General features: G+C 47.4%; 40 protein-coding genes. 8 read left to right on the plus strand and 32 right to left on the minus strand.

Going from position 1 to position 41,978, the window contains the following annotated elements; translation table 11 throughout:
* Both Psch_RS21010 and Psch_RS20715 read left to right on the plus strand, forming a co-directional pair.
* Window positions 1–287: hypothetical protein (locus Psch_RS21010; RefSeq protein ID WP_206663810.1), on the plus strand; the 287-nt coding region annotated here is incomplete at its 5' end.
* Window positions 278–499 carry a DUF3892 domain-containing protein gene (locus Psch_RS20715; protein WP_190259598.1) on the plus strand — a complete coding sequence of 74 codons (222 nt, stop codon included), beginning with the start codon at window positions 278–280 and terminating at the stop codon, window positions 497–499. The genes Psch_RS21010 and Psch_RS20715, both read left to right, overlap by 10 nt.
* 354 nt (window positions 500–853) lie before the next feature.
* On the opposite strand, the gene Psch_RS20720 is transcribed toward Psch_RS20715, so the two are convergent.
* The 8 genes from Psch_RS20720 to Psch_RS20755 all read right to left on the minus strand — a co-directional run bounded on the left by Psch_RS20720 (window position 854) and on the right by Psch_RS20755 (window position 7,832).
* Window positions 854–2,026 carry an efflux RND transporter periplasmic adaptor subunit gene (locus Psch_RS20720; RefSeq protein WP_190259599.1) on the minus strand — a complete coding sequence of 391 codons (1,173 nt, stop codon included), beginning with the start codon at window positions 2,024–2,026 and terminating at the stop codon, window positions 854–856.
* A gap of 16 nt (window positions 2,027–2,042) precedes the next feature.
* Window positions 2,043–4,421, minus strand: a complete 2,379-nt coding sequence (locus Psch_RS20725; RefSeq protein ID WP_190259600.1) for an ABC transporter permease — start codon at window positions 4,419–4,421, stop codon at window positions 2,043–2,045.
* Window positions 4,421–5,131, minus strand: coding sequence for an ABC transporter ATP-binding protein (locus tag Psch_RS20730; protein ID WP_190259601.1), 711 nt, complete (start codon window positions 5,129–5,131; stop codon window positions 4,421–4,423). Before Psch_RS20730 ends, Psch_RS20725 begins: the two co-directional genes overlap by 1 nt.
* Window positions 5,124–5,627 carry a GbsR/MarR family transcriptional regulator gene (locus tag Psch_RS20735; protein ID WP_190259602.1) on the minus strand — a complete coding sequence of 168 codons (504 nt, stop codon included), beginning with the start codon at window positions 5,625–5,627 and terminating at the stop codon, window positions 5,124–5,126. The genes Psch_RS20730 and Psch_RS20735 overlap by 8 nt, the downstream gene beginning before the upstream one ends.
* Window positions 5,628–6,009: 382 nt before the next feature.
* On the minus strand, window positions 6,010–6,552 hold the full coding sequence (locus tag Psch_RS20740) for a nitroreductase family protein (RefSeq protein WP_190259603.1): 543 nt from the start codon (window positions 6,550–6,552) through the stop codon (window positions 6,010–6,012).
* Window positions 6,553–6,901: 349 nt separating this feature from the next.
* Window positions 6,902–7,204, minus strand: a complete 303-nt coding sequence (locus Psch_RS20745) for an AbrB/MazE/SpoVT family DNA-binding domain-containing protein (protein WP_134220079.1) — start codon at window positions 7,202–7,204, stop codon at window positions 6,902–6,904.
* A 231-nt stretch (window positions 7,205–7,435) separates the two neighbouring features.
* Window positions 7,436–7,657, minus strand: a complete 222-nt coding sequence (locus Psch_RS20750; RefSeq protein ID WP_206663811.1) for a hypothetical protein — start codon at window positions 7,655–7,657, stop codon at window positions 7,436–7,438.
* Window positions 7,632–7,832: a hypothetical protein gene (locus tag Psch_RS20755; protein WP_190259604.1), complete on the minus strand. Its 201-nt coding sequence runs from the start codon at window positions 7,830–7,832 to the stop codon at window positions 7,632–7,634. The genes Psch_RS20750 and Psch_RS20755 overlap by 26 nt, the downstream gene beginning before the upstream one ends.
* Window positions 7,833–8,093: 261 nt before the next feature.
* Here Psch_RS20755 and Psch_RS20760 point away from each other — a divergent pair, with 261 nt between their 5' ends.
* Complete coding sequence (locus Psch_RS20760; RefSeq protein WP_190259605.1) at window positions 8,094–8,297, plus strand: DUF6366 family protein; 204 nt, start codon at window positions 8,094–8,096, stop codon at window positions 8,295–8,297.
* A gap of 1,091 nt (window positions 8,298–9,388) precedes the next feature.
* Here the strand turns inward: Psch_RS20760 and Psch_RS20765 are convergent.
* From Psch_RS20765 to hisD, 18 genes are all read right to left on the minus strand, one after another.
* Window positions 9,389–10,780, minus strand: coding sequence for an MFS transporter (locus Psch_RS20765; protein WP_190259606.1), 1,392 nt, complete (start codon window positions 10,778–10,780; stop codon window positions 9,389–9,391).
* A 413-nt stretch (window positions 10,781–11,193) separates the two neighbouring features.
* Entirely contained in the window at window positions 11,194–12,516 is a 1,323-nt protein-coding gene (locus Psch_RS20770) for an IS91 family transposase (RefSeq protein ID WP_190239491.1), read from the minus strand.
* Window positions 12,517–12,754: 238 nt separating this feature from the next.
* Window positions 12,755–14,077 (minus strand): IS91 family transposase, encoded by a 1,323-nt coding sequence (locus tag Psch_RS20775; RefSeq protein WP_190259607.1) that lies wholly within the window; start codon window positions 14,075–14,077, stop codon window positions 12,755–12,757.
* A gap of 239 nt (window positions 14,078–14,316) precedes the next feature.
* Window positions 14,317–14,670, minus strand: a complete 354-nt coding sequence (gene hypA, locus Psch_RS20780) for a hydrogenase maturation nickel metallochaperone HypA (RefSeq protein ID WP_190259608.1) — start codon at window positions 14,668–14,670, stop codon at window positions 14,317–14,319.
* A gap of 191 nt (window positions 14,671–14,861) precedes the next feature.
* The gene (locus Psch_RS20785) at window positions 14,862–15,977 is read right to left on the minus strand and encodes a 4Fe-4S binding protein (RefSeq protein ID WP_190259609.1); all 1,116 of its coding nucleotides are present in this window, start codon (window positions 15,975–15,977) and stop codon (window positions 14,862–14,864) included.
* A gap of 335 nt (window positions 15,978–16,312) precedes the next feature.
* A complete protein-coding gene (gene hypB, locus Psch_RS20790) occupies window positions 16,313–17,044 on the minus strand; it encodes a hydrogenase nickel incorporation protein HypB (RefSeq protein ID WP_190259610.1) in 732 nt (243 codons plus the stop codon).
* Window positions 17,045–17,061: 17 nt separating this feature from the next.
* Entirely contained in the window at window positions 17,062–17,403 is a 342-nt protein-coding gene (locus tag Psch_RS20795; RefSeq protein WP_190259611.1) for a hydrogenase maturation nickel metallochaperone HypA/HybF, read from the minus strand.
* A 68-nt stretch (window positions 17,404–17,471) separates the two neighbouring features.
* Window positions 17,472–17,597: a hypothetical protein gene (locus Psch_RS21520; protein WP_282432499.1), complete on the minus strand. Its 126-nt coding sequence runs from the start codon at window positions 17,595–17,597 to the stop codon at window positions 17,472–17,474.
* A gap of 745 nt (window positions 17,598–18,342) precedes the next feature.
* Window positions 18,343–19,353 (minus strand): 4Fe-4S binding protein, encoded by a 1,011-nt coding sequence (locus Psch_RS20800; protein ID WP_190259612.1) that lies wholly within the window; start codon window positions 19,351–19,353, stop codon window positions 18,343–18,345.
* A gap of 22 nt (window positions 19,354–19,375) precedes the next feature.
* On the minus strand, window positions 19,376–20,938 hold the full coding sequence (locus Psch_RS20805; protein WP_190259613.1) for a PucR family transcriptional regulator: 1,563 nt from the start codon (window positions 20,936–20,938) through the stop codon (window positions 19,376–19,378).
* A 367-nt stretch (window positions 20,939–21,305) separates the two neighbouring features.
* Window positions 21,306–21,974 carry a hydrogenase nickel incorporation protein HypB gene (hypB, locus tag Psch_RS20810; RefSeq protein ID WP_190259614.1) on the minus strand — a complete coding sequence of 223 codons (669 nt, stop codon included), beginning with the start codon at window positions 21,972–21,974 and terminating at the stop codon, window positions 21,306–21,308.
* A gap of 100 nt (window positions 21,975–22,074) precedes the next feature.
* The gene (locus Psch_RS20815) at window positions 22,075–22,428 is read right to left on the minus strand and encodes a hydrogenase maturation nickel metallochaperone HypA/HybF (RefSeq protein ID WP_190259615.1); all 354 of its coding nucleotides are present in this window, start codon (window positions 22,426–22,428) and stop codon (window positions 22,075–22,077) included.
* Window positions 22,429–22,436: 8 nt separating this feature from the next.
* Window positions 22,437–25,145 carry an FAD-dependent oxidoreductase gene (locus Psch_RS21525; RefSeq protein WP_427910130.1) on the minus strand — a complete coding sequence of 903 codons (2,709 nt, stop codon included), beginning with the start codon at window positions 25,143–25,145 and terminating at the stop codon, window positions 22,437–22,439.
* Between the two features lie 447 nt (window positions 25,146–25,592).
* Window positions 25,593–26,708 carry a sugar ABC transporter substrate-binding protein gene (locus Psch_RS20825; protein WP_134220076.1) on the minus strand — a complete coding sequence of 372 codons (1,116 nt, stop codon included), beginning with the start codon at window positions 26,706–26,708 and terminating at the stop codon, window positions 25,593–25,595.
* A gap of 204 nt (window positions 26,709–26,912) precedes the next feature.
* The gene (locus tag Psch_RS20830) at window positions 26,913–27,947 is read right to left on the minus strand and encodes an ABC transporter permease (protein ID WP_190259617.1); all 1,035 of its coding nucleotides are present in this window, start codon (window positions 27,945–27,947) and stop codon (window positions 26,913–26,915) included.
* Between the two features lie 376 nt (window positions 27,948–28,323).
* Window positions 28,324–29,874, minus strand: a complete 1,551-nt coding sequence (locus Psch_RS20835; protein WP_243124279.1) for a sugar ABC transporter ATP-binding protein — start codon at window positions 29,872–29,874, stop codon at window positions 28,324–28,326.
* A 243-nt stretch (window positions 29,875–30,117) separates the two neighbouring features.
* Window positions 30,118–31,125 (minus strand): zinc-dependent alcohol dehydrogenase, encoded by a 1,008-nt coding sequence (locus tag Psch_RS20840; RefSeq protein ID WP_190259618.1) that lies wholly within the window; start codon window positions 31,123–31,125, stop codon window positions 30,118–30,120.
* 21 nt (window positions 31,126–31,146) lie between these two features.
* Window positions 31,147–32,454 carry a histidinol dehydrogenase gene (gene hisD, locus Psch_RS20845; protein ID WP_134220073.1) on the minus strand — a complete coding sequence of 436 codons (1,308 nt, stop codon included), beginning with the start codon at window positions 32,452–32,454 and terminating at the stop codon, window positions 31,147–31,149.
* A 347-nt stretch (window positions 32,455–32,801) separates the two neighbouring features.
* Between hisD and Psch_RS20850 the strand changes: the two genes are divergently transcribed.
* Both Psch_RS20850 and Psch_RS21530 read left to right on the plus strand, forming a co-directional pair.
* Window positions 32,802–33,407, plus strand: a complete 606-nt coding sequence (locus Psch_RS20850; protein WP_134220082.1) for a carbonic anhydrase — start codon at window positions 32,802–32,804, stop codon at window positions 33,405–33,407.
* Between the two features lie 204 nt (window positions 33,408–33,611).
* The gene (locus Psch_RS21530; RefSeq protein ID WP_282432500.1) at window positions 33,612–33,734 is read left to right on the plus strand and encodes a hypothetical protein; all 123 of its coding nucleotides are present in this window, start codon (window positions 33,612–33,614) and stop codon (window positions 33,732–33,734) included.
* Window positions 33,735–33,806: 72 nt separating this feature from the next.
* On the opposite strand, the gene Psch_RS20855 is transcribed toward Psch_RS21530, so the two are convergent.
* The 3 genes from Psch_RS20855 to htpG form a co-directional block, all read right to left on the minus strand.
* Window positions 33,807–33,971: a DUF3006 domain-containing protein gene (locus Psch_RS20855; protein WP_134220071.1), complete on the minus strand. Its 165-nt coding sequence runs from the start codon at window positions 33,969–33,971 to the stop codon at window positions 33,807–33,809.
* 245 nt (window positions 33,972–34,216) lie between these two features.
* Window positions 34,217–34,486 carry a transcriptional regulator gene (locus tag Psch_RS20860; protein WP_134220070.1) on the minus strand — a complete coding sequence of 90 codons (270 nt, stop codon included), beginning with the start codon at window positions 34,484–34,486 and terminating at the stop codon, window positions 34,217–34,219.
* A 183-nt stretch (window positions 34,487–34,669) separates the two neighbouring features.
* Entirely contained in the window at window positions 34,670–36,541 is a 1,872-nt protein-coding gene (gene htpG / locus Psch_RS20865; protein ID WP_190259619.1) for a molecular chaperone HtpG, read from the minus strand.
* 498 nt (window positions 36,542–37,039) lie between these two features.
* On the opposite strand from htpG, the gene Psch_RS20870 reads away from it, so the two are divergent.
* Window positions 37,040–37,942 (plus strand): radical SAM protein, encoded by a 903-nt coding sequence (locus Psch_RS20870; protein WP_190259620.1) that lies wholly within the window; start codon window positions 37,040–37,042, stop codon window positions 37,940–37,942.
* Between the two features lie 171 nt (window positions 37,943–38,113).
* On the opposite strand, the gene Psch_RS20875 is transcribed toward Psch_RS20870, so the two are convergent.
* Window positions 38,114–39,028, minus strand: a complete 915-nt coding sequence (locus tag Psch_RS20875) for an isoaspartyl peptidase/L-asparaginase family protein (RefSeq protein ID WP_190259621.1) — start codon at window positions 39,026–39,028, stop codon at window positions 38,114–38,116.
* 64 nt (window positions 39,029–39,092) lie between these two features.
* The gene (gene trhA / locus Psch_RS20880) at window positions 39,093–39,740 is read right to left on the minus strand and encodes a PAQR family membrane homeostasis protein TrhA (RefSeq protein ID WP_206663812.1); all 648 of its coding nucleotides are present in this window, start codon (window positions 39,738–39,740) and stop codon (window positions 39,093–39,095) included.
* Window positions 39,741–39,989: 249 nt separating this feature from the next.
* Between trhA and Psch_RS20885 the strand changes: the two genes are divergently transcribed.
* Entirely contained in the window at window positions 39,990–40,229 is a 240-nt protein-coding gene (locus tag Psch_RS20885) for a hypothetical protein (RefSeq protein ID WP_134220364.1), read from the plus strand.
* Window positions 40,230–40,351: 122 nt separating this feature from the next.
* Complete coding sequence (locus Psch_RS20890; protein WP_190259622.1) at window positions 40,352–40,591, plus strand: demethoxyubiquinone hydroxylase family protein; 240 nt, start codon at window positions 40,352–40,354, stop codon at window positions 40,589–40,591.
* A 263-nt stretch (window positions 40,592–40,854) separates the two neighbouring features.
* Here Psch_RS20890 and Psch_RS20895 read toward each other — a convergent pair whose 3' ends face one another.
* Window positions 40,855–41,436, minus strand: a complete 582-nt coding sequence (locus Psch_RS20895; protein ID WP_190259623.1) for a hypothetical protein — start codon at window positions 41,434–41,436, stop codon at window positions 40,855–40,857.
* Window positions 41,437–41,978: the final 542 nt, after the last annotated feature.

Below are 41,978 nucleotides of genomic sequence, written 5' to 3' on the forward strand. Positions count from 1 at the left end.
GTTGGAAGCAGGGGGAGTTGGAAGCAGGGGGAGTTGGAAGCAGGGGGAGTTGGAAGCAGGGGGAGTTGGAAGCAGGGGGAGTTGGAAGCAGGGGGAGTTGGAAGCAGGGGGACGGTTCTTTTGCTTCCTTTTTATTTAGGAAGCAAAAGAACCGTCCCCCTGCTTCCCCGTCCCCCTGCTTCCCTCAGAAGACACGTTTTGACGTTCCACCAAAATCACCTCCCGGTTATTATGCCTGGTTGTTAATAGGGGCATACTACGGCCAGGAGGTGTTTATATGGAAATGAGAATTGAGAAAGTAAGAAAGAATAACGAAGGCGACATCACCGATGTAATGATGAACGGCAACATTTACAGTATCGACCAGGCCATTATGCTGGCCCAGGACGGACTTATCGAAGGGGTGAACGTAGCCAGGGCAAGGAGCGGCCGGGAATACCTTAGGAGCAACCCTGATGAAACCGCAGAGAACAATCTGGACAACCTGCCGCAGTTTTAAACATTCGTTACTTCTGTAAGAGTACCTGAACAGGGAGGTTTCTCCAAGTTGGTTTTGTGCGGACGCAATTGAAACCGCACCCGGCGTACCAGCGCCGAACTTGTTGGCGCCGATGCTCTAATTTGTACGGAGCAATTTAAGGGACTTCCGCAGACACCGTTGCTGCATTTCTGTGGGGTCAATGTGCGAATGAATTCGCACCTGCATTTTGGGGACGCATGAACTACGAGCCGGGGGGCATAAACCCACCGGCTCGAAAGATTCATAATTGCCTCGTAATTACATAAGTTCCAAGCAATTCCTAGCCTTATCCAGCCTTAAAAGGAAGCAAAAGAACCGTCCCCTTGCTTCCTTTTAGGACTTCTCCACGGGTTTAACCTTGGCTTTTTCCTTTAAATCAAGGCCACCGTCCCTGACAATCATTTCTCCGGACTCCAGGCCGCCGGTAATTTCTATGTTCTCCTGGTCGCTCAGCCCGGTTTGCACGGTGCGGCGCTGCACCTGGCCCTGCGTCACCACCATCACTTCCTTATGGCCGTCTCCCGTGGTACGTACCGCTTCCCGGGGCAGCACCAGTACATCCTCGCGGGTCAGGGTTTCGATGGCCACCCTTACCTCATAACCAGGCTTTAAAACATCCGGGTCGGGCAGGGTAATGATTACCGGCACGCGTCGCTGAATAACACCCAGGGCGGACTCCTTTTCCTCCGCACTGGGATAGATTTTCTTTACTTCGCCGGCAAGCTTTTTCCCACCCAGTACCGGCGCGGTTATTGATACTTTTTGGCCCACTCGCACCTCGCCCAGGTCGTCACTGAGAATGTCGGCCTTCACCTCCAGTTGGCCTGCGGCAGCCAGCACGGCCAGCAGCGCGCCTGAACTGACCACCTCTTCCTGCTTGACCGGGAGATTAAGCACCATGCCGTCGGTGGGGCTTTTCACCACCAACTGGCCTTCCTTGGCGGACAGCTGACTCAACGTCTGCCTGAGCCCGGCCTCCTGGGCCAAAGCGCTGTCCAGTTTGCTGCTTTGCTCATTTAAATTCTGGCGGCAGGTTTCCACCAACAGTACAGCCTTGTCATAATCGGCGCGGGATACGGCGCCGCCCTTGAACAGCTCCTGAACCCGGTCCAAGTTATCACTGGCGTCTTTCAGTTCAAGGTTTAGCCTCTCCACAGCCGCCCGCGCCCCGGCTGCCGTGCTTCCGGCCTGCGCTATCTGTGACTGCGTATCGCTGATCTGCAGGGAAAGGTCCAGGTTTTCCAGCACCACCAGAGTCTCCCCCTGTTTTACCGGCTGGCCGGCCTCTGCCACCACCTGCGTTACCCTGGCAGTCTGCGTAGCGTGGATGTTGAAGTCTGAAGCAGGCTGCACGTAGCCGCTGTCAGTCACGGTACGGTTGACGCTGCCGGTCTGGACCTTAACCGCTGCTACTTCTTGCCCTCCCCGCATCAACAACTGAGCTGCAACCGTAAGCACGGCCAGAGCAATACCGCCCCACACATAAATCCTTCTTTTCCGCTTCATTCTGAATCCTCACCGCCTAATCTGTGTTCTTTAAAACTTCCACCATGTCAATCTGTTTGACTCCGCGTACCGCCAGGAAATGGGCAACCATAATAAAACAGACACCGCCCAGAGCGGAAAAAAGGTAGGTCTGAGGATAGATGATCACCGGTATGGTGTAAAGGTCGGTGCTGGCGGCCTTAACGTACCACTTGCTCAGATAAAGCCCGAAAGGCAAACCCAGGGCTACTCCCAGGAGCGACTGCAGGATATTCTCTTTCAACAGCAAACCGGATATCTCTTGCGTGGTAAAACCTAACACCCTGAGCGTGGCGAGTTCTCTTCTGCGCTCGGCAAAGCTGATTACCGAAGAGTTGTAGACAATGGCAAAACCCAACAACACAGCGAAAACAATCATTATGGTAAGGGAATAAACCATGCTGTCCATATTCTGGTTTAAATTGGCAAGCTCCTTACGGAGACTGGAAATCGATGAAACACCGGTCATATCTCCCAATTGTTGCTCCACCATGGCCGTCTTGCCGGGGTCTACCTTCAACATGGCCCCGGAAACCACCCCGCTTTCTTGCAGGATGCGGTTGGCCTGCTCCAAAGAAATGTACGAACCGCTGCCTACCAGCTGGCGGTTAATCCCTGTAATTTTAACTTCGGCTCGCCTGACAGGCCCCAACCCCAGAAGCGTTTCCAATTCGACCCGGTCACCGGGCCGTGCGCCCAGCTTGTCCGCCGTACTGCGGCTGATCAGGATACCTTCTTCCGGGTATGGCAGTGGTTTACCAGTGTCGTCGACCAGCTTTTTCAAGGTCAACGCCTGCGGTACTCCCACCAGGAGGTCGTCTTCCGAGCGGCCGTTGACATATAACTTCACCGGTATTTCCAAAACCGGTTCTGTCTTGATGACTCCATCCAGACGGGACAGGTTCAGCAGCTCATGATCCTTGACCGGCCCATCGAAACGGACCAGCAAGTCATAGCGTTGTTCCTCGTAAAAGTGTTTCTTAACCATATAATCAATTGCATCATTAAAGAACAATGACATCACCAGCAGGCCAACCGCGAAAACAACCCCCACCATTGTCACTGCAAAGCGCCCCCGCTTGCGGTTGATCGTCCTAAGGCTCATTTTCCAGGCCGGGTCAAGCCTGCGCCACAAGCAGTTCCACTGCTCGAACACGACCCGGCCGGTCCCCGCAGGGGGCTCCGGGCGCATGGACTCAGCCGGCCTGATCACCACCACCCCGCGGGATGCGGTAAGGCCGGCTATAAGGCTCACTCCCAAAGAGAGAAACAGGCCCGATAAGATAGCAGTCAGGTTCACCCCGCCGATGGATTGCGGCAGGTTGAAGTAAAGCGCGTAAGCCTGCGACATCACCGTGGCCAGCCCGAGACCCAACAGGCTGCCCAATAGCGCTCCCAAAAGGGCTACCGCCAGGGCGTAGCCGGTATAGTGCAGCATAATCTGCCCGCTGCCGTACCCCAGGGCCTTCATCACCCCGATCTGCTGGCGTTGCGCCTTAACCATCCGGCCCAGCATGACAAACTGGATCAGGGCGGCGACACCCAGAAAGATAACCGGCATAAAGCTGGCCAGGGTGCGCAGCCCGTTAAGCTCCCCCTGCAGAATGGCGTGGCTGAGCTGGTCCTCACGGGGGTAGTCCGCCAGGTTGCCGTAAGGCTCAAGCAAGGTCTTTACCTGCTCCGCCACATGTTTGCCGTCTGCCCCCGGCGCAAGTGTTATGACCACCTGGTTGATTTCACCGTTCAAGTTAAGAATCTGTTCGGCCTGGTTCTGCGGCATCATGATGATCCCGAACGTTTTCGGATCAGGCATCATGGTGGCCGCGTCTTTCATGGTGACAATCGTCTCGGGGCTTATTGCCGTCCCCACCACGGTCAGAAATACCTGCTTTCCTTCGGCCACAATGCTCACCGTATCGTTAAAGGAGAGCCGGTTGGCGTTAAAGTACTGGGGATCAACCAGGGCTTCGATGCCGCCGCTCTCAGGGTATTGATCAAACAGGCGGCCCGTCTGTACCTGCAGGCGGTTGACCTCCGTATCCATGGGCAAGGGGTAGCTAATCAGGCGGGCGGTGGCCCTCTGGTGGTCCTCCTTCAGGATCGGCACATCTTTTTGAATACGACCGGTGGCCTTCATAACCCCGGGAATAGATTCGACTTGCCTGGTAACCTCCTGGGGCGCCCTGACCACCTGGAAAAAATAGTCCGCAAAATTGTTTTCCTGATAAAAAAGGCTCTGTGAGCGGTTAAGGTTATAGTAGGCGGTGGACATGCCGATATAAACAGCGATGCCTATGGTTACCACCGCCACAACGGCCAGGAACTGCCCCCTGGTGCTGCGGATGGTACGCCACAGTTTCCTGCTCAGTACACCCATTACCAGTCAATCCTTTCGGGTGACAGCGGTGACGTGTTCTCGATAATTTCCGAAATCCTGCCGCTGCTCATACGCACGATCCGTTGCGCCATAGCGCTGATCGGGGTGTTGTGGGTGACGATGACCACGGTGCTGCCCTGCTCCCGGTTGACCTTTTGCAACAGGCTGAGCATTAATTTGCCCGTCAAGTGATCCAGCGCCCCGGTCGGTTCGTCGCATAAAAGCAGGCGGGGCTTCTTGACAGCGGCGCGGGCGATGGCCACCCGCTGCTGTTCGCCGCCGCTCAACTGAGATGGAAAGTGATCAATCCTGGTCGCCAGGCCCACCTCCTTTAACATCTCAGTTACCGAAAGCGGGCCTTCGACCAGTCCGGCCGCCAGTTCAACGTTTTCCCCGGCGGTCAGATCCGGGATCAGGTTGTAAAATTGAAAGACAAAGCCCACTTCCTGTCGTCTATAAGCCGTCAACTGGCCCTCCGCGGCGCGGCTCAAGTTTTCACCGTCAAAGAACACTTCACCGGTTGAAGGCAGGTCCATGCCGCCCATAATATTAAGTAAAGTGCTCTTGCCGGAACCGCTGGGACCAAGAATAACCAGCAGCTCACCCTCATAGATGTCCAGAGAAGTCTCTTTTAAGGCATCAACGGTGACTTCGCCCATTAAGTAGGTCCTGGTAATCCCTTTCAGCTTCATCAGCACTTTATTACTCATGCCGTATTTCCTTTGCGGTGTTTTTAATAATTTGGCCCTTTTTCCATCGCCCGTACTGTTCCTCAAAATCTCCCAGATACCACCGTAAAAAATCCAGGTAGTCTTTCATCGCCGAAAGGTTCTCCAGGGCCGGACGGTTACTTTTGTCTATCAGACTGAAGCCCTGCCCGACCAGTGTTTCCCACTCAGACAAGGTGTTAATTTTATCGGTCATTGCATTTATCCATGAGATTGTCCTGAGCCGGTAGAGGTCTTTCCGCTCGCCCGGCATGCTCACCTTCTCAAATAAACGCAAGGCCAGCCCCTGCCGTACGGTCAGGGAGGCTGTAGCCTTGCTGAAGAAGAGATCTGCGGCAATCTCATCCAGAGTTTTGGGCCGTTGGGCCAGAAGCAAACAGCCGAAAACCCGTCCCAGAGTTTTGGAGACTCCCGAGCGTTCAAAAATTAAGCCCATATTCTCTATGAAGCGTGATTTCTCTGATTCGATTGTATCCATATTTTATCACTCACCCCAGTCAGTTAGATTATATAGTCTTAATTGTTTAATTTCAATTAAACAATTAAGACGTTGTCCAATTATACAGAAAAAAAATTGCTTTAAAGGAAAAAAGCCGCCCTATCGGGCGGTTCTTCCTTTTTTAGAAGATGTCTTCTAAACTGTATGCCACGGCTCTTTGGGACGCATTTCTCCTCGCATTTTTCACAGGCAAACCTGGGAGGTACAGTCAGCTCCCCCGAACCAAAATGTCAAAATACTTAACTACCTCTTCCGGAATTTCCTCTTCCACATCACACTGCAAACAGCGATATAATTGACAGCTTAAATGCTTTGTTTGCATGAACTCGCACGGCAGAGACAACTGCAAGGGACCAGGAGGCTATTTGCAATAATTTACACTATATGCGGCTGGTTTGGGTGTTGAAAATGCTTCACCGGCGGAATAGCCCACCAGAACACCGCAAACAGGAGAGAACCCTTCGGGAATACCTATTTTCCCACTAAGTTCACTCTTGCCATCAAGACCAAGCAAAGGAGAAATCACATAACACGAACCAAGCGCAAGGGCTGTTGCGGCAATTGTGATATTGGCCGCCGCACATGAGGCGGTGGCTGTATTGTATGGAGCATCCTTAGGAGCTGTTAACAAGAACAACACAGGGGCGCCATATAGCGGCTGATATCCTTCGAGAGCAGCGCGACTCATCAAAAATTCGACGCCGGAGTTCTTCATGGCAATCAATGTCGCATCATTTAATTCTTTCAGTACATCTGTATTTTCGACTACAGAAATATGGAGCGTACCTGCCTTTGGAGCATTATTTGCTGCCGCGATAAGCTGCTCAATCTTGTCGGCTTCTACAGGTTTTGGCTGATAGCTTCGCGTGCTTTTTCTCAATTCAATTGCTTTTAATGCATCCATGAAAAACCACCTTTACTTTTTATTGGAGTGTACATATAATTCTACGGATAATGGAAGATGCAGATCGTTTGGGAATTGTCTCACCCTGATGATTATACGTTACTGTAAACCAATTTATATTTTTCGTAAAATGTTATGGCGCCCGATAGCGTGAAGTATTAGCGTGTCGCTGTTTTGCTCAAAAACAACCCTAATATCTTTGTTGACATAAGCCTCCCAAAACCCTGTACCCTTGATCCGGTGAATCTTAAGTGAATTATGTTTTGGATTGACAGCCATAAAACGTAGAGTTTTCCTGGTCTGCTTTCGTTCGGCAGCTGATAGCTTCCGAAAGTCATTATTAAAAGGGTCAGTTAGAATTATCGTCGGCATTCTTTTCTTCCCCAAGGTACTCTAATAATTCGTCGGCATTGGAAAATGTTTTATATCGGCCTTCTTTTAAGGCGTCAGCGCTTTGCTTCATTTTTTCCTGCCAAGCAACAGACCAAAAATACTCTTGGCTTTTATCGTGCCATGCAACGGGTTTGATAAAAATTCCCCCATCCCGTTCCTCTAAGGCGATATAATCCCCTTCCTGTATATTTAGTTTTTTAGCAATCTGAGACAGACTGATAAGCATACGTTTTTGTACCTGCTGTATGACCTCTGGCATCTGCAACGCCTCCTTAACTGATTAGCTGCAAATACAGTTTATCTGCATTTTAAGGTGTTGTCAATTAAAACCTGATCGCCCGAAACTGGCCTTTTATTCAACACTTTTTCAATGACCCGATCTGTCTGGCTTGGTGTGGCATCAGTTACCTACCGCAAAAAGAAGTATGCCACAATAAAAACGTCACATTGTATCTCCGTGGACCGGCCTATTTCACTAAGACCGACCATATTACTTTTCTTCCGAATCCCCATTTCGCATTTTATTAATGCCTAGCATTATTTTATCAAAGCTCATATCGTTCAGCCAATTATTTCTATCTTTTGTATAATCACCCGTCCCTATGTCATACTGCTGGATAAATCTAGCCATTCCCGCTGGACCAAGCGGTTTTACCAGGGCCGCTATACCAGCTTTTCGAAGCTGACTAGGACTCATCGTTTGAATCTGCAATTTGTATCACCTCTAAAAACCATATTACTGGATTTTCAACTCTTACTCTCAGTTTGTTTTTATTCCTTTTTGCTTTACTTAGGAATTTGTCATCAGTCGTTAAGAGCACTTCGGCAACCACACTTTCAGCACTGGCAAGATGCAAAGCGTAAAATGGCTTAAATCCTATGCTCACAAGGTAATCGGCTCTTTTTTTTTACTCCTTATTTAGAGATTATGGACAGGATTACCTGCTATAACTCTATTATAAGGAGTTTTTCTTGAATTACCATGATATTTATGGTAATTCACCTATATTGGCTAAATTTAGATTGACGGATTAGAAATCTGTTAATGCAACGCTAGTGATATTTGATAGAGTAAAAAATATTACTATAGGGAAAATAAGTTTTTTTAATTAATAATAATTATAAGGTAAATATAGGAGGATGTAACTGTGGATTTAAAAGGTGAACAAAATAAACAAGATAAACGGCAGATAGAAGAATATAAAAAACATCCAATGATTAATTTTGCAGATTCAATAAACCGTTCAATGATTGGAGATTTAGGGGCGTTATCAAAAGGTGGTTGCCTTACAAAGGTTATCATTACAGTTATAATTATTGGAGTATTATTTATTCTCTCACGATGCTCTTAATTAATTAGAATAAGTAGGGCTGGGTCGGGAATTAAATAAATACTGATGTGCTCTATTTTCGTATAATGTCGAGGCGTGTTGAAATGTTTTTCATAGATAGTGTCTCAATTCAGGAAAAGTAGTTGAGTATGATTTAAGGATGGTGGTGAACTTGAAAGGTTACAAAAAAGGATTTATCGCTGGAGCGTTATTGTTATTTACTTTCGTGATAATATTCAGTACCCAAGTTTATGCTTCTCAAAGTATCGAGAATACCGCAAAACAAGTGGTGGTTGATTTCTTTAATAAATAAAAAATAATGATATAGATGCTGCAATAAATAGTTCTATTGATACTTTTTGGGAAAATGAGACTGAGCGCCGCGGACAGTTTGTAAAAACACAAAAAGAATTTAAAGATTTCAAAATAGAATCTGTTAGAAAAGTTGATGCAAATAAAGTATATGTAATTGCCACAATAAGTATGACTAATGCATATGATACCACAATTCAATATCCAGTGGTTAAAGAAGGGGAAAAATGGATAATAGATATCTCAAATTCCACTGTAATACCACTTGATTTACTAGAAAAAACAACACGGTTAAAGTGAAAATAGCCTAAAGGCCACACATTGGCTCGGGATACTGCTGAAATAAAAAATGATGAAAAGATGTGCTAAATTGTTAGCTAAAGTTTTGGCGATTTTGGAGCAATAACAAATGTTTTTTCCATAGACAATAATACCAATAAAAGTATAGAGGGAAAGACTTTTAACACCATCTCCAACAATTGGGACTTTGTAAAGCGATTAGAAACTTTTTTGCTTACTCAAAATCTTGCCTCAAATTAATATAGAGCGCTTGGTAAAATACGTTTAAATACTGGTTGTGAGCAGAGCCTGTTGCCGCTCAGATTTCCTGTCAGAATCTTCTCCCCAGATACTCATATCAACGCTCCCTCCGCACTTCCGTCCATGACAGGCTTGACAGTATTGAATTTGATACCCTCCTGCCTCGTCGCCGGAGTTGACGGGTTGGAAAAACCGGCTACGTAAATTTTCCGCTTCATTGCAGCCGGATAGACCGAATAATAATAAATATCCGCCTCCCGCTAACCCCGTTCCGCCCCCGTGTTAATTTCCCCCCGCGCCAGTGAGGCATAGATGCCGAACAAGCACGTGACGGCAAATACCATGAAAGAAACTTTCACGCTGGCAACGATCTGATCGGCGTAAGCCGGGCTCAGCCCGGCTGTACCTACATAGAGGTCAATGAACAGGGTGGCCACGGCCATACTCACGGCCTGCCCGACGAGCCGCATGGTGCCCAGGGTGGAGGAGGCCACACCGTAAAACCTTTTTTCAACCGAACCCATAATGGCATTGCTGTTCGGGGAGGAAAACAGGGCAAAGCCTGTTCCGAGTAAGGCCAGGTTGAGGATAATCAGCCAAACCGGCGTGCTCCTGCTGATGAAGACAAGGATGAACAGCCCCAGGGTGGTCAGGCCCATGCCCCAGGAAGCTACCACCCGTGGTTCGACCCGGTCCGAAAGCCTGCCGGTAAACGGCGAGAGCAGAGCCATGATGACAGGCTGCGCCAGCAGGATCAGCCCGGCTGTCTGAGAGTTAATCCCCATTACCACCTGTAGATGCAGGGATAGCAGGAAACCCACCGCAAAGGTGGCGCTGTAGTTGATCAGGGCCGCCAGGTTGGAAAAGGCAAAGCCCACATTTTTGAAAAGTTTCATATTTAAAATAGGGTGCTGCGCTCTGATCTCGTGGCGTACAAAAAGGACCATCAAAACCAGTCCCAGGACCAGGATATACTTGGCCCAGACGGACGTGGCTATGGTGGAGAAACCGTATAGTACGGCAACCAGCCCGACTATGTAGAGGACCGTACCGGTCGAGTCAAAACGTTCCCCTGCCGCGCCCAGCCACTCGCCCTTAAGTTTGGTCAAGGTAACCACAAAAGCGGCCGCTCCCAGCAAAACAATAAAATAATAGATAGACCGCCACCCCATCTGGTGGTTTAATACCCCGCCCAGAACAGGACCTAATGAAAGGCCCGTATAGACCGCAGCCAGGTTGTAACCAAGCGCCTTGCCCCTCTCCTGCGGCGGAAAAACTGAAGTGAGGATGGCCATGCTGGTCCCGAAAATCATCGCTCCTCCGCTCCCCTGCAGCAACCTGAACACTATCAGCGACTCAATCGACCAGGCGGCAGCGGACAACAGGGAGCCCAGGGTAAAAACGGCCAGACCGGTAACAAATACTTTTTTTCTTCCCACCATATCCGCCAATCGCCCGAAGGGCAACAGCAGGGCGGCCGTGATCAGCAGGTAGCTGCTGACCGTCCAGCTGAGCAGAGTGGCGCCGGCGTCAAATTCCAGGCCAATGTTGGGAATGGCTAGGTTGACGGCGCTGCCCATAAATGGAGTTAAAAAGGAAGCCATTATGGCTGAAATTAATGTGTGTTTACGAAGTGACGTGTTTTCATCCATGGTGGTCCTCCTGTTGCTACTTGTTTTTTTATTTGCTGAAGTTTGTTCATTTAGCAGGGTAAATTACAGTGCTATTATTCATCACGTCAAAAGCGCTGGTAAAACGGCCCTAGTTATACCCATATTATCAAAAATGAAAAATATATTATCTTAATTTTGACAGTTGCTGTCATAATCCTGCAAAGCTGCCAGGCACAGCAGAACAAATCCTTCTTATCGGGCGCACAAGAACAAATTCGCCCTATCGGGCGACTTAATTAAACCGGGGATAGATTAGCTATGGGCTATCTCTATCCTCGGTTTCACCCGTATAAAACATATCCCTCCCGCACTGTGGACAATCAACGGTAGGCATTACTCCAGGCTTTTCATCCCAAGCAAATTCATCAATTATCCACGCAGGGATCCATTCGCTAAACCCACAACTCTGACAACGATACCTGTGATGTTCCCTGTCCTCTGGGCCGTCCTGAAATGGAATTACATCTTCGTCCCATATTTCGTCTGTTTTGCCCGCCATCCTCCACAACACACTCCTTCTTCATATCAGCAATGGCATCATAAATGTAGCCATAACGGGGATGCCAAATCACCCAGAGTTCCATCTCACATTTGCAACTTGGACACTTAAGGGGATTCTTACCAAAACTTTGTATCAATCGTTCTTTCCACGTCTGTTTTTTTGCCGCGGCCGGCTTCAGCTTACTTTTTATTCTCGTTTTCAGGTATTTATAAAGCCCTACTATTTTTTGAGCCAATTTGTTAAGATCACGACGGTAAATGCCATATCGCCTGACCATCTTGAAATGCTTTTTAGGTATATGCATAATCAGTTTCCCAATAAATTCGAGAGCATGCAGCTCTTCCTCTTTCCTTTGTTCATCCCTATGATCAATATACCAAAACTTTACCTTCTCACCATCATAGCCAATTATTCTAGACTCTGCTATTGCTGGCCGGGCTAAATACCGGCCTATATATTCCGCCGCTCCCTTGGCATCTCTCATCCTATTTTTAGCATGTACGTAAAAACCTTTTGGATATCTACGGTATAATTCATTTATTAGCTTCTTTATCCCCGGCTCACGTCCAAATCTCTTTTGAATAATTCCCAGCATTACTTTCTGCCAGCTTTTCCTTAAGTAATTGTAAGGAATATACCCCACGTCTTTCCAATTCTTAAACTTATCTATTGCACCTTCCGTTACCAAGGCATGAACGTGAGGATTAAAACCTAAATTACGTCCAAAGGTATGAATTGTTGTAATTATACCAACTTCATAACCCATTTTTTTGGACTTGTTCCTGTACCAGTATTGAATTACCTCTGCAACTCCGTCGCTCAGATCTTTTAGCAGTTCTCTATGCCAATAAAACTTACCCCTTAATTCTTGGGGAATAGAAAACACCGTGTGGCGATGCCCTACATCTATAATCCTTTCAACCTGTTTGTTTACCCAATTATCTATATAAATCTTACCGCATCGATTACAAAACCGGCTCTTACATGAAAATCCTACAACCCTTTGATGCTTGCCACATTCCGGGCAAATATACTTAGCATAGCCGTACCGTGGGTCACCACACTTTAACATCTTTTCAACAGATTCTATGACACTCTCAACTAGATCTTTGGGAATCTTTTGCAAATTAGTTTTTTTAAATTCTTCCCAGTGGTCAGCAAAGATCTGCTTGATTTTAATTGTCTCTATCTGCTCTCTACCATTTGCTTCCATACCATAATTCTACACTTATCCACAAACTTCGAAAAGCATAATTTCCTATACAAGAACAAATTCGCCCTATCGGGCGACTTAATTAAACTGGGGATAGATTAGCTATGGGCTATCTCTATCCTCGGTTTCACCCGTATAAAACATATCCCTCCCGCACTGTGGACAATCAACGGTAGGCATTACTCCAGGCTTTTCATCCCAAGCAAATTCATCAATTATCCACGCAGGGATCCATTCGCTAAACCCACAACTCTGACAACGATACCTGTGATGTTCCCTGTCCTCTGGGCCGTCCTGAAATGGAATTACATCTTCGTCCCATATTTCGTCTGTTTTGCCCGCCATCCTCCACAACACACTCCTTCTTCATATCAACAATGGCATCATAAATGTAACCATAACGGGGATGCCAAATCACCCAAAGTTCCATCTCACATTTGCAACTTGGACACTTAAGGGGATTCTTACCAAAACTTTGTATCAATCGTTCTTTCCACGTCTGTTTTTTTGCCGCGGCCGGCTTCAGCTTACTTTTTATTCTCGTTTTCAGGTATTTATAAAGCCCTACTATTTTTTGAGCCAATTTGTTAAGATCACGACGGTAAATGCCATATCGCCTGACCATCTTGAAATGCTTTTTAGGTATATGCATAATCAGTTTCCCAATAAATTCGAGAGCATGCAGCTCTTCCTCTTTCCTTTGTTCATCCCTATGATCAATATACCAAAACTTTACCTTCTCACCATCATAGCCAATTATTCTAGACTCTGCTATTGCTGGCCGGGCTAAATACCGGCCTATATATTCCGCCGCTCCCTTGGCATCTCTCATCCTATTTTTAGCATGTACGTAAAAACCTTTTGGATATCTACGGTATAATTCATTTATTAGCTTCTTTATCCCCGGCTCACGTCCAAATCTCTTTTGAATAATTCCCAGCATTACTTTCTGCCAGCTTTTCCTTAAGTAATTGTAAGGAATATACCCCACGTCTTTCCAATTCTTAAACTTATCTATTGCACCTTCCGTTACCAAGGCATGAACGTGAGGATTAAAACCTAAATTACGTCCAAAGGTATGAATTGTTGTAATTATACCAACTTCATAACCCATTTTTTTGGACTTGTTCCTGTACCAGTATTGAATTACCTCTGCAACTCCGTCGCTCAGATCTTTTAGCAGTTCTCTATGCCAATAAAACTTACCCCTTAATTCTTGGGGAATAGAAAACACCGTGTGGCGATGCCCTACATCTATAATCCTTTCAACCTGTTTGTTTACCCAATTATCTATATAAATCTTACCGCATCGATTACAAAACCGGCTCTTACATGAAAATCCTACAACCCTTTGATGCTTGCCACATTCCGGGCAAATATACTTAGCATAGCCGTACCGTGGGTCACCACACTTTAACATCTTTTCAACAGATTCTATGACACTCTCAACTAGATCTTTGGGAATCTTTTGCAAATTAGTTTTTTTAAGTTCTTCCCAGTGGTCAGCAAAGATCTGCTTGATTTTAATTGTCTCTATCTGCTCTCTACCATTTGCTTCCATATCATAATTCTACACTTATCCACAGACTTCGAAAAGCATAATTTCTTATACAAAAAAAAGGAGCGCTGCTCCTTAGGCTTGTATTTTCATTTCCGCTGGCTGATCGGTCAGGACGGAAAGTTACACTATCATCTTTTACAATTTGTGCCGACGCTATTACCTTTTGTTACTTCATCAATTGTGTATAATTTCACCTTAATTGCCTTCATCATATATCGATCAGTTTGATTTCATCCAATTTATACCACATCTATCTCTTTTATGAAAAACTCCTGGCCGGTATAAGGGACAAGGTTGATGCCGCCGCATTTCGGACAGGACAGATTATCAAAGCCTTTATGCGAATCGACCGGAAAAACTTCATTGCAGTCCCGGCAAATACAAGTAAGGGGAATCACATTGATCTTCACAGCAGCACCCTCGGCAACCGTACCTCGCGCCATAAACAGGAAGCATTTCTGCATCAGGTCTTCCACAATGTCGCGCATCTCTCCGATTTCCAACTTTACACCGACTACCTTGCTGACTTTGTTGGCTTCGGCATGCTTGATAACAAGCTGCAACACACTTTTGGTGACTGATAATTCATGCACTAGCCGCACCTTCGATAAGATAAAATGTAGACAACAGCTATCTTGAACATAATTTTAGAATCCATACCCGGACCAAGTGCAAATACTGAGGAAACACAATAGTCCGGGATAGATTCAAAAATCATTGTTCAATTCGGGCTGGTTTTTGCACGCTATTATGGCCGTTGCCCCATCCCGTTTAAACAGACCAATCAGATTTCGCCGCGTTCCTTACGGATGGCTTGCATTTTTTCATAAGCGTCGAATAAGGTATCCTGCAGGGCGAGGATCTCATCGTCGCTCTTCCTGACCAGGGCTCTGGCACCTTTCGGACAAGTGCGGACACACTGACCGCAGCCGACACAACGGTCAGCTTCGCTGACAGCCTTTCTCCCGTCATCAAGGGAGCAGCACTGGGTCGGGCACTTGGTAACGCAGGTGCCGCAGCCGTCGCATTTATTACGGTCCATATTGATTTTATAGTGGGAAACATGCGCGGTTGCGGCGCCGCCAAAGCTCTTGGTCATCTGGAGAAGGCCGCATCTGTCGACAGCGCAGCTGCACATGACTTCGCCTTCCTTGGAGTTTGCCACGTGCAGGCACAAGCCCATCTCGATGCTTTCCTTGATCATATCGATGGCTTCCTGCTTGGTCATCTCCCGGCCGATCCCAATGTCGATATAGAAACGAGCCATATCGTCAAAGGCCAGACAGACTTCTTTACGGGGATCGTCATAGCCTCCACCTGCGGCAGTTGAAATCCGGCACAGACACTTGGAAACGGCGAACAGCTTTTTGGACTCGATCAGATCCACCGCGTCGTCAAAAGGCAGTACTTCGCTGCCGGTGACCAGATTGGAATTGACCGGTATTGAACGGAAGAAGGGAATTTCGGTGCTTCCAAACCACTGCTTGCCCCAAATCTCCCCGGCATGTGCGCCATAATCGGCGAGCCAGTCGGCTTTGCCTTCTTGGATGTCTTTGTCGACATTGTCAACATTGAATTCAAGAAATCCGTGTGCTACTGGGACCACGCGGTAAGAATTTATCTCACCTTCACGGCGCCTTCTGAAAATGAGGCCTCTCATGCTCAGGTCTTCCAGGATCTTTTCCGCTTCGCCGGATTCTCTCCCGGAGAACTTCGCATACTCGTCGGCGGTGAAGAACTTATCGAGTTCCATTTCCAGCACGTAAGCCGCGTCCTCTGGAGTGAAGAATCTTTCCAGCAGGGCGAATTCCACACCGCTGTTGGTAGGGCCGTAACCGAACGCGAGTGAATTCATACGATCTCTCAATTTCACGTATATTTCCGCCGGTTCCTTTTTCAAAAAAAGCACCCTCTTTCTTGATGTTTTATATCAAAGCTCATTAGCGCTGCACAAGCTGAATCTATCCAAGTCCAGATTGACGGTTTTGGCATCAACCCAGTATCAGTTATTTATGGTGTATTACAACCAACATAATTTTCACAAATTTCTTGGTAGATTTTATTGTGGTCTATTTTTGTCTACCTTTCGACATTTGCATCGCTCATAACTCAGTTAACGAACAAAGGTTTCGAACGAATCATAAAGATAAGTGCGAAAAATCCTTTTGATTGTTAGGAGGCCGCGATAGCTCGTTATAACCTTGACCAATACTTAATGTATAAAAGATATTGTCTTTATTTTTGTTTCTTTTGGGCAACAGCAGACCGGAGCCAATCATACCATTCATCCATGCCAGTACCTTTACGTGCCGAAACTTCGAACGTCGTAGCACGACTATTTATTCTTTTTAAATATTTACGGCATTTTTCAATATCAAATTCCAAGATATCCACCAAATCGATTTTGTTCAGCAGGAAAATGTCCGAACTTATAAATATCCCCGGGTATTTGATCGGTTTATCCTCGCCCTCGGTCACACTCAAAACCAGCACCCTGTAATCTTCGCCCAGATCGTATTCGCTGGGACAGACGAGATTCCCAACGTTTTCAATAAACAAAATATCCAAAGCATCAAGGTCAAAACTCGGTAGAGCTCTTTGCACCATGCCGGCCTCCAAATGGCAGCCGCTCAAGGTGTTAATCTGATAGGCCGAAATACCGGTGTTTTTAATTCTTTCAGCGTCGTTCGCTGTTTCCTGATCACCTTCGATCACAGCCATCTTATACTCGGTAGACATAGCCAGCGCCGTCTTTTCAAGCAGCGTAGTCTTGCCTGAGCCCGGAGAACTGACGAGATTCAGGACAAGAATACCCCTTTCCTTAAACTCTTCACGCAAATGAAACGCAATATGATTATTTTTATCAAACGCGGTTTCCATCGTATGCAGTATTCTCACATCATGGTCATGCTCATCATGTTCAAAATTATCATGACCGCTGGCGCCGCATCCACACGTTGAGCACATGCTTAAGCCTCCACCCGTTACCAAACCCGTATTTCTTTAATGATTATTTCTTTCCCGGACAGCAGGTCCCATTCTTCACTGCCGCACGCAGGGCATTCAAACTCATTTTCCACAACATGGAATACTTGCCTGCATTTCAAACAAAGGCCATTGGCGGGGATCACTTCTATTTTCAGTTCCGCGTTTTCCAGCAGCGTCTCATATACCGCCGCCGGGAAGCAAGCCTCGACCAGTTCCGGTACGAGCGCGCTCAATTGACCCAACTGCAGGACAAGCCGCTTTACGCCATGAGCGTGTTCCTCTTTTGCTTTAGCATCGGCAATTTTAACGATTTCTATGACTACGCCCATCTCATGCATAATTTCACTGTAGCAGCGTAACTTTTACTCTTAAAGAAAAAGTCACGCGCTTCCTTTTTTTATTTCTATTACTTTGCCAGTTTGGCAGCGATCTTGCCGGCGCTTCCGGCGTAAACAACAGTTTGCTCAATCAGTTCCTGCCTGCTGACATGGTTCGACCTCGCGCTCCTTCGAACTTGTATTTGGTTGTACACAGTCCGCATCTATAGATTGGCCGATAAGCTTACACAGAAACCTCCTTTACATTTTAATAGCCTCTCGGCATTCGCCGAGGCAGATGGCACAAGGCTTTGCTTGAACCATCGTTATTGAATTCCTCCTACTTACCATAGAGGAATTTTTTTTAAATCCGCATCCAATTGGGAATTCGGATCTAAAATATTGTTGTGAAATTTGTCGGAAACACTTGACATTTCCAGAATAACCCCAAAATCGGTTAGGAGGAATATTTTTCCTTACTAATTGCGATTGGGATGTTTATTTTGAAACCTGTCATTAAACTGATGTGGTACATACGCATTTACGGCATCATGATGTGTCAGCACATGGATGCCTGGTATGCCCACCAGCAAGAAGATCTGAAAAACTTAAAACAACTTATTTCCCAAACGGCTGCTTAAGGCTATTTTTAATAGAGGCCGTTAGGCTTCTTTGCCATGCCCATTTTTAGGAATGTCGTGAAAAGGACAGTCTTTTTAGCCTGGCATGCCAGAATTTCCAGTTGCTTTATTCCAGATTTAATGATTCCTCCCATCTAATGCCAAGAGCCTATTTTATAAAGATTATACACAGATACAAAAAAGATGAACATGTACAGACCTTTTAAAAAAAGTTACCTTATTGTGTGCTTACTACATCATTCTATATGCCTTTGTGATAAAAAGCACATAAAGGAAAGGCTGTTTATGCCAGTAGCACAAACAGCCTTTCTGGAATCTTTTATCCCTTTTTAATAATACTGACGGCCTGAGAGGTACAAAAGAAAGTACATATACCGCAGCCGATACATCTTGACGGATTGATCGCTATGCGGCTAGTTTCCATATCTATCGCACTGACGGGGCAGCTGTCGATACAGCCGCAACATCCGGTACACTTATCAGCATCCACTTGTGCAATATAAATCGATGTTGACTCAATGCGGGAGACAACGCCGGGAATGACTGTCCGTGCGGCAATACAGCAGCATGTGCAGCAGCTGCAGACAAAGTATGACGATTCATTGTTCTGCGGCTTGACTATCTCATGGAACAGCCCCTCTGCTTCGCTTTTTTTCAAAACCTCGATTACTTCTTGACGGGAGATGGGGCGGCCTCTTCCCGTTCTGATATAAAACTCCGCATAGGGACCGATCTGAATGCAGATGTCCTTTATGGTATGACCGCAGCCTCGCCCCAGTTTCTCCTTTGCGCTGCGGCATAAGCAGTCAGACACGGAATAAATGGAACCCTTTTCTATATAAGACAGTACTTCATTGAAAGAAGCATGATAGGGAACAGCAGATACGGAAACATTTATCGGCACTGAACGGACGGCAGTTTTTTTCCGTTCCGGTCGATTAATAAACTCATTGATCTCATCCACATAATCCTGAATGTACTGTGCTATCTCTGCGTCAAGCCCATCCTTGAGCAGAAAATCCAGGATACCGGAGCAGAACGGCGCCAGTTGATAGAAAGTCACGTCCTTTTTATATGTGGCAAAAGAGATCCCTTTCTTGACCAGTCTGTCCAGTATTTTTTCGGCCTTAACCTGAGAGAATCCCGTTTTGGAAGCGAATTCCACAGCGGTAATTCCATGATCATCCAGTTTCATCGCCGCCTTTACGTCTTCTTCAGACAACAGCCGGCGGAATATCTTGACAAAAGGCCTGCTTTCATCATGGGGTATACGGTAAGGATTTTCGTAAATTTGATCTATATAGTCTGCTAATTCGGTATAGATACTCATAGGCAATCGTTTCACCCGTCCTTCAATCGAACAGATCCGCTTTCAGCAACTCCTGCAGCATATAAGAATAGCTGAATTTTAATCTAACATCCGCATCTTCAAGGTCGATATTGAACAGCTCCTTGGCGCGGCTAATCCGATAGGAAACGGTGTTTTTGTGAATAAACAGCTTGTCCGCCGTGGACTTCAGATTTTTGTTGAACTGTATGTAATAATAAAGTGTTTCGAAATATCGGGTATCGTTTTGCTGGTCGTATTCGATGATACCGGCACACTCTCTGCTGATATAGCCATTGATGTCCGTCTTATTTCTTCTCAAGCCGGACAGCATCAGATCATATAGTTTATAGTTTTCGTAGCTCACGATGCACTCCGAGGGATTGAGCTTCGCCAGCAGCTTCAGGATCCGTATGGTCTGGTCGTGGTATTTGCGGCTCAGGAACAGGTCGTCAAAGCTGTCACTGAAGCCGATCCGCAGTTTGTTTTTGGCGTAGTAGTCTCGGTACTGAGAAAGATACTCCATCATCTCCTTTTCCGTCATCCCGCTTTCAAACAGGATCACCGCATCGTTCATATAGCTGACGGAGATCGCATCTTTAAAAACCTGATTGATGTGTTCCCGCAGATGATCGACACGGATGTCATATGTGTTGTTATAGAGTCCGATATCGATCACAATTATATAGTACCGCGAATTCAGCTTAAACATGGTGTTTTTCATGCAGTCCATGAGCATTTTCCGGTCGCTAAAGTTTCCGTTCAGGCAATCCAGTAGGATACTGCCGTAATCGGAATACAGTTTTCCGCCCACCGTTCTATTACCAGCGTCAATCATTTTGGCCAGCAGTCTGCTTACGACCTGCAAAAAAATCAGATTCCGCTCGCTGATCCCCCCATTGGCCTCGATCGACAGCAAATACCCCACATGATTCCTGCCAACGTTCAGTCTACTGATGCATCGTCTGAGCGGACTCGCCAGACAGCCGGAGAAAAACGGCTGGTTCAGTTTGGTTTCATTTTTTACTTCTTCAATATTATTGAACATTGAGATGAATTCATAAGAGCAATACCCGCGCGACATGATATCGTTCCACTGAAAATCATCGGTCGTACAGCTTGAGGAGCTCGCTATAACTTTATAGCTGTTGTCGATAATGATAATCGGGTTGTTGATGGTCTGAGCTGCCACCTCAATAATATCCTGCAGTTTTTCTTGCGACAGGAACGCGTCAAGAAGGATATATGTATCTTCAAAGACGAGATTTTGGTTGCTGATCAGCGAAGCGCATTTTTCCGAGATTTCATCCAGATCTGTCTCCCGGGGAAAAACCATGATGCAGTTGTCATTTTTATTGGGAATATTAAACTCATCCATATCCTCAATTAAAAAAAGCGTTATTCCATTCAGAAAACGCAGGGTGTTTTGCATCTGTGATTCGTAACCGATATACAGCGTGTTTTTCACAAAATCAGTATTGACGGTTATTCTGTCAATATTGGTCACAACTGTATTATGTTTGGGCATTGAGATGACCCTGGGCGAATAGGGCCTGAGATCCAAAATGAAATTCTTAATTTGCTGCATCAGTCTTCTCCTCTTGTGCTCCCGATTTGTCTTTGCACCCATCTCAGCAACTGGATAGACTTATGTTTTTCTATTAATATTTTATTTGCCATTTTCATTATATAAAGAATATACATATGTTTCAAGTATCCTATCCTTATTTATCAAGGGCTTGGCGTTTTGAAATTGTCTCCTATCCAGGGAAGAATCATTGGCAATAAAAAGAGATATTTCCAACCCACCCCTCAATGATTGTAATGCTATTTCTTAATATCTTCTATTTTTCAGAACTTTTTAGGGTATCAATACGCATTAATTAAAACCGAAAAAACGAGGAGTACATTTTGCACCCCTCGTTTTTTGTTTCGCTAAAAAGTCTACTGCTGGATTATGCCTGCCACGCTTTTACATTCTTCCGAATCCAGTCGCACCATTTGTCGAAGCCTTCGCCAGTCTTGGCGGAGATAAAAAGCACCTCAGCGTTCGGGTTGCGATCATGAATTCTCTTGACAACCGCTTCATCGTCAAAATCAAAAACGCACTTGGTGTCAATCTTGTTGATTAGCACCAGATCACTGACCTGGAACATCAACGGATATTTCAGCGGCTTGTCATCGCCTTCCGGCACACTGAGAATCATAACGTTCTGGCAAGCGCCTGTATCAAACTCTGCTGGACAAACAAGATTGCCAACGTTTTCAAGTACCACGAGGTCCAAATCTACAATACCAAATTTATCCAGGCCCTGCCGCGTCATGCCTGCGTCCATATGGCACATACCACCAGTATGCAGCTGTATCGATTTTGCACCGGTAGCAGCAATTTTTTCAGCATCCACAATAGCATCGATGTCAGCTTCCATGACGCCGATTTTCATTTCTTCTTTCAGCATTTCAATGGTACGCATCAATGTAGTGGTCTTGCCTGCACCAGGTGAAGACATAAGATTCACCATGAATGTTTTTACTTCTTTCAAATATTTTCGCAGTTCATCTGCCGCATGATCGTTCTCCGCGAATATACTCTGCTTAACCTCAATTAATTTAATTTCTGACATTATATCAACACCTTAATATTTTTAACAGTAAATTCTTGTCCCATATTGGAGCAAATTTCTCTACACTGCTGGCTAATAGAACAAGGTATTCAAATTTTGTTTAATCGCTTTCCCGGAACATAATATTCTTCAGCACGAACTCTCTGCCGCCGAGAATAGTCTTATTCCGGCTTTGGCATCGTGGGCATTTGCCCTCGTTCTTCATGACATTATACAATGAATGACACTCACGACATAGAGCTTCGCCGGGAACATTCTGAATCAACAATGTGGAACTTTTAAGAATCTCTTTATTTTCTACTACAACCGGATAATATTTTTCCAGAAATACCGGAAGAATTCCTGAAAGCTCTCCGACTTCGATAGAAATTGAGTCGATTCTTTTAACATTGTTCTTCATAGCAATTTCTTCTGCCAGTTTTACCACTTCGTATAAAACGCTAATTTCATGCATAAGTTCTTTTATTTACTTTCATTAGCCAGAATCTGACCCAGTGCAACGAGCAGATCTTCATACTGCATACCCCATGCGTCATACTCTTTCCTTAAAGTGATTGCATCAAACTTGCAGCGGGTGGTGCACAGGCCACAGCCGATGCAGATATTTTCATCAACATGAGCAACACCGCAACCCAGACAGCGTTCAGTCTCGTTTTTGACCTGTTCTTCGGTAAAGGTTGCACGGGAGTCATTGAAGGTCTTCACTGCTTCTTCCTTGACCATAGGACGCTGACGCGGCATGGTATCGTAGCTGCTAAGATCAGCATTTTCCTTATCAAGATAATGGAGATTTCTACGGTCACGACCGAGTACCAGACTATGACCTTCCCAAACATAACGGTGCAGGGATTCAGCTGCTTCCTTGCCTGCTGCGATAGCGTCAATAGCAAACTTCGGGCCGGAATAAGCGTCGCCGCCAACGAAGATATCAGGTTCTGCAGTCTGATATACTTCGAACGGAGTCGGCAGGTGGTATTCTTCGGGTTCCAGACCGGCTGCTACAGCAGTCTTAAATGTAACAACATCCTGAATCGGAACGGTCTTTGCTGTATTGTTGCTGTTTAGTTCAACCTTGCTGCCATCCAGCAGGCTGCCCCATTCGATAGACTGACCGATTGCAGCAAGAACGTTGTCACACTCTACTGTCATGGTGTCGTTCTCATCGTACTTCGGGTTGAACTCCCCGGTTTCTGGATCAATGGTAGACAGACAACGCATGAATTCTACGCCAACAACCCTTCCGTTTTCAGTAAGGATGCGCTTCGGTCCCCAACCATTGTTGATGGAAATGCCTTCTGCTTCAGTGTCTTCTATTTCATCTGCGGAAGCAGGCATGGTTTCGCGGGATTCCAGGCAGTAAAGCGCAACAGCATCGGAGCCTTTGCGGATAGCGGCTCTTGTTACATCAACTGCTACATTGCCGCCACCGATGACTACAGTCTTACCAGCCAGCTCAGCCTGCTTGCCAAGGTTGATCTGCTTCAAGAAATCAACTCCTGACATAACGTTTTCGGAATCTTCACCCTCGATACCAAGCTTACGGCCGCCCTGAGCGCCAATTGCCAGGTAGAAGCCCTTGAAGCCGCACCGACGCAGTTCGTCCAAAGTGACATATTTGCCGACTTCTGCCCCGGTAACAAACTTGACACCCATTGCACGCAGGATATCGATTTCTGCTTCCACGATGCTCTTTTCAAGACGAAATGACGGAATACCAAGTGTCAGCATGCCGCCGAGCTGCTTTTCTTTTTCAAACACAGTAACATCATGACCGAGTTCTGCCAGATAGTAAGCGCAGGACAGGCCGGCAGGGCCGGAACCGACTACTGCAATCTTCTGGCCCTTGTCATTCAATTTCTTAGGAACAAAGCGGGTTTCAGCCTTCATGTCCTGCTCGGCAATGAACTTCTTGATTTCATCGATAGCAACAGGATCATCAATATCGCCGCGGCTGCAAACATCTTCGCACCGACGGTTACAGATGCTGCCACATACCGCGGGAAGTGGATTATCCTTCTTAATCAGTTCCAGTGCCTCACGGTACTTACCCTGAGATGCTAATTTAATATAACCCTGAACAGCAATGTGCGCCGGGCAATCTGTCTTGCAGGGAGAAGTGCCGGTTTCCGGAACAACATAACCACGTTCGGTCAACAGGTCAGGTCTCCAGTGCTTTTCACTATATTCAGGATTTCCCGGAATTACAGCAGCTTTAATTTCTACAGGCTTCTTTTCGCAAAGTTGCTGGCTCAGCTTAACAGCATTCATGGGACATACTTCTACGCACTGGCCGCAAGCAACGCACTTTTCTTTGTCAACACTAGATAAATAATTTGAGCGAACCATGTCCGGGGTGTTGCAGTACCAGCCCGTACGGAGCGCCATGCAGGAGGACCAATGGCAGTTGCAGATAAAAGTAGATTCTTCAGGTCCATAGACATTAGTCAGTTCATGAACAAAGCCGTTTTCTTCTGCTTTTCTTAAAATTTCATAGCATTCTTCCTTAGAAATTCTTCTTGCTTTGCCGGTGCGGATACAGCTTTCTGAGAAACTGCCAAGTGAAATGCACCATTCACCTTCGAGGTCATGACCGATTTCACCGTTCATACGACGGGTATGACGGCATTCACAGGGGGCAACAGAGATAGAAGGATAGTATTTATCAACCCAGTAGGAAGCCTCTTCCAGGTTAACCGTTTTACTATCATTTTCGACTGCCTTCTGAACCGGGAGTACACGTACAAGGCCGGTGCCCATCGGGAAGTACTTGGAGAATCCCTTATTCAAGCCTTGAATATATGCAGGGAATGCCCAGGCGATCTGCGGATACTTGTCCGTACGCCAATAATCCATTGCGCCCAGTTCCATACTGCCGGGAACAAAAATAGGAAGATAAACACGGTCTACACCTTTGTCATCAGTCATGTATTCAAGAATACCGATATGCACCATCTCGTCGAGCAGTTTCGCGGTATATTCCAGGGGCTTGTCAATTCTCTTAGAGACTTGGTCGATATAGGTAGGCGTACGGAGTTCAATCTTCAGTGCCGTGTCTACCATTTCGTCGGTCAGCAATGCGTCAAAAAAGATATATTCAGGGGATGTTTCGGTCGGATTCTGGTTCAGAGCATTGATATGCGTGACCAATTTGGCAAGATTTTCTCGCAAGATTATCAACTCCTTATTAATTTTAATTTCTAAATCGCAGAAAACATACTTCCGTATTCCTGCAATTATTTTAAAATTATTATATAGAACCCGAAATTCATTGAACATATTTCACACAATCAAAACCGAAGCCTCTTTCTGTTTTCAAAACACAAAACTTTATCTAGCTGATACATAAATTCATCTTAAAAAACGCCAAAGCACAAAAATATCCCCGTTTTTGTGCTTTGGCGTTAATTATCCATATGATTTTCTCTTAGGAATTGCCTAATTTGGACAGAGCAAGAAACAGAAGCCGCAGTTAAAACAGAATGAGCTATCCAGTATATGTCCTAATTAAAGTGACAATCTACAAATTGTGTGGATAAAATATACTTGCCCCATATCCGGAGGGAGATGTTAAAGTGATCTTGCTATAAAGTTACCAAGATCCGGTTGGATGAACTATTACTATTTATTTTCCTGCTTCCACAGGCTGCTCAGTTTGTTTTCCCAGAGCAGTGGGTTGTCTGCTTTTACCTCAAGCGGCACCAGCGGGCCCTGCAGCACCATATAGGCGCCCTCGTCAGCCCACGGGTTTTCGATTACCTTGGCAGGGGACCACAAGGCGTTATCCTTGGTGACGGTATCTCCGATTTTGGGTATCTCCTTGCCATTTTTCAGATCATAAAGATATTGTACCGCGAGTTGCGCTGATTCAAAAGCAGGCTGTTCAACAATAGCCAGGACCTTGCCTTCGTTGATTAGCTGCAACCCTTCCGGACCCATACAGATACCTGTAATGCCGTAATCCTTGGGGTTTAAGCCGGCTGCTTCTATGGCTGTGACTACACCGGCGCCCATGATGTCAGGTGTCTGCACATATATACCCTTGATCTCTTTTCCATAGCGGGTTATGAGATCGCTGGTCCGTTTATTGGAGTCATCATTGTTCCACTTTCCTTCACCTTGTACAACTGTAAGCTGCGGGTACTGGTCGACTACCGAGCGAAAGCCCTTGGTGCAGGCCTGGGTGAACATATCCTCCAGAGAACCGGTGATTTCGACTACCACACCCTTGGGCACCTCGCCGCCGTTGCGGTCTTTAATTCCCTGAACGAAAGCTTCAGCCGCCTTTTTGCTGGATTGCTCAATATCAAAGGACAAGAACATGTCCACCTTACCGCCTTCGGGGGAGGTGTCAAGAGCCATGATAGGTATGCCGGCTTCATTCAGCTTTTTAACACCGGGGACAATCGCCTTTAAGTCCACCGCGCCGGCCATGATAAAGCCATCCACTTTCTGTACTATAAAGTTGTCCATTAATTCCATGATCTTCAAAGAGTCAGCCTGGCCGTCTTTGATATCGACCTTTACCCCGAGTTCCTTGGCCTTACTTTCTGCTCCGTTGATAAAAGCCTGGATAAAGGGGGCCGTGGGGTCTTTAATAATCATACCGAAAACCAGCTGCTTGCCGTCCTGGCCCGCCGTTTCGGATTTCTTTTCGCTCTGGCCGGACGCGCAACCGGATAGCAACATAGCCAGCGCCAGCACCGTCACCAGGCCTGTAATCCATTTAATCTTCATTAATAACGCCTCCTTTTTTCTCTCTTGATTCTAGAACTTCAGGACCTTTCTCCAAACACCCCCTAAAGACTGTTTTTGTTGTTTCTCTCTTTGAAAATGCCGTCTTCTCTTAAAATACATTCGGAGTGAATTACCCAACACATATCGCTGAGTGTTTATTCATGCTTTACGCCGAGTCTGCTACCTCATTGTCTAATCTCTTTTTTAGCCGATCGCCAGCTGATTTGTCTCCTGCTGCTCGTGGCACAGCATCTTTTTAACCTGTTCCTGGTGCAACAAGTGATTGCGGACCTTCTCTCTTACCCGGTCGATTATGATGGCCAAAAAGATCAACGCGCCCTGGGTGGCGTAAACCAGGCTGACATTCACTCCGAGTAAATTCAGAGAGTTTGAAATCATACCCAGCAGCAGCGCTCCTCCCAGCATACCCAGCGGGGTTCCTTTGCCGCCATCAAGGCTGGCGCCGCCCAGGATGGCGCCGGCGAAGGACAGCATGACCATCCCGTCGCCCATGGAGTTGGATATTGAACCCTGCCTGCCGGCCGCCAGAAGACCGGCCACAGCCGCCAGTATACCGCTGATAACAAACGCCCAGATCACCATTTTGCTCGTATTGATGCCGGAAACAAAGCTGGCCCTGGCATTGCCCCCGGTGGCCACGAAGTAGCGGCCAAAAGTGGTGTGCTGCAAAATAAAATGAAATATAATGAAGATGATCAGGACAATCGGGATTGCCACCGGAATATTGCCGACCATTCTGGCTTGCCCGGCATAAGTATAGACTTTAGCGAGTGGAAAGATGGAGAAGGGGACCAAAAAAAGGACGACGCCACGCAGCATGATCAGCATGGAGAGTGACTGCAGGAAAGGGTTTACCCCTATCTTGGCAATAAAGACCCCGTTAAAAAGCCCCACCAGGGCTCCCACAGCCAGCGTTATAAAGATGCAAGTGATTGGGTCGATACTGCCTGGAAGCCATTTGGTGGCCAGCAAGAGGGCAATACCCGGCGCAAAGGCCAGGATAGACTCGATGGATAGATCAAGCAGACCGATGATCATAACCAGGCCCTGCGCCAGGACAAGCATGCTCATGATGGCGCTGTGGTAAAAAATGTTGACCAGGTTATCATAGGTCGCAAACTTGGGGGTTATCACCACATTCAGGAGGAAGAACCCCGCGATAATAACCCATATGAGGTTATCCAACAAAAACAACTGCACTTGAAGCTTCTTGGGCATTAAATCTTACTCCCTTAAGACCAGAATTTTGTAACTACTCGCAAAACGTTTATAGTAAGATCCATGTCGTAGGGCGTAGGGCGTAAGGCGTAAAATTTTAGACGTGAGACGTGAGACTTGAGACGTGGGTCTGCATATATTCTGTAACTTTTGTGCGAATGAATTCGCACCTGCATTTGTTGAAGTATCGCTCCTCATGCCATTACCTTGTTTTCAGACCCCAAAGGCATACAGCATATACTCACGTCCCACGTCTCACGACCATCCTATAAGGAATGCAGTATAATTCACGCCTTACGCCTTACGACATCCTGAAATAACAAACTATATTACTTTGAGGGGGGGGGAAGTCTCTGATGTGTTTGATCCATGATAGCTAACTAGGGTTTTCTATCTTATTGCCCTGTACCGCCATATACAGATCTCCTTCAGAAAAATCTGCCCTGCTTAACTCCCCGGTAATTTCGCCCCGGTACAGTATTAAAATGCGGTCACAGACCATGATCAAGTCGTCCAAGCCCGGCGAGGTCATGATGATTCCCGCTGTTTTGCATAAATTTTCTCTGACTATGTCCAGAATGCTTTCTTTGGCGGAGATATCCACGCCCTTAGTAGGCTCGTCCAGCAGCACCACTTTAGGCAGCGTCGCTGCAATCCTGCCCACCACAACCTTTTGCTTGTTGCCCCCGCTAAGCTGGTTGACCTCCTGTTCCTGGGAAGCCGTTTTAATACCCAACGTCTCGATAACGCCGGCTGTAAACTGCCTTTCCCGCGCCTTATTGACTACCCCCCCCCGGCTTACAGCCGGCAGGGAGTTTAAGATGAGATTTTCCCTGACACTCAAAGTGCCCAGAATTCCCTCGTTCTCTCTGTCTTCGGGCAGGTAAACAATACCTTCTTTTAAAGCCTGGGAGGGATGGGTCAGGCGCCTGACTGTGCCGCCAACTCTGATCAGCCCGCCTTCCGCCGGCTCAATGCCGGCAATGCTTTTGAGGATCTCCGTCCGGCCACTGCCCCGCAAGCCTGCGAGGCCAAGAATCTCACCCTTTCTCAACTGAAAGGTTATATTATGGTAAAATCCCAGCCTGGTCAGGTTTTCCACAGACAATACGGGTCCTTCATTCATATCGCAGGTTGGAACTGACCCTTGGGTTCTCTTATTAGCCCTGAATTCCTCACCGACAATCAATGAGGAAAGTTTTTCCCTGTTCAGGTCCGCACAGCTTTCTGTGACAATCGTCCTGCCGTCGCGCAGGACGGTGACCCGGTCACAGACCTTTAACAGTTCATCGGTCCGGTGGGAAATGAAGAGAACGGTGTTCCCGGTCGCCTTGATCTGGTCAATAATTTTATACAGGATCTGCTCATCCTTCTGTGAGAGGGAAGCCGACACCTCATCCAGGATGACAATACCGGCATTTTCCACATAAAACGCTTTCAGCACCAGTAAGAGCTGGCGCTCACTAATGGAAAGATCGGCCGCTTTGGCACGCGCGTTGATATGGAGGCCTGCTTTTTTTAAAATCTGCTCTGCCCGGCTATAAATCTCCTTCCAGTTAACAAACCTGTTCCGGCAGATGTAATCGCCCATGAAAAGGTTTTCAGCCACCGTGAAGTCAAGGATCACCTGAGGGTCCTGTGGAACAATGGATATCTTCTCTTTTTTGGAGATAATCCTGGTTAAGGCTGTAAATCTCTTATTTTCAACAAATATCTCGCCTTCCGTCGGGCTGATCATACCCGCGATAATCCCGACCAGGGTTGACTTGCCGGCGCCATTTTTGCCGATGATGCCGTGGACTTCCCCTTTTTGCACATCCAGGTTGACATTGTGCAGGGCTACCGTCCCCGGATAAATTTTGGATATTTGGCTCAGTCTTAAGACCGTACCGGTTTCCCCGGCTGCGTTCAATGCGCTTACCGGCAAGACGCAAAACCCCCTTTACCTGGCTATCGCCTGCAACTAACGAGTATGAACATATAAAACGACATGTATCCCGACAATACCTGTCTCCAAAGGAATGCCCCAAAAAGTGCAGGTGCGAATTTATTCGCACAAATGTTCCATTAGACATTGAAGTACGGCGCTGGCGCGCCGTGTGCGATTGAAATGGCGCCTACATCACTTGCATTTTGCACTAATCGGAACACTTTATTGGGAACAGCTTTATTACGTTTTACAGTAATCCATTTTAAAGAGAATCTTGGCGGCGTTTTTGTCGGAGGCAGTCAACATGGTAAAAGCATCCGCCGCCGAAGCAAGCGGCAGTATATGTGATACCACCGGAGTAACATCAATAATACCACCGTCTATATAGTCTGTGGCCTTCTTCAGGTCACCTGTCCCGTAAGCGTTGACACCCTTGACGTCAAGTTCTTTATTCACTATATCGTTGGGGTCAAAGCAAATCTTGTCCTCATACAACCCGGCCATTATCAAACGGCCGCCGGGTTTAAGCCATTTTACGGCGCCTTGCAAAGTGTTTTCCACCCCAACCGCCTCAATCACCACATCAACCTGACTGGAGGCATCCTCCGGAAAACTTTCCATTACCAGGTCTGCCCCAAGTTTTTCAGCAAACGCGCGTCTGCCCGGGGAGAGGTCAACCACGGCCACCCGGCTGATCCCGGCCGCCCGGGCAGCCAAAATGGTCAAAAGTCCGATCGGGCCCGCCCCGACAATACCCAAACTCACCCCGGGGGTCAACTTCGCTATTGCTGCAATGTGCAGGGCCACAGCCAGCGGTTCCACCAGAGCCGCCTTCCGCAATGACATGGATTGGGGAATTTTCAAAAGGTACTCCGGCTTCATCAAGAGGTATTCGGCAAAACAACCGGGGGAAACCTCACCAATAAAGCCCAGCTCCGGGCAGCGGTTCCCCTGACCCTGCCGGCACCACTCGCAGTTCCCGCAGGAAACCCGCGGGTCTCCCACCACCGCGTCGCCAGGCGAAAGTCCGGTCACATCAGCCCCGACCTCGGCAACCACGCCTGAAAATTCATGTCCCATGGTAACCGGGATATAAGTTACAAACATTCCCTTGCGGTATATATGCAAGTCCGATCCGCAGATGCCGGCATAGGCCACTTTAATCAAAACCTCACCCGGGGCGCAAACGGGCCGCGGGACTTCTTCCACCCTGACATCCCCAATGCCGTAATAACGGGCAGCCAACATGCTCTTCTCCTGCCTTCCTCGTTAGTCCCGGGCAAACCGTTCCAGAATGGCGTTGCCGTGGGCCGGAAAACCTTCGTAATCAGCCAGCTTGACCATAGCGTCCTTTAGGTTGGATAGTCCTTCCTTGGAGAAATACTCAAAGGTAACGGCTTTGTAGAAGTCCGCCGTTTTCAGCCCCCCGGAAACCACCGCCCGGCGCCCGGTCGGCAGGACATGGTTGGGGCCGGAGCCAAAGCAACCGGTGCTCAGAGGGGTATAGTGCCCAAGGTAAATACCGCCGGCATTTTTGATTTTCTGCATATCCAGGATGGGTTCCCTGGTCATGATTTCCAGGTGTTCCACCGCATACTCATTGGCATAAGCAATTGATTCCTCAAGTGATTCGGTAATTACAATGGCCCCGTATTTTCTCAAAGATTCGACCACAAAGTTTTTGCGGTAATCACTCAATCTTTCAATATGGCGGCCTATCCGCTCCTGTACGGCATAAGCCAGCTCCCTGACGTGGGTCACCAGGACCCCGGCGGAGTCCAAACCATGCTCTGCCTGGATACAGATGTCCGCCGCGGCAAACTCCGGATCGGCCGACTCGTCCGCAATAATAAGCCCCTCGCCAGGCCCGGCGTGCGTGCCGATTTCAACCTGGCCGTAAAGCAGCTTAAAGGCCGCCAGCACCCACTTGCTGCCAGGACCCACTATTTTGTCCACCTTGGGGACGGTTTGGGTACCGTAGGCCATAGCTGCTACAGCCTGACTGCCGCCTACCCTGTATACCGAGTCAGCCCCGCACACGTCGCAGGCGATCAGCGTCCCGGCAGGCACCGAGCCGTCCGGCGCGGACGGAGTGCATACGATTACTTGCGGAACCCCCGCCACCTTGGCCGGCAAGACAGACATCATCACCGCGGATGGGAACCAACCCCTGCCGCCGGGCACATAACACCCGACCCTCTCCAGGGGAATTACCACCTGCCCGGCCACCAGGCCCGGCGAAAGCTCTGTGGACCACATTTTGTTGGGCATCTGGGCGGCGTGAAAACGCTTGACGTTGCCGGCCAGTGTTTTTATAGCGTCTACAGTTTCCGGATCAACCTTGGCATAGGCATCTTGAATTTCCTCAGCTGTTACTTTGATCTGGTCTTTGGAAATGGAAACACCTTCAAATTCCCTCGTATAATCCACCAGCGCCTCGTCGCCGCGCTCCTTGACCCGGTCGATAACTTTGGCTACATCACCCAGGATGGAACCCGTCTCCACCTCGCTCCTTTTCATGACCCTGCTATAATCCCCGGCAGCCATTTCCTTGAGTTCATAAACCCGGATGTACATGTTTTGTCCCCCTCTGCTCAGATAATAGTCAACTCTAAAAAAAACAGACAAACTCCTGAGGATTGGAGCCTGCCTCCCGGCGACCTCTCAAACAAACGTCCAATAAATAATTAATGCTTTAACATGGTAAAGTAAGCGCTTATTGTTTTCGATAACAAATCACAAATTCCTCTTTTTTAAGGAATTTTTCTGTCAAGGGCTTCATGGAATCCTTGCCGGAGAACTACTACTATAGACTATATTATTAAAATATTGGCGCAAATTGTTTTCTTTAGAGGATTTAGAAAATTAATGGCTAAATATCCTTTTATTAATAGAAAATCGATAGGGGGTGTCAAGCGTTGAGCATGTCTAGTAATCTTACTGCCTCATGGGAGGCGGCGCTGCAAAAACTAATTGAAGGAAACAACAGGTTTACCAGTGGTAAACCTGCTGACAAGGAACTGGGAGCAGGACGGCGGGAAGAGCTCTTAAAGGGCCAAAACCCTTTTGCCGTGATCGTATCCTGTTCGGATTCCCGCATACCGCCCGAACTCCTGTTCGACCAGGCCTTGGGCGACATATTTGTGGTACGGACGGCGGGTAATGTTGTAGATACAATTGCGATAGGCAGTGTGGAATATGCTGTGGAGCACCTGCACACACCGCTGGTAGTGGTGATGGGCCATGAAAATTGCGGCGCCGTTAAGGCTGCTGTGGACGGGGGAGAAGCAGAGGGAAGCATAGGGGCTATTATTGATAAAATTGAACCCTCTCTGGCCAGGGCAAAGGCGGCCGGCGCAACCGGAGCACAGCTCTATGAGGCTGCTGCCGATGAAAATATTATGGCAACCATACGGGACCTGCAAAAGAGCCCCATCATCCAGCGCCTGCTGGCGAGCGGTAATCTGACGCTGGCGGGGGCTAAATATCACCTGGGATCAGGGGAAGTGGTCTTTAATATCAGTAAGTAGCCCTGAACAAATTCGCTTTCGCCGACCTGTAGGCATATAAGGTAGTTGCCCACGCCGCCAGCGGTACCATGTATCATGAAAAAAACATACTTAGAGAGGCAGGTGCGATTTCGATCGCACAACGGCGCGTTAGCGCCGTACTTGTGGCAGCCAATGCTGCATTTGTGCGATGAATTCGCACCTACATTTTTTGAAGCGCTCGGTGTGTATTTCATAGCAGTAGTTGCCCACGCCGCTATCGCGGCGCCACGTATCATGAAAATACCAGCCGATGTAGGCGCCATTTTAATCGCACACGGCGCGTCAGCGCCGCACTTGGGCATCTAACGTAACTTTTGTACGAATGAATTCGCCACCAACACGGCGAAACAAAACTCTAACCATGCCAAAGCTCACCTATTATTCCTTCCTTGGTTCTCGAGGTTCCTCCTCTACGGTGATTTCAATTCTGACCCGATCGCCCTGCTTTGCCCCCTTTGGCAGGAGGACCTTGGGGATGTGAAAGATCCTTTTATTCAGTTTAATTAAGGCATATTCCCCTTCAAATCTGTCAATGGTCAGCATGCTGTTCAATCATCCTTTCTCTCATCACATCTCTGGAGAAATTTAATTCATATACTCTTTTTATACGCATTTTATTAAATTAATCAGTTGTTTCGGAATCATTTACATCGCCAAACCCTTGGTTTTGCAAATTACTGCGCCGTTTAATCTATTATAATAATTAAATATTCAACATGTTTTTTCCTGCTGTGGTCTCAAACATAGCCAAGCGTTCCAAGAATAAACCACAAGTAAAAAGGAATGCCTTATCCGGCATTCCTTAAGACCAGGAAATCATATCCAAGCTTGGTCAGGCTGCACATTTTACTTTTGCCTTCGGTAGCAACGTCCACCAGACCAAGCGCATAAAGTTGGATAACAATGTGGTCGAGGACCGCCCTTTTCACTTTAGCGGTCAGGGATAGCTCCTCTTTGTTCATGGGACCTTCTTCCTCAAGAGATCTAATAACCCTCTCCGCTTCTTCCGGCAGGCGGTGTTGCACTCCATGGAAGTATTCCGCCAACGTTGTGGTCATGTAATGGTAACCCCTTTCAAAAAATTATTCTATTGCACTACTATTATTGTCACTTAATCAATTAAGCAAACCTTTTTTTGTCCATAAATATAAAAAAGCTCGTCTTCACCATGTTTTCACGAAAAAATACACCCGCACGGGTGTATTTTTTCGTGACCTACTGATTGTTTAATCCAGTAAATTTTAACTCTTTCTCGCCAGGGACTGCTCCATAATCCGGTAAATCCGGTCCACCATAAGGCGGGGATCCTGAACCAACCCCGCGGCAATCAGGGCGTTATCTAAAACCTGTTCAGCCACAATCCTGGCTAAAGCTTCATCTTCTTCCCGCAGTGACAGGAGACGCTTAATTAATGCGTGGCTGGGGTTAATCTCCAGGACTTTTCTCCCCATATCCCCCATTTGCTCGTTGAGGGCTTGCATAAACCGCTGCATGCTGCCGGTCATCATCCCGTCAAGGTCGAGGATAATAGCGGGGCTTTCCACCAGGCGGGTTGACTCCCTGACCTCGCTGACACGGGCGCCCAGCACCTCCTTGAACCATGCGGTTAAGTCCTGGATCTGGTCATAGTCCAGCGACTCCACGCCCTCTTGCGGCGGGGGCGCAGGTATATTCAACTCGGCAGTATCGGCAGAAACCATCCTCTTACCCTCGAACTCCGCCAAATTGCTCAAAGCAAAGTCATCGACCGGTTCGTTGGTATACAGCACCTCCAGGTCCGCCGCCCGGAAAGCTTCCAGGTAAGGACCGGCCTCGATCGAAGCCCTGGTGGGACCGTTGATAAAGTAGATCTCTTCCTGCCCTTCTTTCATCCTGTCGATATAATCAGGCAGGGAAACCATCTTGCCCGGCTCTGATTTAGAGGACTCAAACCGCAAAAGCTTGGCCACGTCATCGCGATGGCTAAAGTCGGTGGCTGCGCCTTCCTTTAAGAAGACTCCAAAGGTTTTCCAGAATTCCAGATACTTGTCAGGCTCTTTCTGGGACTGCTCCTGGAGGAACTTTAAGAAACGGCCGGTGATGACCCTGCGCAGCTTGGTCATCAGCGCTCTGTCCTGCGTGGTTTCACGGGAGATATTGAGAGGCAGGTCCTCGCTGTCCACCACCCCTTTGACAAAGCGGAGCCATTGCGGCAAAATATCTTCAGCATGCTGCTGGATCAAAATTTTCCTGCTGTATATGTTCACCCCCGGCTCCAGCCGCCCAAAACCGAAACGTTCCATATTTTGCTTCGGTACAAATAACAGGGCATTGATGGCCAGGGGCGCGTCGGCCGTAAAATGCAGGCGGTAAAAGGGCTCGTCGAAGGCGTTGGCGACAAACTTGTAAAAATCGTTATATTCCTCTTCAGTTACCTCGTTCTTATTCCTGGTCCAGATAGCCTGTACCGTATTGACCTGCTCGCCGTTAACTTTGATCGGGAACGGTACAAAGCTGGAGTACTGTCTGATAATCCTTTTAATAACTTCAGCCCGGCTGAATTCGTGCGTATCGTCTTTCAGCTCCAGGATAATCCTGGTGCCGCGCGAAAGACCTTCTGACGGCCCCAGATCGTAGCTGCCGGCGCCCTCGGATACCCACTCGCAGCCAGCCGCTCCCGGCAGGTACGAACGTGTCTGCAAGCGTACTCTTTTAGCTACCATAAAGGCGGCATAAAACCCGACTCCAAACTGTCCGATCAGGTTCAAATCTTTACTGTCCGAAGCAGCAAGCTGCTGAATAAAATTTTTGGATCCGGAATGGGCGATGGTCCCGATATTTTCGATTACCTCTTCCTCGGTCATGCCGATTCCAGTGTCTGTAATGGTAAGAGTATGCTCTTTATCGTCAAGTTCGATAGAAATTTCCAGGGGAAGTTCCTCTGCGCTACTGCCTTCACCGGTAAGGTTGTGATACCTGAACTTCTCCAGCGCGTCGGCGGCGTTGGAAATCAGCTCTCTCAAAAAAATTTCCCGTTCCGTATAAAGAGAGTTGATCACGATATCCAACAGCTGTTTTATCTCTGTCTGGAACTCTCTGGTCCGGCGCGGTTTTGTTGCATCTTCTGCAGTCATTTCGTTTCAAACCTCCAGTATATATAAATTGGGGATCCAAAAAAGGCGAGAGATTTTAACCCTCGCCGCTTACTTAAGTTTGGCGAGCAATTGCAAAATTATTGACTTTTTCTGACCATAGTATAAGATGGGCCCGTGCCGCATGTCAAGACCTTAAGGTATAAAAAGGGAGCAGTCATAATCTTATAAATCTATCCTGCCCAGGCGGCACAGCAATTAAAACCTCAGTCTTTCAATTGAGGAACTATTTGCAAAAATGTCGAACCGGCAGAAATAACATGGCAGGAGTGAAAATAACCAGCAATAAATTACCCGGATTGATGTTAGGGCAATTTCAATCGCAAAAAACTGTGGAGCGGTTTAAGGGATTTCCACCAAGCTTTTATTTATACTGCATTCCTAGCGGGTAATGGGCAAACGAATTCGCACCCAATTTTTTGGGGGAAGCGCTCTGTGTGCATTTTTATAGTATAGAATAGTCTGGGGGGGGGGAAGAACATGATTGAGACATTACTGGCCGGCTGCAGGCTGTGCGCCCGCAGTTGCGGAGCAAGCCGTTTAGACGGGGACACGGGTTTCTGCCGGGCCGGCAGAAACGTAAAAATCGCCAGGGCTGCCCTGCACTTCTGGGAGGAGCCCTGCATTTCCGGACGGCGTGGTTCCGGAACAGTTTTCTTTGCCCACTGCAACCTTCGCTGTGTATTCTGCCAGAACCATCCGGCCAGTCAGCAGGGCGTGGGCCGGGAAATATCTATAGACAGGCTTGGTGAAATCTTCCTGGAGCTGATGGCAGCGGGCGCTCACAATATCAATCTGGTCACGCCCACCCACTACGCTCCCCATATCGTGCAGGCGCTGAACATAGCCCGGCGGAACGGACTGAGCCTGCCGGTAGTCTATAATACCAACAGCTACGAAAACGTGGAAACGATCAGGTTCCTGAAAGGGAGCATAGACGTTTACCTGCCTGACCTGAAGTACTATAACGACAAGTACGCGTTAAAATATTCGGGGGTTGACGGTTACTTCGCCAAGGCCAAGGCCGTTATAGAAAAGATGGTCGACCAGGTCGGCCCAATTAAATTCAACAGGGAGGGCCTGCTGGTGAAAGGCGTCCTCGTCCGTCACCTCGCCCTGCCCGGCCTATTGTTTGATTCCAAAAAGGTCATAGACTATCTCTACCGCACCTTTGGCGACTCCATCTACATCAGCTTAATGAACCAGTACACCCCTCTGAACCAGGCCTGCAAGTACCCGGAAATAAACAAACCCCTGCATCCCGGACACTACAGGGGCTTGATTGAATACTGTCAGACAAAAGGCATGCAAAACGTTTTTATCCAGAAAAGCGGCACAGCCTCGCCTGATTTCGTACCGCCATTTGACCTGGAAGGGGTATAAGCAAAGTCCGGCGCTGACGCGCCGTGTGCGATTGAGATCGCACCTGCACCGGCTGGTATTTTCATCATACGCCGCAATAGCGGCGTGGGCAACTACTCTGTTTTATTGACCCTATAAAAACGCTGGATATACTTACGCCTTACGCCCTACGGCTTATACGACCAATCCGGTTTAGTGGGCAAAAAGCGCACGGCGCAGGTTGACCGGCTCAAAGCCCTGGCGAACCCGGCCTTCTTCCATTACCACAACCGGGAATTGCCCCGCATTGAAGGCGGAACCAATTCTTCCCTGCGCGTCTACCGCCAGGATGCCTCCCTCGGCCCCTTTTAACTCGGCCAGCCTCCTTAAGGCAAGCTCCACTGCCTGCTGCGGGTGTGCCCCGCCGGCTATTTTTTCGTCCACGAACTTGGCGGTCAGCGTTTCTACAAAGGACTCCCCGATGCCGGTACAGACAACCGCGCTTAGCTTTGTGGCATAGACACCCCCGCCCAGGGACGGTGTATCCCCCACGCGTCCGGGCAGCTTTAAGGAGCACCCCCCGGTAGATGAAGCGGCGGTAAGGCCTTTTCCATCCCACACCACACAACCCACCGTGTCCCCATGGTAAGCCAGGCCGGTATACAAATTCTGAGCCGGTTTCTCGCCACGGGCCAGGCTTTCCCTGGCCTTCCGCCAGGCGTCAAGCTGCTCCTCTGATATACAGTTATCCTTTGGAAACCCATGCTTCCGGGCAAACTTCAGGGCGCCGTCCCCGGCCAGGATGACCTGACTGGTCTCCTCCATCAGCCTGCGGGCAACGGAGATGGGGCGGCGGACATCACGAATAGCCGCCACTGCGGCAAAACGGCTGGTTTCGCCATCACAGATGGAGGCGTCCAATTCCACTTCTCCATCCATATTCAGCACCGCGCCGAAACCGCAGTTGAAATTTGGAGAATCCTCCAGGACATTAAGCACAGCCTCAACAGCCGGCACACGGCCTTCTGCCAGCAGCACAAACCCATCCAGGGCAGCGCGCTCGAGAATCTCCATAAACGAACGACTGCGGCTGGTGTCGAGCCCGCCATGCAAAGCAATTATATTCATGCCCTTAGTCTGGGCAGTTAGTTTTGCTTCTATGCAGGGTTTCCAGGCAATTTTCAAAGATGTTTTATAGTGGAACAATATAGCGGGCCATCATAATAAAGTGGGTAATACTGCCCGCCATGACAAACAGGTGAAAAATCTCGTGGAAGCCAAAGCGGTTCGGGAAAAAGTTCAGCCATTTGGTGGCATAAATGGCGGCTCCGACAGTATAAAACACCCCTCCGGCAACCATTAAAGCAATGGCCCCGGAAGGCAGGTTTCTGACCAGTTGGATAAAGGGCACCAGGGCTATCCAGCCCAAACCGACATAAAAAGAGGTTGAAACCCAACGGGGCGCGTTAATGTACCACATCTTCAGGATGATCCCGGCGCAGGCTAAAAACCACACCACAGCAAGCATCGCCCATTTCCAGCCGCCACTGAGCCCGTAAAAAAACACAGGCGTGTAAGAGCCGGCAATAAGCAGGTAAATGGCTGCATGATCCAGCTTTTTCAGGATTAACACTTTCCTGGGCGAGGTCCGGATCCAGTGATAAAGCGAACTGGCTCCAAACAATATAATGACTGTAGCTCCATAGGCAGCCATGGTAGCGACTTTAGCCGCACTGCTGCGGGAGACAATTACCAGGTACACCAGACCAGCTAACGACAAGGCAAAGGTGATCAAATGAGTCCATGTATTGACGGGCTCCCTCATTTTAAAAACATTCATTAGGACCCAACTCCTTGTTTATTAACTCTCCAAAAACAATTAAATAATACTACAAACCTCCGGCAAATCCTGCCAAGGGACGCTCCGGTCAACTAATAAAAGAGCCTTCAGCACAACGCCAGCAATAATTTACCCTAAAAAAAGAAAAACTGATTCCCAATAAAAGGATATGCACAACAGTTTCTTGAATAATTCAAGAGACACTGTATCTATATAAACAGTTTTAATTTAAGGAGGGTTTGTGTGGGGATGGGTTTCTTTTTGGCCCTGGGTTCACTGGTAATAATTGCAATCACAGGCGCTCTGGGCATATTATCAGCCATAAGAAAGGACCCGGTCTGGAAAGACTGGCTTCTGGGATCACTGGCGGGATTTTTGTTGTTTTTTATCTCCCTATTCATCATACCTGAACCAACCGCAACCGTCAGCCCGCAGCAAACCGTTGAGCCGGGTCAGCAGCAAACTACCGGTTCAGCCGTGTATAAATAAACCACCCTGATGTACTGACCTCATTGTATAAACCTTGCAACAGGTCCCTAGTCACTAATTAAGCTTCTTATTTGGTAATAAGGAAATAATACTAAAAAAACTTGATCGAGGTGGATTGCAATATGGTAATGTTAGGAGACCCTTTTGTCGCCAATGTTCCAAGGCAATTATCCGCTGAAGAGTTGTTGCAGGCCTTGCGTGTCGACATGGCAGGTGAACTGGAGGCAATCATCGGTTACGAAGCGCATGCAATGGCCACGTCCGACGAGAGAGTGAAGGAAGTTCTCTATCACATTGCTGATGAAGAAAGACAGCATGTGGGTGAGTTGCAGCAACAGCGTTGCGCACATCCTGTTCGGTAAGCTGTGGCTTTGGCGCGTCGGCGCCTTGCTGCAAGGAGCAGCCCGTAAGCGAACAAAAAACAAGCACAAGTAGTAGTGTAACAAGAAGTATCGGCCTACTGCGCATGAAATCAGCCCTCCCCTTTTTCTCTAACAATACCATAAAACGCCTTCATAAAAAAATGCGGGCGCCATTCATTGACACAAATGCAACATAGAGCCATATAAGTTCGGCTAACCCGCCGTGCCCAATTGAAATGGCGCCTACATGAACAGGTCTTCATCTACAGAAAAGAATCAACCTGTGTCTCAATAACCGATATCTCCTGGTCGGTCAGTTGGCGACCCAGCAGTTCTTTGAGAGCTTTTATCGACGCGCCGATGGCAATGCGCCTGATATCTTTTTCTTCACTTTTTACAGGGGGCATCTGCGAACGGGGCGTTTCAAATTTCGCAGACGGAAGTCCGGGGCTCATAGCAGCCGCCATTTTATCCAACGAGGCTTCTTCCTCCATTACCAATTCATCATATCCCCCGGGCATAAAATTATTACCGTTTTCTACAGACGCATGGTCTGCGCTCTTCCCGTTTTCTTCCCTTTTCCTTTTTTGTTCTTCTTTCCTGGCGCAGTACTTTGCATACTCCTTTTGTATGGTTTCTTCCACCGCAATCATTTCGGCCCTATGCGCTTCCAGGAAGATGGTTTGTTCAGGCGCATGCTTTTGAAATACCTCGATCAAATCGTGCTGATTGGCAACCAGCGCTTGCAGCGCGGGGAAAACCTTGATCGGCACTCTGGCCAGCTCTTTATCATATTCGTAACCGGAAACCGTTAATGCAAACTCCTGTTTTTTCTGCTTCGCCATGTTTTACACTTCCTAACAATAGTCGATTTATGTCACCATATATTTTATTACAGATGAATGGAAAAATAAAGCAAGCCAAACTAAGACTTTACATAACGGAAATGAAATAACATAATTTTTACATTATTAACAAGTAATATATTTGGAATTAAGTTATTTAGATGTTAAGTTAATACCGATTTCAATAAACCCCGAAAATAAGGTTTTGTTAGAGTTTCAACATTAAATGGTGACTTGGAAGTCACTTGCTTCCAAATTCCATCTCTATCCCTAACAAAAGAAAAATTACCTCTTTTTGTCTTCATTTCTATTTTTCCAGTTGATCCCACAAAAAACCTTCCGCTTGGCAAAAATTCAATTTCATCTTCTCCTGTTTTTAATTTTAACCTCTTTGTTTTATAAACACTCGATTTTTGGTAACTATTCAGTAAACCACGTAGCAGTAGCAGGAGCTATAAACTTGTGATAACCCCGACAGTATTTTTCAGTTCCCGATACTCTTCGTTAAATCTTTTTCGTATGCCGCTGCCATAAGTAATATT

Source organism: Pelotomaculum schinkii (assembly GCF_004369205.1).
Taxonomy (GTDB): domain Bacteria; phylum Bacillota; class Desulfotomaculia; order Desulfotomaculales; family Pelotomaculaceae; genus Pelotomaculum_C; species Pelotomaculum_C schinkii.

What these genes read in the sequence shown, in the direction of transcription:
- trhA (WP_206663812.1), bottom strand. Translation starts at nt 39,740, where the DNA reads ATGAATGTTTTTAAAATGAGGGAGCCCGTCAATACATGGACTCATTTG.
- hypB (WP_190259610.1), bottom strand. Translation starts at nt 17,044, where the DNA reads ATGTGCTCAACGTGTGGATGCGGCGCCAGCGGTCATGATAATTTTGAA.
- Psch_RS20730 (WP_190259601.1), bottom strand. Translation starts at nt 5,131, where the DNA reads ATGAGTAATAAAGTGCTGATGAAGCTGAAAGGGATTACCAGGACCTAC.
- Psch_RS20855 (WP_134220071.1), bottom strand. Translation starts at nt 33,971, where the DNA reads ATGCTGACCATTGACAGATTTGAAGGGGAATATGCCTTAATTAAACTG.
- Psch_RS20890 (WP_190259622.1), top strand. Translation starts at nt 40,352, where the DNA reads ATGGTAATGTTAGGAGACCCTTTTGTCGCCAATGTTCCAAGGCAATTA.
- Psch_RS20870 (WP_190259620.1), top strand. Translation starts at nt 37,040, where the DNA reads ATGATTGAGACATTACTGGCCGGCTGCAGGCTGTGCGCCCGCAGTTGC.
- Psch_RS20800 (WP_190259612.1), bottom strand. Translation starts at nt 19,353, where the DNA reads ATGAGTATCTATACCGAATTAGCAGACTATATAGATCAAATTTACGAA.
- Psch_RS20805 (WP_190259613.1), bottom strand. Translation starts at nt 20,938, where the DNA reads ATGCAGCAAATTAAGAATTTCATTTTGGATCTCAGGCCCTATTCGCCC.
- Psch_RS20795 (WP_190259611.1), bottom strand. Translation starts at nt 17,403, where the DNA reads ATGCATGAGATGGGCGTAGTCATAGAAATCGTTAAAATTGCCGATGCT.
- Psch_RS20825 (WP_134220076.1), bottom strand. Translation starts at nt 26,708, where the DNA reads ATGAAGATTAAATGGATTACAGGCCTGGTGACGGTGCTGGCGCTGGCT.
- Psch_RS20735 (WP_190259602.1), bottom strand. Translation starts at nt 5,627, where the DNA reads ATGGATACAATCGAATCAGAGAAATCACGCTTCATAGAGAATATGGGC.
- hisD (WP_134220073.1), bottom strand. Translation starts at nt 32,454, where the DNA reads ATGTACATCCGGGTTTATGAACTCAAGGAAATGGCTGCCGGGGATTAT.
- Psch_RS20860 (WP_134220070.1), bottom strand. Translation starts at nt 34,486, where the DNA reads ATGACCACAACGTTGGCGGAATACTTCCATGGAGTGCAACACCGCCTG.
- htpG (WP_190259619.1), bottom strand. Translation starts at nt 36,541, where the DNA reads ATGACTGCAGAAGATGCAACAAAACCGCGCCGGACCAGAGAGTTCCAG.
- Psch_RS20720 (WP_190259599.1), bottom strand. Translation starts at nt 2,026, where the DNA reads ATGAAGCGGAAAAGAAGGATTTATGTGTGGGGCGGTATTGCTCTGGCC.
- Psch_RS20840 (WP_190259618.1), bottom strand. Translation starts at nt 31,125, where the DNA reads ATGTTGGCTGCCCGTTATTACGGCATTGGGGATGTCAGGGTGGAAGAA.
- Psch_RS20740 (WP_190259603.1), bottom strand. Translation starts at nt 6,552, where the DNA reads ATGGATGCATTAAAAGCAATTGAATTGAGAAAAAGCACGCGAAGCTAT.
- Psch_RS20765 (WP_190259606.1), bottom strand. Translation starts at nt 10,780, where the DNA reads ATGGATGAAAACACGTCACTTCGTAAACACACATTAATTTCAGCCATA.
- Psch_RS20895 (WP_190259623.1), bottom strand. Translation starts at nt 41,436, where the DNA reads ATGGCGAAGCAGAAAAAACAGGAGTTTGCATTAACGGTTTCCGGTTAC.
- Psch_RS20775 (WP_190259607.1), bottom strand. Translation starts at nt 14,077, where the DNA reads ATGGAAGCAAATGGTAGAGAGCAGATAGAGACAATTAAAATCAAGCAG.
- Psch_RS20725 (WP_190259600.1), bottom strand. Translation starts at nt 4,421, where the DNA reads ATGGGTGTACTGAGCAGGAAACTGTGGCGTACCATCCGCAGCACCAGG.
- Psch_RS20875 (WP_190259621.1), bottom strand. Translation starts at nt 39,028, where the DNA reads ATGAATATAATTGCTTTGCATGGCGGGCTCGACACCAGCCGCAGTCGT.
- Psch_RS20815 (WP_190259615.1), bottom strand. Translation starts at nt 22,428, where the DNA reads ATGCATGAAATTAGCGTTTTATACGAAGTGGTAAAACTGGCAGAAGAA.
- Psch_RS20850 (WP_134220082.1), top strand. Translation starts at nt 32,802, where the DNA reads ATGTCTAGTAATCTTACTGCCTCATGGGAGGCGGCGCTGCAAAAACTA.
- Psch_RS20770 (WP_190239491.1), bottom strand. Translation starts at nt 12,516, where the DNA reads ATGGAAGCAAATGGTAGAGAGCAGATAGAGACAATTAAAATCAAGCAG.
- Psch_RS20745 (WP_134220079.1), bottom strand. Translation starts at nt 7,204, where the DNA reads ATGCCAGAGGTCATACAGCAGGTACAAAAACGTATGCTTATCAGTCTG.
- Psch_RS20715 (WP_190259598.1), top strand. Translation starts at nt 278, where the DNA reads ATGGAAATGAGAATTGAGAAAGTAAGAAAGAATAACGAAGGCGACATC.
- Psch_RS20885 (WP_134220364.1), top strand. Translation starts at nt 39,990, where the DNA reads ATGGGTTTCTTTTTGGCCCTGGGTTCACTGGTAATAATTGCAATCACA.
- hypB (WP_190259614.1), bottom strand. Translation starts at nt 21,974, where the DNA reads ATGTCAGAAATTAAATTAATTGAGGTTAAGCAGAGTATATTCGCGGAG.
- Psch_RS20830 (WP_190259617.1), bottom strand. Translation starts at nt 27,947, where the DNA reads ATGCCCAAGAAGCTTCAAGTGCAGTTGTTTTTGTTGGATAACCTCATA.